This is a genomic window from Pseudomonadota bacterium (assembly GCA_016711215.1).
Classification (GTDB): Bacteria; Myxococcota_A; Polyangia.
In genome coordinates, this window is the sequence record JADJTL010000001.1 from 346,029 (window position 1) to 403,699 (window position 57,671).

The following is a 57,671-nucleotide window of genomic DNA, read 5'->3' on the forward strand; positions in this document are numbered from 1 at the left end:
TGCTGTGGCGCGCATGGCACTCTCCTTCCGCCAGTTCTCAGGCGCTCCGAGCTGCTCGCGGAGCGCAGGGTGGCCGTTTGCTTGTTCTTTTACTGTTATCATCAGTACAAAGGCGGGTCAATCTATAATTCCCTGCCCGTCGTTTCCTGCGACACCAGCAGCCTCACCGATCGCCTCCCCATCGCTCCTTCTCGGGCCGCAGTGACGCTCCGCAAGCGCCACCGCTGCGGCGAGCGCGAGACCCGCGGGAGAACACACCTGGAACAGGCGCTAGGGCGCAAGGTTGTACCTGAAGAGGGTGCCGGTGCTGGTGCCGACGTAGAGCATCAGGGCGCGGGTGTCGTAGGTGGGGCTGCCGACGGCGGCGCTGCCGCTGCCGACGGTCTGGGTGCTGAGCAGGGCGCCGGTGGTCAGGCTGAGCTCGCGCAGCTTGCCGTCGCTGGCGCCGACGAAGAGGCTGTCGCGCTCGGGGATGGCCAAGGGCAGGCTCGCGCCGGGGATTGGGCTGGCGGTCTTCCAGACCAGCGAGCCGTCGGCGTTGAGCAGGCGCAGGTGGCCGTCTGCCGTGGCGAAGAGCAGGCGGCCGAGGTGGCTGCCGCTCCAGAGCACGACCACGCCAGAGGCGATGGCGCTGTCGGCCGCGCAGGCGGTGCCGAGCGCGTCGGTGGCGGTGCAGAAGGCCTGCTCGCTGCCGCCGAAGGCCGTGCAGCCGCTGCCGCCGGTGCTCCAGCAGCTCACGCCGTCTGCCGTACGGACGCGGTGCAGGCGACCGGCGTTGGTGCCGACGTAGAGGCTGGTGCGCGTGGCCTCGGCGAAGGACGGCGAGGCGTCGCTGTCGCCGAGGTTACGGCTCCAGCTCACCGTCCCCGGCGTCGCATCCCCCGCATCGACGGCCCAGAGGGTGCTGCCGCCGCTGAGGCTCGTGCTCGTCACGAAGAGCTTGCGGGCCGTCGCGTCGTGAATCGGGCTGCCGCTGATCTGGCCCACATTGAGGGCGCCGGTGGCGCCGGCGCAGCTCCCGTTGAGCACCCAGCGACACACGCCCGTCTTGGCGTCGAAGGCGAAGACGCGGTTCTGCGCGCCGCTGAGGTTGCGCGTGGCGAAGAACGCCAGGTTGCGCGAGGGCGAGACGACTGGGGCCGCGACCAGCGCCGCGCCCAGCGGCTGATCGCCGGCGAGGCCGCTGTCGCCGTCGGTCGTCCAGCGCAGCGCGCCCGTGTCGGCGTTGACCGCGTAGCCGAGGCCCGAGGCCGTTGCGGCGTAGAGCGTGTTGAAGCTGTCGCCCGGTAGCTTGCCCACCGGGCTGCGGCCCTGCATCGCATCTGCCAGCCGCGCCGGGCTGTAGCGCGGCACGCGCTCGGTGGGGCTGAGCGCGTAGAGCCAGCCGCTGTTATTGCCGGCGAAGGCCACGCGCTTGCTCATCACCGTGTTCGGCAACACCGTCGGCGGCGCCAGGCTCGCGACCTCGGTGTCGTAGAGGATCGACGGCTCCCAGGGCGGGATGCGCCGCACCACGGCGCCGTTGGCGCCCACGGCCACGCCCATCGTCCAATCCGCCGGCAGCGTCAGCGCCAGCAGCGTCTCGCTGGTGCCTGAGCTCTCCTGCGTCCACGTAGCGCCGCCATCGGTCGTGCGCAGCACCAGGCCCCCTTCGCCCACCGCCGTACCCTGCAGCGCGCCCAGTGGGAAGGAGAGCGCATGCAGCGCGCCGTGCAAGCCGCTGGTCAGCGTGCTCCAGCTCGTGCCGCCGTTGGTGGTCTTGACGATGGTGCCGTTGTCGCCAGCGGCGAAGCCTGTCTGCGGGCCGATGAAGGCCAGCGCCCGGAGCGTCGCCGGTGTGCCCGAGGTCAGCGCGCTCCAGCTCGTGCCAGCGTTGGTGGTCTTGAGCAGCACGCCGCTGTCGCCAGCGGCGAAGCCCGTCTGCGCGTCGACGAAGGCCAGCGCGTGCAGCGCCGCCGGTGTGCCCGAGCTGAGCGCACTCCAGCTCGCGCCGCCATTCGTCGTCTTGAGCAGCACGCCGCCATCGCCCGCCGCGAAGCCCGTCTGCCCATCGAGCAGGGCCAGGGCCCGCAGCGTCGCCGTCGTGCCCGAGCTCTGCGCCGTCCACGCCAGGCCGCCGTTGGTGGTCTTGAGCAGCACGCCGCTTTCGCCGGCCGCGAGCCCCGTCTGCGTGTCGACGAAGGCCAGCGCCCGCAGCGTCGCCGCCGTCCCCGCGCTCAGTGCCGTCCAGCTCGCCCCGCCGTCGCTGCTCTTGAGCAGCGTGCCGATGGTGCCCGCGGCGAAGCCCACGGTCGTGTTCAAGGGGAAGGTCACCGCGTGCAGGCTCGCGCTGATGGCGGCAAAAGGCGCGCCCCAGGCCGTGCCCGCGCAGGCTCCGCAGTCGGTCGGGCAGGAGCCACAGCTCTCGCCCGCATCGCAGCTCGCGTTGCCGCAGGCCGGCGCCGCGCACGCGCCGCAGTCCTCGGCGCAGCTCGTGCAGGTCTCCCCCGGCTCGCAGCCATGCTTGCCGCAGGTCGTGTAGCAACTGCCGCAGTCCCCCGGGCAGAGCGCGCAGGTCTCGTCCGCCTCGCAGCGCGCGTTGCCGCATTGGCTCGGCGTGCACGCGCCCCCTGGTACGCAGTCCGCAGGGCACGTCGTCGCATCCTCGAGCACGCCGTCGCAAACGCAGTCGCCGCAGGTCGTGGCGCAGTCAGCCGGACAGCTGCTGTCGCGGGACTCCGCGAAGGAGCACAGACCGTCGCCGCAGGGGGTGAGCTGAGCCGGCGAACGCGAGTAGAGGCCAACCGAAGGCACGCCGAGCTGGCCATAGTCATTCATTCCCCAACACCAGAGGCTTGCGTCCGCAAGGCGCGCGCAGCTGTGGTACCAACCCGCCGAGATGCGACTTGGGGTGGTTGGCAATGACGCAACGAGCACGGGGCTGAAGCGTGTCGCCGTCGTGGTGTCCCCCAGGTAGCCGGCGGAGGTGTTCTGCCCCCAGCACCAAAGACTTCCGTCGGTGCGCCGTGCGCAGGCGAAGCGTGCTCCTGCTGAAACATCGGCGACGGCGGTGCCGAGAGCCGTGACTCGCACCGGGGTCGAGCTACAGTCGTGGGGGGGCGCCCCGATGTACTGGTAACAGGACTGGCCGTGTGGGGCCGTGCCGTCGCCGAGCTGCCCGTACATGTTATCGCCCCAACACCAGAGGCTGCCGTCGGTGCGCCGCGCGCAGCTATGGTCGGAGCCGACGGAGACCTGGGCAACGGTGGTGCCAAGGGTCGTCACGGCCACGGGGCTACGTCGGTCGGTCGTCGTGCCATCGCCAAGCTGGCCAAAATAGTTGTAGCCCCAACACCAGAGGCTGCCGTCGGTGCGCCGCGCGCAGCTGGAGCTCCCGCCCAGATCGAACTGAGCCACGGTGGTGCCGAGTGCGGTGACCGGCACGGGAACGCGTTGGACTGCGATCGTCGTACCATCGCCGACCTGACCCTTGCTGTTAACGCCCCAGCAATAGAGGCTGCCGTTGGCAAGTCGCGCACAGCCGTGGCGTTCACCGGCCGAGGCGTCGACGACCGTGGTGCCGAGCGTCGTGATGCTGACCGGCAGCGGCCGGTTGATGACACTGCCATCACCCAGCTCCGAACCCTCGTTTCGACCCCAGCACCACAGACCGCCATCGCTGCGCCACGCGCAGGTGAAGCGATAGCCCAAGGCGAGGCCAATGACCGTGGTTCCCATCGCTGTGATGGCAACGGGGGTGGAGCGGTTGATGGTCGTGCCGTCGCCGAGGCGACCACCACCGTTCTCGCCCCAACAGTACAAGGGGCCGCTCTCCAGGCGCGCGCAGCTGTGCATTCCACCCGCTGCGACGTCAGCGTAGCGCTGATTGCCGCAATCCCTGGGGCAGGTGAAGGTATCCTCGCTGGCCCCACAGCGCCCATCACCGCAGCTCTCCTGTCGGCAATCCGCGGGGCAGCTCCTCGCGGTCTCGCTCCGGCTGCAGACGCCGTCGCCACAATCGCAGCGCAAGGCCAAGGCGCGCACCGGCAAGGTCGCGGTGGTCGCGGTGCCGTCGCCGAGCTGACCGTAGTAGTTATTGCCCCAGCACTTCAGGCCGCCGTCGGTCAGGCGCGCACAGCCGCCTGTGGCATTGACCTTCAAGTCCGCAACGGTCGTCCCCAGCGCCGTGATCTGAACGGCGCTCGAGCGGCCGACGATCGTGCCGTCCCCAAGTTGGCCCTTGGCGTTGTCACCCCAGCACCAGGCGCTGTCGTCGGCGCGTCTCGCGCAGCTGAAGGCCTCTCCGGCGGTCACGTCCACGGCCGTGGTCCCGAGCGCTGTTACGCGGATGAAGTTGGGGCCAAGGACGTCTCCCCAGCCGATCTGTCCCTTGTCATTCCGCCCCCAGCAATAGAGCCGTCCATCGGTTTGGATGACACAGAGATGAAAGTGCCCGATGGCGACGCGAGCGACTGCGGTACCCATGCTCGTGACTTGAACGGGACTCAGTCGATTGACGGTTGATCCATCACCAAGCTCGGCGTAGCCGTTGTAGCCCCAACACCAAAGCGTCCCGTTGCTGCGTCGTGCGCAGGTATTCCACCTGCCCGCGACGACCTCGGCGACCCCGGTGCTTAGGGCGGTGACACGCACAGGCAGCAGTCGATTGACGGTGGTGCCGTCGCCGAGCTGGCCATATTGGTTGTCACCCCAGCACCAGACGGTCCCATCGCCGCGTCGGACGCAGGTATGGTAACCGGCATCCGTCGCCACCTGCTCGACGGGCGTGGCAGTGCCCAGCGCCGTCACTAAGACAGGACCGGAGGTCGAGAGGGTCGTGCCGTCGCCAAGCTGGGCACTGTAGTTGTTTCCCCAACACAGCACGCGCCCGTCGTTGCGTCGCGCGCAAGTGTGCGAGTCCCCCGTCGCAACGTCGAGCACCCCGGTGAGTGGTGGGCCGCCGACGCTCTGCCACACAGGCTGTGCCAAGGAAATGGTGCCGCCCGCATGTCCGAGCTGGCCCGCGCTGCTGTTGCCCCAACACCATACTGTCGTGTCACTCTTGACGGCGCAGGTGTGCCCGCCGCCCTGTGCAAAGCGGCCGATGCAGCAGCTCTTGCCGGGCTCGCAGGTGGCGAAGGTGGGGCAGCGGCGGGGGGTGGTATCGCCGAGGTTGAGGCCCATGCGGGTCTGCAGCGGGCCCGCGCCGATGTCGAAGACCTGGCAGCTCCCCGCCTGCTGGGTGGGCAGCACGGGTAGGCCCCAGTCGCGCGCCCAGGTGCAGCCGTCCTGATACCAGCCCGCCACGCTGAGGTTGAGCAACATCCCCTGCTCGACGGCGCCGGTGGAGGCCAGGTCGGGGTAGCTGTGGTAGCCGGCCTCGCATTGGTTGAGCTCGCTGCTGTCGAAGCTCAGGCCGCCGGTGACGTTGGCGCGGTTGTAGGGGCTGACCGTGACGCCGGTGCGGTTGGTCGCCGTCTTCAGCGCCAGCGCCGCCAGGTAGTCCGGCTCCTTGCTCGCGCCGCCCGCATGCGTCTCGCGCGGGTTGAGGCCCCAGGCCGCATCGAGCGCGTAGCCGATCTGCCGCCCCGCGGCGATCGGCTCGGGAATCGAGCCGATGTGATGCTCGCGAAACTGCCAGTGGCGGTTCCAGACGTTGCCGCCCCAGCTCAGCTCCGAGACGTAGATCGGGCGCGCCGAGAGGGTACCGTCGCGCACCGCATACCCCGAGACGCCGGCGGCGAGCATCCCCTTGCCACAGCGATAGACGGCCTTGCCCTGCGCCTCGTCCCAGCTCTGCAGGCAGAGGTAGCGGAAGTAGGTGCTGAAGGTCTCGGGGTTGGCGGTCGCTTCGGGGCCGTTGGTGGGGTGGAGGAAGAAGGGCCGATAGGCGCGGTCGGCGCAGGCTAGGCCGATGCCGGAGAGCACCTCGTAGGTCACGCTCTGGTCGACGCCGCCGCCGGGGTTGAAGCTGCCGTCGCCGTCGAGATCTTCGTCGATGGCCACCGTCACCGCCGGGCACGCCCCCGGCTGCCCCAGCGCGATCCCCGTATCGCAGTCCTCGCCGCCGTCGACCACGCCGTTGCCGCAGGTTGCGGGCACCGGATTGGCGCAGGCCTCGCGCACCAGCTCGACCTGCTCCTTTAGCACCAACCAGCGCGGCAAGGTGACGTACGCTGCGAGGTCGTCGGCGGGGTCGGGCGTCCCCTGGTCGAAGACCTGCGGCAGCCGCGTCGCCGGACAGAGTAGCTCGGTCTGCGCGAGGGTGTAGCGCCCGAAGTCGGCCAGCGTCGTCGAGGGAATGCGCAGCTCGCCCGCATCCAACGCGGCCCCGGTCAGCACGCTGTTGGTCGAGTTCATGGAGTTCATCGCGTTGAGCGCGTTCATGGCGTTCATGGCGTTCATCGAGTTCATCGCGTTCATGGCGTTCATCGCGTTGAGCGCGTTCATGGCGTTCATGGCGTTCATGGCGTTCATCGCGTTGAGCGCGTTCATGGCGTTCATCGCGTTCATCGCGTTCATGCTGTTGGTTGCGTTCGTCGCCGCCCGCGCGGCCACCCCGATCGCTGCGGGCGTGGCCTCATCGCTTGAACTGCAGCCCAGGCTCGCCGCCACGATCGCGAGCAGCATTCGGCTGAGCACGCGCGCAAAACGATCGCTGTATAAGGTACGCATAAGTACACCTCTACTTAGCGACATTATACCCACGAAGAATAAGTAGCAAGATTTAGTGTAGTTAAGCTCTCAGAACGAGATGAGCAGTGGAGCGCTGCTGGCCTTGCGCTCGCCTCCGGGCGACCGAGCGAGGTGCGGAGCCGCGGACGAGGTCGAGACGGCAAGAGGGGGCGCTTGGGCTGCTCTCGGGCGGTCGCCCAGAGGCGGCGTCCGGGACGACTGGTGGCAGCGCCCTGGCGCCAGGCGCTGGCGACCAAGCGGCTGCTAGGACCGGGGCGCGGGGGGATTGGGCAGGAAGACGAGGTGTCGTAGGGATTGGATGGCGTCGCGGGCTCCGGACGAGGTGATCAGGTCATCGAAGGCGGCGCTCAGGTCGAGCAGGGGCGTGACCGTGTCCTCGGCCAAGTCGTAGCGATAGAGCTGGCTGTTCGTGAAGAAGAGCAAATCGTCATGGCCGGGGATCTGCGCCGCGCCCTGAAGCCCCGCCGGCACATCGCCGCCGCCGCCCGGATCGGGCGGCAACAGGGCGAGCGCGACGCAGTTCGCGGCCGAGATGTCGGGGGTGGGGCAGCGTACGAGCGTGCGCAACTGGTTCCCGTAGCGCCGCTGCGGAAAGAGGTAGAGCGACCCGTTGGTGTGCAGCACGATGCTGTAGATCGGGGTCGTGGCCGCGCCCGCGAAGGCCACAGGGTCGAAGCGGTGCGCCAGGGTGAAGTCCTGGCCAGCGCCGCTGAGATGCACCACCGTGCCGGCCGTGTCGTCGGAGGCGCCGTAGTCGGTCAGATAGAGATCGCTCGCGGTACCCGCGCAGGACGACAGGGAGCCGCCCTCTGAGGTGGTCGTGCGGTAGAGGGGCTTGGCGAGGCGGAAGGTCGAGCCCCCGACCTCGACGAAGAGGCCGACGGCATTCCCGGCGGTCCAGCCGCCGAACTCGCCGGCGATCAGGCCGCTGGCTACCGAGCACAGGCCGTGGAGGTTCGCGAGGCGGTCCTCGGGGGCCAACGCTGGGGCGCTGTCGACGTTCGCCTGCTCCAGCGGACGCAGGGGATCGAGGCCGAGGACCTCGAGACGCGCTGCGGCGCCCGAGCCGACCAAGAGCGTGCCACGCCAAAGCGCCAGGCTCCGGGCCGAGCTATCGCCGATGCCGTCCAGCCGCAACGCGGCGCCCGCCTTGCGGACGCTGGTCGTGGCGGGTGCACTGGGGTCCAGCTCCAGCAGCTCGAGGAAGCTGGCGGCCTGGCCCTGCACGAGGATGGCGAAACGCAAGCGCGTCGACCGAGCCGCCCCGTCGGCGTCGCTGCCCGGGGCGGCATCCTTGCTGGCGCCGCCTCGCGCGTCGCCAGCGAGCGCCAGGTCGCCTGAGAGCGGCCCGAGATCGCGATCGGCGGCGCGTCGCGGGTCGAAGCCAACGCGCGCGCAGCCGGGGAGCCACGCCGCGACCAGGCAGGCGAGCAGCCACCCGGGCGGTCCCTGCCTCAGGACCGTCGCTATGCCAGGGTCCGGACGCGACCCGAAGCCAGCGCGCGCGGGGTCTGCCGAGCGCGTCGGCGTCGCTGCGTTGCCGGTCGACCGCATGCCCTCAAGTATGCGCCCTTCGCGCGCCTCGCTACAGTCGCCAATGTGGGTGCCCCCTGGCGACCTCCACCGGCGCCCGATTGACCCGATCATTCTCGGCGGTGCAGACTCGCTCTCCATGGTGGGACGCGCACGATGCTGAGGTGGGGGAAGCGCAGCGCTGAGGGGCCACGCTTGGCCGGCTGGGGTCGGCTCAGCGTGCCCGGACGCGAGCGCCGCTCCGAAGCGCTAGAGCCGCTGACCGAGGGCGCGGTGCTGACGCGCGGCCTCGGACGGTCCTACGGGGATGCTTCGCTGCCGCCACCCTCGGTGCTGGAGGTGGCGGCCACGCCGCTCGCCGATCGCATCCTCGCCTTCGATGAGACGACAGGCGCGCTGCGCGCGGAGGCGGGGCTCTCGCTGGCGGCCATCAATCAGCTCTTTCTCCCCCGTCGCTGGTGCTCCCCGACCTTGCCCGGCACGCAGTTCATCACCCTCGGCGGGATGGTCGCGGCCGATGTCCACGACAAGAGTCATCACTGCGCCGGCAGCTTTGGTCGCCACGTCAAGGGGCTGCGCCTGCGTGTCGGCGACGGGCGCATCGTCGATTGCTCAGCGAGCGCGCACGAGGACCTCTTCTGGGCCACCGTCGGCGGCATGGGTCTGACCGGTCACATCCTCGAGGTCGAGCTCACGCTGCAGCGCATCCCCTCGCCGTGGATCTGGCAGGAGAGCGAGCGCGTGCCGAACATCGATGCCTACCTCGACGCGCTCGAGTCGGCGGCCCGCACGTGGCCCTACACTGTCGGTTGGATCGACTGCCTCTCGCGCGGTCGCAAGCTGGGCCGCGGGGTGCTGCTCTGCGGGCGCTGGGCGGAGGCGCATGAGGCTCCACCCTTCGCTCCCGCGGCCAAGCACAAGCTGACGGTCCCCTTCGAGCTGCCGAGCTGGGCGCTGAGCGGCCCGACCGTCAGGGCCTTCAACGAGGTCTATTACGGGTCGCACCAGCCGCGGCAGCGTCAGCGGATCGTCCATCCCGAGAGCTTCTTCCATCCGCTCGACGCGATCCTCCACTGGAACCGCATCTACGGCGCGCGCGGCTTCACGCAGTACCAATGCCTGCTGCCGAGGAGCGCTGGTCGTGGCGCAGCGCGGCGCTTCCTCGAGCTGTTGACGGCGCGCGGCGGCGCGTCCTTCCTCTGCGTGATCAAGGATTGCGGAGAGCAGGGGCAGGGGCTGCTCTCCTTTCCGATGCCGGGCGTCTCGATCGCGCTCGATCTCGCTGTTCGTGACGATACGCAGCAGCTCGTCGACGCGCTCAATGAGCTGGTGATCGCCGAGGGCGGGCGCATCTACCTGGCGAAGGACGCCTTCACCCGCGCGGAGCACTTTCGCGCGATGGAGCCGCGGCTCGAGGGCTGGCAGGCTGTGCGGCGGCGCTGGGATCCGGAAGGCCGCCTGCGCAGCGCGCTTTCCGTGCGGCTCTTCGGAGACCCGCCATGAGCCAGAAGGTCGTCTTCCTCGGTGCGACGCGCGGCATGGGTCGCGCCCTGGCGCGCTTGCTGGCTGCGCGCGGGGACGTGCTGTGCTTGCTCGGGCGCCAGGCAGACGACCTGGCCCGCAGCGCGGCCGACCTCGAGGCCTATGGCGAGTCCTACGGCGCGCGCGCCGTCGCCGGCACCGCGCTCTGTGATTTAGAGCAACCGGCGACCTTTGCGCCGGCCCTCGAGGCGGCCGAGCGGTTGCTGTCACGACCTGACCTGGTGGTGGTGAGCGCGGGTGTCTTCGCCCCGCAGGACGCGCTCGAGGACGACCCCGCGCTGGCGGCGCGCCTCTTGGCGGTGGACTTTACCAACACCGTGCTCTTCTGCGAGGAGGCGCGCAAGCGGCTGCTCGCGCAGGGTGGCGGCACGCTCTGTGTCTTCAGCTCCGTAGCGGGCGACCGCGGCCGCAAGCCCGTGGCGATCTATGGCGCAGCCAAGGCAGGCCTCTCGCACTACCTCGAGAGCCTCGACCACAAGTACCGCGCCGCGGGATTGCGCACGATCTGCGTCAAGCCCGGGTTCGTACGCACCGGGATGACCGCCGGCCTCAAGGAACCCCCCTTCGCGGGCGACCCGCAGGACGTCGCCCGGCGCGTGCTGCGCGCGATCGATCGCGGCGAGCCGGTGGTTTATGCGCCCGCGGCCTGGCGCGCGGTGATGGCGGTGATTCGGGCCCTGCCGCGGCAGGTGATGCGCCGCGTCGACTTCTGACCGCGTCGCCTGCGCTCCGTCACTGCGGCGCCGAGGCGCTCAGCGCGGCAGGGGATCGTCGCCGAAGCCGATCAGCATGGGCTCAGGCTCGAGCCAGACGCCGAAGCGGGCGTGGACGCCCCGGCGAATCTCCGTCGCCAGCGCGAGTACGGCGCGCGCGCTGCCGCCGCCACGGTGGACGACCGCCAACGCGTGCTTGCGCGAGATACCGACGCTGGCGTCACCGAAGCCCTTGCCGAAGCCGGCCTGCTCGATCAGCCAGGCGGCGGCGAGCTTGATCGTGCCGTCGGCGAGGCGTTGGTAGGGTAGGGTCGAGGCCTCCCCGCCGCCGCCGTCGCGGGCGGCGCGTCGAAGCAGGGCCTCCGCCTCCTCCGCCGCAAGCTGCGGATTGAGGAAGAACGAGCCCGCGCTGCGCGTCTCGGGATCCTGCGCGTCCAGCACCATTCCCTTGCTGCGGCGCAGGGTGAGCACGGCGTCGTGAATCCGCTGCGCTGAGGCTGCCGTGGCGCTCGAGGCAGCGATCAGCGCGCGCAGCTCCGGATGGGCCGGGAGTGGGGCCGGGCGCCGGCTGAGCCGAAAGCCCGCGCCGAGGATCACGTAGCGTTCGCGCGCCGCCTGCTTGAAGACGCTGCGCCGATAGCTCAGGCCACAGGCGCTGGCCGGCAGCTCCTCGAGGCGGTCGGCGACCGCGTCGTAGACCCGCACGCGCGTCAGGCAATCGGACACCTGTTGACCATAGGCGCCGACGTTCTGAATCGGCGTCGCGCCGACCCAGCCAGGAATGCCCGCCAGGCATTCGAGACCCCCGAGACCCTCGGCCACACAGGCGGCGACGAAGGCGCTCCAGGGCTCACCCGCCGCCGCCCAGACCTCGACGCTCTCGGCGCCGTCGTCGCGCCGCGTGATGCCGCGCAGGAGCGGCTGCAGCACGCAGCCGGCGAAGCCCTCGTCGGCGATCAGCACATTGCTACCGCCGCCGAGGACGACCCAGGGGGTCGCGGCGCGGCGCAGCGCGCGCACTGCGCCGACAACTTCGTGCTCGTGCTCGAGCTCGAGCACGCGGCGCGCGGGACCGCCCAGCCCGAGGGTCGTGCGCACTGCCAGAGGCTCGTTCAGAAGCTCGCGCATCGGGACTCACTGCCGGCGGCACGCTAACACGGCGACCCGAGGTTGACGCGGGCCTCCGCCGCGCCTCGGCCCGGCGCGGGTCAGCGGCGCCGCGACACCCCTGGCGCCACGCCCCCCGCGTGGTAGCTTGGGCGCTCACTCTAGGAGAGAATCATGGCCGCCACGCCCTCAACGATGCTCGCGCTGGGTACACTCGCCCCCGACTTCAGCCTGCCCGATCCCGACGGGCGCGTCGTCTCGCGCGACGCGTTCGCGTCGGCCCCGGCGCTGCTGGTGATGTTCATCTGCAACCACTGTCCCTTCGTCAAGCACGTACGCGAGGAGCTGGCGCGTCTCGGGCGCGACTACGCCGCGCGTGGTGTGGCCCTGGTGGCGATCAACGCTAACGACGCCGAGGCCTATCCGGACGATAGTCCGGCGGCGATGAAGCTCGAGGCCGCGGCGGCCGGGTACGCGTTCCCCTATCTCGTCGACCGGACGCAGGCGGTGGCGCAGGCCTATCGGGCCGCCTGCACCCCCGACTTCTTCCTCTTCGATGGCGAGCGACGCCTGGTCTATCGCGGCCAGCTCGACGATAGCCGTCCGAGCAACGGGCTGCCGGTGACGGGTCGCGACCTGCGGGCGGCGCTCGACGCGCTGCTGGGCGGGCGTCCCATCGGCGCCGATCAGCGGCCAAGCATCGGCTGCAACATCAAGTGGCGGCCGGGCAACGCGCCGCAACCCTGAACGCGCAATGGCGACCGTCGGCGCTGGGATCGCGCACCTGAGGGAGATGATGGCAGGGCATCGGCCCGCGGTCCTCCCTGGAGCGGCCGCAGCGCGGGCGGCGGTAGCCCTCGTCCTGCGGCCCGCGCGTGGCGACGACTGCGAGCTCTTGCTGATCCATCGGGCCGAGCACCCGGCCGATCCCTGGTCGGGGCAGATGGCGCTGCCCGGTGGTCGTGTCGACCCCGAGGACGCCTTGGCGCGGGACGCTGCCGAACGCGAGGTGCGCGAGGAGGTCGACCTCGACCTGCGACGCGCGGGTCGCCTGCTCGGGGTGTTGGATGAGGTCGAGGCCACGGCGCGCGGACGGCGCCTGCCGCTGGTGATCACGCCCTTTGTCTTCGAGCTGACCGAGCCGGTCGATCCGCGGCCCAACCACGAGGTTCAGGCGCTCTATTGGGTTGGCCTCGCGTCGCTGCGGGATCCGGCGTCCGCGACGACGATGCGCGTCGCCTATGACGGGCTCGAGCACGCGCTTCCCGGCATCCGCGTCGGCGAGCAGGTGGTTTGGGGTCTCACCTATCGAGTGCTGCGGCGCTTCTTCTCCCTGCTCGACCCGTCTCGGCTCGGCCCCTAATACGCGGCTGGCGCCCCGAATTTGCGCGGGTCTGAGGCACCGAGCCGGTTTGCGCCCTCGACAGTGACGAGCTGCACCGCGGTGTAGGGATCCGGTGGCCGGCGAATCAGGCGCAGGCGATGACCGCGCTGCTTGAGGTCCTCGAGCACGTCGCTGGTGATCGCGGGCTCATAGCTGAGCTGATTGGGGAGCCACTGATGATGCAACCGCGGGCGACTGACGGCCTCGCCGGGCGGCAGCTCGAAGGCCAGCACGTTGAGCAGCACCTGCAGCGTCGCGCTGAGGATCGTCGGACCGCCTGAACCGCCGAGGACTGCGTAGACCTGCCCGTCGCGCGTCACGATCGTCGGGGCCATGCTGGAGAGCGGACGCTTGCCCGGGGCGATCGCGTTGGTCTCGCTCTGCACCAGACCAAAGGCGTTGGCCTCGCCCGGTCGTGCGGCAAAATCGTCCATCGTGTTGTTGAGCACGATGTCCGAGCGCGCGCCGACGACGAAGGCGCCAAAGCTCGTGTTGATGCTCGTGGTCAGTGCGACCGCCATGCCCTCGGCATCGACGACGCTGAGGTGGCTCGTGCCGCCTCGGCCACCGCTCGGTGCGCGCGGGGCTTCGCCGGTCAGCCCATAGCTCGCGCCGAGCACGACGTGGTAGCCGATGCGCTGGTTGAGCTGATCGGCCGACGCCTTCGAGAGCAGGCGGTCGACCGGCACGGCGACGAAGTCGCTGTCGCCGAGCAGGCGCGCGCGATCGGCGAAGGTGTGCTTCAGCGTCTCGGCGAGCAGGTGCAAGTAGGCCGCGGAGTTATGACCGAGGCCACGCAGGTCGCGCTGCTGCAGCACGTTGAGCGCCCCGAGGATCACCGTGCCGCCCGAGGAGGGCGGCGGAAAGCCGAAGACCGTGAAGCGGCCGAAGCGGGTGCTCAATACCTTGCGCCAGACCGGGCGGTAGCCTGCGAGATCGGCGGCGGCGAGCTGGCCGCCCGCGCGTCGCACGCTGGCGACGAGGTCGCGCGCGATCCACCCGCGGTAGAACACGCGCGGTCCTTGGCGGGCGATCGCCTCGAGGGTGGTGGCGAGGCGGGGCCGGCGGAGCCGCTGGCCGGCGCGCAGGGGCACGCCGTCGGGGAGGTAGGTGCGGCCCAGGGCCTTGCTGCGCCGCAGGCCCCGCTGCTCGTGCTGAAGCAGCAGCGCCAGATAGGGGCCGACCTCGAAACCGCGGCGCGCCAGGCGAATAGCGGGCCGCAGGACGCGCCGCAGGCCGAGGCGGCCGAAGCGCGCGAGCGCCGTGGCGCAGCCCTGGACCTCGCCGGGTACGGCGACGGCGAGCCCGCCGACGGCGCTGGCCTCCGCATCGACCCCGGCGCGCGAAAACATCTCGCGCGTGGCGGCGCCTGGCGCGGTTTCGCGGAAGTCGAGCGCGAGCGGCGCCTCGCTGCCCGCCGGGCGCAGGAGCAGCAGCCCGCCGCCGCCAAGGCCGCTGCCCGCGGGGTTGACGATGCCGAGCGCGAACATCGCGGCGCAGGCCGCGTCGATGGCGTTGCCGCCGGCGCGCAGCACCTCGAGCCCGGCGGCGGAGGCGAGCGGGTGGTCGGTCGCGACGACGCCGTGGGTGCCCGCCACGACTGCTGCTGTGCTCGGCCGCGTGGCCTCGGTGGCGGCGCGCTCCGTCCGCGCGAGCGCGTGGCCGCCGTCGACAACCCAGGCGCTGAGCGCCAGCAGCAGGCCGAGGCCGCGACCTTTGCCCGTCGCCGGCGCAGCGCGCCGTGGCTGGCGCAGGGGGGGGGTCGTGGTGTCATCAGGGGTGCGCATGAGGCTCATTGCTTTCCGCTACAGACGAAGGTCGGCACCAGGTGAGCGCTGAAGCCAACTCGCTGCGGCATGCCGAGGTAGAGGACGCGGCGCACGGCCGCATGGCAGGCAGCTACGGTGCTGTCCGTCGGCTCGAGGCCGGCCGCGCGTGCCGCTTGGTCGCCGAGACGGAGCAGCCGGTCGCAGTAGGCGCGGGCGCTCTCGCGGCGTGACGTGCCGATTGCGTGCAGGCGCACGCCAATCGCCGCGAAGCCAAAGGTGTGCAGCAGCGCCGGCAGGCGCGGACCGAGCGCGACATCGGCGGGTTGGCGAGCCACGGCCGCCGCGCGATGCAGGTGCAGCATCGCCTCGTCGACCTCGGGCAGGGGTCCGTCGAAGTAGAAGCGCTGGCCGAGATTGTCGGGCTCCACGGCCACCAGTGAGCCCTCGCCGCGCAAGACGCGCCGCGCCTCGCGCAGCAGGGCGTGCGGGTCCCTGCAGTGCTGCAGCGTCATCACGCTCAGCACCACATCCACCGTCCTGGGGCCGAGCGGCAGGGTCGAGTCGGCCGCGTGCAGCAGGCTGCAGCGCGGGGCGTAGCGCGTGCCCGCCAGGCCTGTCGTGGCCTCGCGCAGCGCCCGCCGATCGCTGTCGACACCGAGGTAGCGCGCTTGCGGGAGCTGCGGCAGCAGCACGTGGGCCGCGCGCGCTGCCGCGCAGCGGTAGTCCAGCAGCACGCGGGTCGCGGCGGGAATGGTGCGCAGCAGGGCGTGTGTCAGCCCCTCATCCCACCAGCCCGGCTCGCTGTCGCCGCTCAAGATCTGCGGTAGCGCTGCCACGCGCCGAACCTAGCACAGCGTCCTGGCCACCGACCACGCGCCCGCGGCAGCCTCCTGCTAGAATGGCGACCCAGCCGGGGGAGGCCGTTTTGCGCGTCGGAGCGTTCTTTGATCTCGATGGCACGTTGCTCAGCGTCAACAGCGGCGCGCTGTGGATTCGTCGCGAGCGGCGCCTCGGGCGCCTCAGCCTGCTGCGCTATCTGGAGGGCGTAGCCTACCTGATCGCCTACCGCCTCAATGCGATCGACATGGAGCTGGCGATGCGGCGCGCGCTGGGCACCGTCAAGGGCGAACAGGAAGAGACGCTCCGCGGCTGGACCCGCGATTGGTACCAATCCGAGGTCGTGCCGCATGCGGCGCCCGGCGGGCTGGGCGTGATCGATCAGCATCGCGCCGCTGGCCACGTCCTCGTCCTGCTGACGATGACCTCCCCCTATGAGGCGGAGCTCGCGGCCGAGCACTTCCGGCTCGACGCCTGGCTGAGCACGATCTACGAGGTCCAGGCCGGGCGGCTGACCGGTGAGGCCGTGCCCCCGCTCTGCTACGGGCCGGGCAAGGTCGAGCGCGCCGAGCGCTTCGCGGCCGAGCATGGGGTCGATCTCGCGAGCAGCTACTTCTATAGCGACAGTGCCAGCGATATCCCGATGCTGACGCGTGTTGGTCACCCGCACGCGGTCAATCCCGATGCGCGTCTGCGCTGGCATGCGCGGCGCCGCGGCTGGCCGGTCCTCGACTGGCGCGGCGCCTGAGTCGACGTCCCGGGGAAGCGCTCAATTGCCCCGGGCGAAGCGCTCAGTTGCCCCGGGGAACGCTCAGTTGCCGAGGAACGCTCAATTTGGGTGGGGCGTGCTGCCGCAGCCGCTGCAGGGCTTGATCGCCGCCGTCGGCAGCGCGACGCGCAAGAGGCCGCGGATCACCGTCTCGTCGCTGCAATGGTCGATGCGCTCGATCACGAAGGGCTCGTCCTTGCCTGCCGCCGCGCGGCCCGTGTACGCAGCCAGCGCTGCCTGCAGCGCGTGGAGCTGCTTGGTAAGCACGAAGCGGTCGAGCTCGCGGGTATGCGCGTTTTCGGGCACGAGCTCGGTCAACGCGGCGGTGAGGATCTCGTCGGGTCGCCGACCCTGGACGTAGGGGGCGAGCAAGGGCCTACCGACAGGGCGCCGCAGGTATCCTTCTGCACCGAGAAGCCCTCGAGGCGCTCGCCGGCGTCGAGTCGCAGCTCGATCAACTCACTGATGTCGTTACAGGGCATTGCTTCGCTCCTGCACGGCAGCATAGCCGCCAGGGCGGGTCGGTGCCAGGATGGCCCCATGCCCTACACGCCGATCCTCGCCACCCTGGGCTATGTGCTCAGCCCCGATCGCAGCCAGGTGCTCTTGATCGAGCGCAACGCGCGCCCGGACGATCCCCACTACGGCAAGTTCAACGGCCTGGGCGGGAAGCTGCGCTCCGATGAGGATGTCGTCGCCGGGTTGCGGCGCGAGCTGGAGGAGGAGGCGGGCATCGTCTGTGACCGACTCCAGCTCGCGGGAACCCTGAGCTGGCCGGGCTTTGGCGCGGCGGGCGAGGAGGATTGGTTTGGCTTCGTCTTCGTGGTCGAGGCCTTCAGCGGCGTGCCGCGCTCGGGCTGCGCCGAGGGCGCGCTGCGCTGGGTCCCCATCGAGCGCGTGCTCGAGCTGCCGCTCTGGGAGGGCGATCGGCACTTCCTGCCGCTGGTCTTTGCTCGCCCGCTGCGCGTCTTTCACGGCGTGATGCCCTATCGGGAGGGTCGCCCGCTCCGTTGGAGCTGCAGCTTCCTCGGCGGGGCCGACTCGGCCCCAGCCCCGAGCCCCGCCGCCTCGCCGCTCGATCGCGTCAACCGCCGGGGATGAACGAGGTCTTGCTGCTGAGGCGGGCGATGGTCTGGGTGATCAGCGCGACCGCCGCCTCGACGTCGCCGAGGTGACAGATCTCGGACGGGGAGTGCATGTAGCGCTGAGGAATGCCGACGACGGCCGTGGCGACGCCCGCGCGATTGACCTGCAGCGCGTTGCCGTCGTTGCCGCCAGCCGCCGGGACCGCGCGCAGCTGAACCGGGATCCCTTCGCGGCGCGCCGTCTTCTGCAGCAGCTCGAGCAGCGGCGGGTTGGCGTTGGGGCCGCGCGCCAGCACGGGTCCGCCGCCGAGCTTGACCTCGCCGAGCTCCTTGGCGTCGACGCTCGGGTCGTCGGTCGCCCAGGTGACATCGACGGCGATGCCGACGTCGGGCTGCAGGCCGAAGGCGCTGGTGCGCGCGCCGCGCAGCCCGATCTCCTCCTGGACGGTCGCGACCGCGGTAACGCGGGCCTTGAGGCCCTTGCGCCCGGCGAGCGCCCGCAGCACCTCGGCGACGACGAAGGCGCCCACCTTGTCGTCGAAGGCGCGCGCGACCGCGAGCGCGCCGCGGAGCGCCGCGAAGCCGTCGACGTAGGTGATCGGATCGCCGATCTGCACCAGCTTCTCGGCCTCCTTGCGGCTGGCGAAGCCGGCATCGATCCAGAGGTCTTCGGCGTGGGGTTTGGTGGCGCGCGTGCGCTCCCGAACCAGATGGATCGGCTTCTGCCCGACCACGCCGAGGATCGGCCCCCTGCGCGCGTGAAGCTGGACGCGACGTCCGGCGACGACCTGCAGGTCGTGGCCGCCGATCGGGCGGAAGCGTAGGAAGCCGCGCTCGTCGATGAAGCAGACCTGGAAGCCGATCTCGTCGATATGCCCGGCGAGCATCACATGCGGCGCGCCCTGCGGGTTGATCGAGGCCAGCGCGTTGCCATGCACGTCGACCGCCACGCTCTCGGCTTGCGGGCGGACGTGGTCGAGCCAGACCTTGCGGGCGGGTCCCTCGTAGCCCGAGGGGCTAGGGGCGCTGAGCAGCTTCTGCAGGAAGTCCAGGGCGTCGGTGCGCATCGATCGAGCCTCGTTGGTGGTGGTCTCAGTTGACGATCGCGTAGCGGAAGTTGACGCGCGAGCCGTCGAGCAGCACGCGCTCGACGTGGCCGGCGTGCAGCGCCGCCAGCGCGGCCGGGCGCAGGTAGCGGTCGCGCAGGGACGCGGCCTCGTGCCGATCGCCGGTAGCCAGCAGGCGCGTTACGCGCTGCAGTAGCTGTTGCGTCGCCTGCGCCAGCGCGCTGAGGTTCACGGCGAAGTGGCCACCTTGCCAGGCGAGGACGCCGCGCTCGAGGAGCTGGCCGAGCTGGATCGCCGCCACCTGGCCGTAGGGTCGGTCGTCACCCTCGGGTGTGCGCACGCCGCGCGCGAGGTGGCCGAGGGCCCAGAGCACGGCCTTGAGCTGTATCTTCCGCAGCAGCGGGGCGCTGATCAGCTGCTGCTCGCGCAACAGACCGAGCGTCCAGAGGCCGACGAGCTGGGCCTTCAGCTCCTCGAGCAGCCCGGCGGAGGTAGCACCCAGGCGCTCGCTCGCCGTGCGCCCGGCGTGGCGCGTGTTGGGGCTGGGTCCGACGTTGTGGCTGGCCTCATGGAGCAAGGTCACGAGCAGCGCAGGTTCGAGGGCGCTGCTGTAGTCCTGCAGGGCTGCCGCGCTGAGCAGCTCGCCGGCCTGGCGCCGGTCCAGCGCCAAGGAGTCGGGATCGGTGTAGAGGTTGGTCACGACGATGGTGCGTCGCCGCCCCTCCGCGGCCGCCGCGCCCCAATTGGGGAGGGACTGCCCGATGGTCGCGCCGAGCGGGTAGCGCGAGTCGCCGGCGTTGAGCGCGACCGTGATGAACTCGGGCACGCTGAACCCCACCTTGCGCGCCGCATAGGGTGGGCCGACCAACGCGGCCAACGCTTGCTCGACGCGCTGGCGCAAGGGGGCCAGCCGCGCGAGCCAGGCGCTGGCGCGGCGATCGACCAGGCCCAGCACCAGGTGAAAGGCTGCCTTGCGCCGGCAGAGGTCCTGGTAGGGCTCGTCGGGGCCGACGCGTAGGTACCAGTTGCTGTTGAGCGGGCTGATCGCCAGCCACGCGGCGTCGGCGCGACTCCAGTCGTTGTCGGCGCAGGCCGTGGCCGCCGCCAAGAGGTAGGCGCGCAGCGCGCGCTCGTCGGGCACCGCCTCGAGGGCCGCTGCGGCGCTGCGCAGGTGTAGCGCGACGACGCGCAGCTCCGCAGCGAAGGCCTGCGAGTAGGGCACGCTGACGAGGCGGTGGCCCTCGCGTCGCACGACGCTGAAGGGAGCGAGCAGCTCGCTGGCGTTCGGGGCCTGCTCCAGCAGGCGGCAGAACTCGGCCCCCTGCGGCTGCTCGAGCGGATAGTTCTCGCTGCGCCGCGGGGGGAAGGTCGGCAGGGCATGGCAGAAGGGATCGTCGCGGGTCGGCGCCAGACGGCACCACGGACCGTGGTTGCGGGCGAAGAGCGCTCGGCTCTCATTGTCGGCTTGCGCGAGCTCGGGGACGAGCCCGGCGGCGCCGGTTTGGCGCCAGTAGAGCGTCTCGATGCCTGCGGCCGCCTGGAGCAGCGCTTGCACGAAGGCGTGCTCCCAGGCCGGGCGCTGCCCCAGGTCGGTCTGCACCAGCACCGGCCGTCCGCGATCGAGCTCGGCCCGCACCAGCTCGCGGCGTCGCGCGTTGACCAAGAGCTGGTAGTCGCGCACGAAGTGCGGGCTGAACGCGCCGGCGCGCACGTAGCGCGTCAGGCTGGCGCGTGGATCCGCGAGCGCCAGCTCCGAGGGGTCGAGCGTGCCGTTGCCGTCGCGGTCGGCGACCCAGAGCAGCGGGAGCCCCTGCTGCGCGGCGAGGCGATTGAACGCCTCGCGCCCCAACGCCGGCTCGCCGAGGCTCTGCACCACCGCCTCAGCGGCGCGAGCCGCTCCCGGGTTGAAGCTCGCGCTCAGCAGCGCCAGCAGCGCCAGCAGCGCCAGCAGCGCCAGCAGCGCCGGCCGCGTGGCCTGGTCGAGCAAGGCGGCAAGGGGCCCGCCGGGGGCCGCGCGCGCGCCGCGTCGGCGCAGCGCTTGGCAACGTCGTGCTCTGGCGACCATGGCGCGCTCCGATCGCCGCCGCTCGGGGGCGCTAAGACGCCGCGGGCGGGGCGGCATCCAGGTAGGTCTGCACGGCCTTGGCGACGCTCGTCAGGTTGGGTCGCAGCAGATTGGCGACGAATTGTTCCAGCGGCTCGCGCACGCGGCGCGCGAGGAAGCCCGGCACGCCCGGTACGTGCTCGGGATAGACGTGCAGCTCTGCGCTGAGGTGAAAGGCGCAGCTGCCCTCGCCCGTCGCCTTCAACGTCGTCGTGCCCGTGCAGGTGAAGATGTCGCGCGCCTTGGCGGACTCCAGCCGCCACTGGCACGCCAGCGTCTCGGCGTTCCAGACCGCCTCGTCGAACCAGGCCAGCATCTCGCGGCTGATCAGCGGCCGCAGCGCGGCGGGGATTTCGCCCGCGCTGCCCTGCCAGCGGCTGTAGAGGCGCGTGGTCGGCGGCGTCTCGTTGCGCTCGAGCACGCTCAACGCCTCGATGTTGGGCAGGTGGCGCACGAGCTCATGCTGCCGATCGCGCAGCGCGAGGAAGGTGGTCTGGGCCGAATGACTGATCTGCTCGGTGCCGCCGATCTGCATGGAACGCGAACTCCCTCGCCGAGGCGAAAACGGCGCCCATCATAGCGCGCTCGCGGGGCACGACAATGGGCAAAAGCCCCAAGGGTGGCCTCTCGCGGCCTCTGCGCGCTGTTGCCGGCGCTCAGTCGGCGAGGCGCTCCGCCGCGAGCCAGCGCGCCACGGCAGCATCGAAGGCCAGCGCTTGCTCCAGTGGGGCGAGATGCCCCGCGCTGGCGATCAGCGCGAGCTGGCTTCGCGCGATCCCCGCGTGCATCGCGCGGGCGAGAGCCGGCGGGGTCAGCGCGTCCTGTTCGCCGCAGACGATCAGCGTGGGCACCGTGATCGTCGCGAGGGTCGGCGTGGAGTCGGCGCGGTCGCGCAGCGCTCCGAGCGCGGCGATGATGCCCGCATCGCTCGCCCGATGCATCATCGCGCGCGTGGCTGCTGCTGGACGTCCACGTGCGCGGCTAGCCGCCGAGAGCAGCGTCTCGATCATGTTCTCGAGCAGCTCGGCCCGCCGGCCCTCGTGCACCGCTGCGATGCCTCGCTCGCGGACGGCGCGGGTCTCCACGCTATCGGCCTCGGCGCGGGTGTCGCAGAGCAGCAGCCCATCAATGCGCTGCGGGAAGCGCCGCCAGCACTCGAAGGCGATGTAGCCGCCCATCGACAGGCCGCCGAGGATCACGCGCTCGGCGCCGGCCGCATCGAGCACCGCCCGGACGTGCTCGGCGTAGCCGCCGAGATCGGTCGGCAGTGGCCCCGCGGGCTGGGCTCCGAAGCCGGGGAGGTCGAAGGTCAAGAGGCGCACGTGGCCCGCCAGCGCACGCTGCTCCGCCCATAACGTCGCGTCGAGCGGGAAGCCGTGAACCAAGGCCAGCACGGGTCCATGGTCGCCGGCGAGCTGAAAGGGCGGCTTGTTTGACATGCGTTGCGCCTCCGCGCCGCATCCTAGGCCACCGGAGCAAGAGATCAACCGCCTGGTGAGCGGAGGGCGGCGCCCCCGCTGAAGCGGGCAGGCCGGGTTTGGGTTTGGGCGGGGGGCATCCGGGATTCGGCGAGGCCTTCCGGGATTCGGGCAAGGGCTCGCTCAGGCGCCCTTCCGCGCCGCGAAAAGGCCCGCAATGGCGCAGGCCCGAACTTGCGGTTTCGGCACGAAGCGTGCTAGGTGGCCGAGCGTCAGTAAGCCATTGTACACCGCGCGAGGCTAGGGGGCCGCGGCGCGCCCAATCATGTTGGCGGCCATTCTTGTTGGGGGCCATAGGTGCCGCAGCGATGGACTCAGACCTCCGCTAGCCCTGAGCGGGCTCGGCGCCGCGAGCCAAGGCCTTTGCGCCTCAGCCTGCCATGGCTGATCTCGGCCCTCGTGTTCGGCCTAGCGGGTCCGGCACCGGCGATCGAACGCACGTCGGCGAAGCAGCCACCCGCCGCCGCGGCGCTGGTCCGGCTGCCCTTGGGGGGCGAGTCGCGAGCGCTTGGAGCAGCCGTGATCGTGACGGTCGGACCCCGCCCTGGGGGCCAACTGGTGGAGCTGCTGAAGCCAACGCTGCAGGGGGCCATGGTCGCTTACGCGGCAGTCCTCGAGCGAGGTGGCGTGGCCGAAACCGGCTCGCCGCTGGTCAGCAGCGTACGGCACGGCCCGCTCTATTCGCCCGAGGCCGTGGGTCCCCTACGCGTGCTCGTGCTCCGCGATCGCTCTCAGCCTCTGAGCGGCGCGGCGCGCCCAAATCGGGCGGCGCTGAGGACGCCGACGGTGGCCGCCATGTTGAACCTCACCGTAGAGGCCCCCTTGCCCGTCGAGCGCTTCTTGCGCCAGCATTTGCAGCTCGACGCGAGTCATCCGGCCGTGGCGGCGCGGGATACGGCGGGCATGCAGCGAGTGTTGAAAGCCTTGCAGGCACAACCCGAGCGCTACGGCGAGATCGGGGCGCTCAACACCATGGGCGACCCCTCGCTCGATCGGCGTGTGTTGGGCGTGGCGCTCTTGGCCAGCTTCAGAAACGCTCTGCTGGAGCTGGTCGACCTTGGAAAGAGCGGGCCCGAGCCGGCCGAGCTCCTTGCCCAAACGCGCGCCGGCGGTTTGAGTGCCCTCTACAGGACGGCTTTCGGCATGAGGCCGGTCAGGGAAATCAACGTCGCCGCCGCGCGATCCGCACACGCCAGCGGCTACGGTCTGGTGCCCGATCCGCGGCTGGTGAAGCCCGGGGCGGAGGGAGAGCTTCCTTTCACCATGCTGATGCGCGCCAGCGGTCCCGAGTTCATGCAGATGCTGCGCGACCGGCTCAGAACTGCCGGCCACGCGTTCGACGACGGACCGAGGTCGGAGCAGGGGATGATTCCCTTTGTCCGCAGTCTGACGCTAGAGGAGCTTTCGGCCGTGCTCAGGGGCGACGTCGCGATCGAGGACCTCTCGGCTCATTGAGTCCATTCGGTCGCCCCGGCCAGTGCCGCGCAGCGATGCTGTCGCGACGCGGGGGAGGCTGGCGGAGGGCGGCGGCGCAGAAACATGACCTTGTTCAGCGGAAGAGCCGCGCAGCGGCGGGGCTCGGCTTGTATCACACGCTAGACCGGATGGGGGGCGCGGGCGTTTCGAGCCTGGCCCGGATCTCGCCCGCACCGTCATTCAACCTCGAAGCCGACGCGCTAAGGGACCAGGCCCATCCGCTGAAATCTCACTGCCTCTCCCGCGGCCGCCACCCCGGCCGTCGCTGCGACCTTGGCGATAGTCGTAATCTCGCGCAGTTGAAGCATTGCCAAGGCGACCTCCAGTCGGCTTCCGAAGCAGCCATCGGCTAGCCTCCGGAGGAGGGTTGGAGGGTTCTCCTCGGGCGGCGCATCCAACGGTGGCTCGCCAGAAAAGACTTCAGAAACGCCGCTCCGCTCAAGCGCTTCGATGGCAAACTGCGCGGCAGCGGTGGCTTTCAGAGCGGTCTTGCGCGGTGTGTCACCGGTCGGCACTACCCATAACCACCAACATGCTATTAAGCGAACCATGCAACGACTCGAGGGCTGCGACCGGGTCAAGTGCTGCGACCGGGCCGTGCTGCGCGTCGCTACGCGACGAAGTGCCGAGGCTCGCTCTGCGGCGAGAGCTGGATCTCAAAACGGTGAAAGGGTCGTTCGACCCTTCCACCGCCGGCGGGGCCACTCGACGCGTAGTCGCGGCGCTTCGCGCTCTCGCGGCGCCTGAAGCGCCACGGGCCTGAGCGCTGTAGTCTCGTATCTGGGCGTCGGCTGCCGGCCCGAAGCTGAGCATCGCACCCACCGCGACCGCGCATAGCCAATGGCTCGTTCGCATCGCCCCAACCCCCCTGCTGCTGATCGGCCCTGCTGATCGGCCCTGCTGATCGGCCCTGCTGATCGGCCCTGCTGATCGGCCCTGCTGATCGGCCCTGCTGATCGGCCCACATAGCGGGCGGCAGTGCCCACAGTGGCCCACAGCCGCCGCGGGCCAAATATGGTATCCGCTGCGTCCGCTGTCCAGGACCTTTTTTGGGGACCATTTTTGGGCTCAGCCGGCGACGGCCTGCTTGGCGCTGGCGCGCAGCAGCTCGCGGTTGAGCTTGCCGATGAAGTCGAGCGGGATGCCCTTCGGGCAGACCGCCTCGCACTCGCCGTGGTTGGTGCAGGCGCCGAAGCCCTCGCGCTCCATCTGCGCCACCATCGCCTGCACGCGCGCCTCGCGCTCGGGCTGGCCCTGCGGCAGCAGCGCGAGCTGCGTGACCTTGGCGGCGACGAAGAGCATCGCCGACGCGTTGGGGCAGGCGGCGACGCAGGCCCCGCAGCCGATGCACTCGGCGGCGTCCATCGCGCGCTCGGCGACTGGCTTGCCGATCGGGATCGCGTTGCCGTCGGGCGCGCTGCCGGTGTGGACCGAGACGTAGCCGCCGGCGGCGATGATGCGGTCGAAGGCCGCGCGGTCGACGACGAGGTCCTTGACCACCGGGAAGGCCTGGGCGCGCCAGGGCTCGATCGTGATCGTGTCGCCGTCGCGGAAGCTGCGCAGATGGAGCTGGCAGGTGGTCGTACGCTGATGCGGACCGTGGGGGACGCCGTCGATGACCTGGCCGCAGGCGCCGCAGACGCCCTCACGGCAGTCGTGGTCGAAGGCCACCGGCTCCTCGCCGCGATCGATCAGCCTTTCGTTGAGCACGTCGAGCATCTCGAGAAAGGACATGTGCTCGGTCACGCCCTCGACCACGTAGGGCACGAGCTTGCCCGGGGCGCCGGCGTCGGCCTGGCGCCAGATGTTGAGCGTTACGCGCATGACAGTTGCCCTCGGTCAGCCTGGCCTCGCATTTACTTGTAGCTCCTCGTGGTCAGCGGTACGTGCTCGAAGGTCAGCGCTTCGCGGTGCTCGACCGGCGGCTCGCGGGCTCCGCGGTACTCCCAGGCGCTGACATGCGTGAAGCCCTGATCGTCGCGCAGGGCCTCGCCCTCGCCCGTCTGGTACTCCTCGCGGAAGTGCCCGCCGCAGGACTCCCGCCGCCCGAGCGCGTCGAGGCACATCAGCTCGGCGAACTCGAAGAAGTCGGCGATGCGCCCGGCGCGCTCGAGCGCCTGATTGAGCTGCTCCGGCCCGCCGGTGACCTTGACGCCCTGCTGAAACTCCTCCCGCAGGCGCGGGATCGCCTCGAGGGCGCCACGTAGGCCGGCTTCGTTGCGGGCCATGCCGCAGTGATCCCACATCAGGCGACCGAGCTGCCGATGGTAGTGGTCGGGGTTGTGCCCCCCTTGCTGCTTGGGCGCCAGCAGCGCATCGACGCGCTGGCGTACCTCCGACTCCGTCTGCGCGAAGGCGGCGTGGCTGGCATCGACGGCGGCGTAGCGGGTGCCGGCGAGGTAGTTGGCGAGCGTGTAGGGGATCACGAAATAGCCGTCAGCGAGGCCCTGCATCAGCGCGCTGGCCCCCAGCCGGTTGGCGCCGTGGTCGGAGAAGTTGGCCTCGCCGAGCACGAACAACCCGGGAATCGTGCTCATCAGGTTGTAGTCGACCCAGAGCCCACCCATCGTGTAGTGGGGCGCGGGGTAGATCTTCATCGGCGTGCGATAGGGGTCATCCGCCGTGATGCGCTCGTACATCTCGAAGAGGTTGCCGTAGCGATCGCGGATCGTCTCGCGTCCGTGGCGACCAATCGCGTCGGCGAAGTCGAGATAGACGCCGCGCCGCTCCGGCTCGGGTCCGACCCCGCGCCCGTCGTCGCAGACGCCCTTGGCGGCCCTCGAGGCGACGTCGCGCGGCACCAGGTTGCCGAAGCTCGGATAGCGCTCTTCGAGGTAGTAGTCGCGCTCGGTCTCGGGGATCTGCCCCGCTGGGCGCTTGTCGCCGGCGTTGCGCGGGACCCAGACGCGCCCGTCGTTGCGCAGCGATTCGCTCATCAGCGTCAGCTTCGACTGGTACTCGCCGCTGGCCGGCACGCAGGTCGGATGGATCTGCGTGAAGCACGGATTGGCGAAGAGGGCGCCGCGCCGGTGCGCGCGGTAGGCCGCCGTGACATTGCAGGCCTTGGCGTTGGTCGAGAGGTAGTAGACGTTGGCGTAGCCGCCCGTCGCCAGCACGACCGCGTGGCCGACGTGGCGCTCGATGGTCCCATGCACCAGATCGCGCGTGATGATGCCGCGGGCCTGGCCATCGACGAGGACGAGGTCGAGCATCTCGCGCCGCGGCAGCACCTGGACCCTGCCTTCGGCGACCTGACGGCTCATCGTCGCGTAGGCGCCGAGCAAGAGCTGCTGCCCGGTCTGACCGCGCGAGTAGAAGGTGCGCGCGACCTGCGCGCCGCCGAAGGAGCGATTGGCGAGCACGCCGCCGTATTCGCGGGCGAAGGGCACGCCGAGGGCCACGCAGTGGTCGATGATCAGCGTGCTGAGCTGGGCCAGGCGATAGACGTTGGCCTCGCGCGCGCGGAAGTCGCCGCCCTTGACCGTGTCGTAGAAGAGCCGAAAGATGCTGTCGCCGTCGTTCTGATAGTTCTTGGCGGCGTTGATACCACCCTGGGCGGCGATGCTATGGGCGCGGCGCGGGCTGTCCTGGAAGCAGAAGACCTTGACGTTGTAGCCGAGCTCGCCGAGCGAGGCGGCGGCCGACGCGCCCGCGAGGCCGCTGCCGACGACGATCACGTCGTACTTGCGGCGGTTGGCGGGGTTCACCAGCTTGAGCGCAAAGCGGTGCTGGTCCCACTTGCTCTCGATCGTGCCGCTCGGGATCTTCGCGTCCAGTTGCATACGGCCCTCCGCGCGAGCGCTCGGTGGCGCTCACGTGCCGTGTTTGAGTGCCTGCCACGGTCGCGCCGCTGGCGGACCGCCAACCTCTACAAGCGCAGCCAGCCGGCGAGCACCGCCAGCGGTATCGAAACATTACCGGCCACGATCAGCGCCGTGACGCTGCCCGCCAGCAGGCGCAGCCGTCGGCGCCAGCGCCCGTTGCTCAGCCCGAGCGTCTGGAACATGCTCCAGACGCCGTGCACCAGATGCAGGCCGAGGGCGGTCATCGCGAGCATGTAGGTCACGGCGGCCAGCGGCTCGCTGAAGCCGACGACGACGTTGCGGTAGACCTGGCCCTCGACGAAGTCGGGGTGCGCGCTACCGACCGTCAGGTGGAGCAGGTGGTAGACCACGTAGGCGAAGATCAGCGGGCCGGTCACGCGCATCGAGCGCGAGAACAGGGTCGCCGTCCTGTAGCGGCGTTGGCCGGCATAGGGCTCGCGGCGAGCGCGCCAGCTCCGCAGCGTGGTGGCCACCGCCGCCCAACCATGCACCAGCAGCGCGCAGAAGAGCGTGATGCGTGCCCCCCATAGCAGAGCGGCGTTGCTCTGGAGGAAGTGCGCGTAGGCGTCGATCGCCTGCGGCCCGCGAAAGATCTGCAGGTTGCCGAGCAGGTGACCGATCACGAAGAGGAAGAGCAGGGCCCCGCTGGCGGCCATCAGCACCTTCTGTCCGATCGAGGTGCGGGCGACGTGCGGACCGGCAGCTGACGCAATCATCCGAGAAGCCTCCCTGGGCACAGTCACGTCGCGGCGCTTGCGGCGTGCGGGGGCGGACGTTATAGCAGCGCGGCGAAGCGATCAACCTCGCGTTGCCGGCGCGGCAGGTGCCGGTACGAGTAGCGGGCCCCTTGACTCCCAGCGTTACCTCAGGCGTCACCTCCCAGGAATGGCAGCTCGTGCTGCTGACGAGCTGGAGCACGACCCTGTGGGTGATCGGCCTGGTCACGGCCGTGACGGCGCTGCTCCTCTCGTGGTGGGGCTGTCGCCGCCAGCGGCGCGCGGTGCAGCTGCTGCTGGTCGGCCTGCGCGCCGCGGCGATCGGCGCCGTCTTGCTCGTGGTCCTGCAGCCGGCGTTGCAGCTGCGCAGCGTGACCCGCGTACCGAATCACCTCGCTGTCTTGGTCGACAGCTCGCGTTCGATGGCCTTGCGCGAGCGACCGCAGACGCCGTCCCGCGGCGAGCGCGCGGCGGCGCTCTTCGCCAACTCGCGGGCTCGGCTGGAGGCCTGGCGACGGGAGCACCGCGTCGATGCCTGGAGCTTCCACAGCGAGCTGCTGCCGGCAGGCCCCCTCGATCGGCCGCAGCGGGCCGATGGACCGGCGACGCGGTTCGGCGTCGCGCTCGAGCAGCTGCGCCGCCGCTATCCCGCCGGCGGGCTTGCCGGTGTGGTCCTGGTCAGCGACGGCATCGACAATGGCGTGATCGGCCGCGGCCCGCTCAGCGCGGAGATGCGGCGTGTGGTGCGCGCGCTCGACGCGCCGATCCACACCGTCCTCGCGGGTGGGCTGCCCCTGCGCGACCTCGCGGTGGGCGCCGTTCACGCCGACGACTTCGCCTTCGTGCGCAACGTCGTCAAGGTCGACGTCGAGCTGATCGCCACCGGCCTGGCGGCGGGCCCCGTGACCCTGACGCTGGCCCGCGGCCGCCAGCGCGTCGCCAGCCAAACGGTCCGGATCACTCCGGGCGTCGAGCACTACGCGCTCAGCTTCGAGTTCGTGCCGCCCCAGGTCGGCAGGTTCGTCTACACCGTGGCGGCGCCCTTGCAGTCTGGTGAGGCACTCGAGAGCAATAACGAGCGCTCCTTCCTCCTGCAGGTGATCCGCGACCGCGTGCGCGTCTTGCAGGTCTGCGGGCGCCCCTCCTGGGATGAGCGCTTTCTGCGCCTTTGGCTCAAGCGTGATCCCAATGTTGATCTGATCTCGTTCTTCATCCTTCGCACGCCTGCCTCGCTCTCGCTGGCGCCGACGAGCGAGCTGTCGCTGATCCCCTTTCCCACCGACGAGCTCTTCGACCGTGAGCTGGGCAGCTTCGATCTCGTGATCTTGCAGGACTTCAACTTCGGCCCCTATGGCATCGGCGCCTACCTGCCGCAGCTTCGGCGCTACGTCGAGCGCGGCGGCGCGCTGGCGATGGTCGGCGGCTCCCTCAGCTTTTCCTCGGGCGGCTACGCCGGGACACCGGTCGGGGCGATCCTGCCGATGCGCCTGCTGCCGAACTCGAGCGACGAGCGGCAGCTCCTCGACGAAGGCGACTTTCGCTTGCGCCCGACGGCGCGCGGGATCGATCATCCGATCCTCCGGCTGGGGCGTGACCCGGAGCAGACGCAGGCGCTCTTGGCGCAGCTCCCGACCCTCGCGGGGGTCAATCGACTGGGGGCGGCTTGGCCGGACGCGACGGTGCTGGCGACACATCCGACGCTGCGGACCGGCGACGGGCAGCCGATGCCCGTGCTCGCCGTGCGCCCGGTGGGGCGCGGCCGTACGCTGGCGCTGGCGACCGACTCGCTCTGGCATTGGGCCTTCCTTGGACTGGAGCAGGGGGCCGAGAGCCCGGCCGCCTACGATCACTTCTGGCGCAACGCGCTGCGCTGGCTGATCAAGGACCCCACCCTGCAGCAGCTACGCGTGATCGTGCCGCGCAATCGTCTTCCCCTCGGCGCGGATGCGCGTTGGCAGGTGCGAGCCTACGCGCCCGACTACGGACCGGCGCGCCACCTCGAGCTGGAGTACGGCGTGACGCGGCTGGCGGCGACGGGACCGCCCGCTGCGGTGCTGCGCGGGAAGGCTCGCACCGATGAGCAGGGTGAGCTGCAGCTCAGCTTTCGTCCGGATCTGGCGGGCGCCTACCGGCTTTGGGTGCGCGCCGCGATTGGCGGGCGCCCGAGTCATGCGCGGGAGCTGCTGCTGGTCGAGGCCGCGAGTCTCGAGGGTCGCGAGCTGCAGGCTCGAGACGGCGTGCTGCGTGAGCTCTCCGAGAGCAGTGGGGGGCTCTTTCTGGGCGCCGCCAGCAGCTTGCCCGCCTTGCCCCTGCGGCCTTCCGATGTGCTCCACGTCAACTGGCGTCGCGATCTGGAGCTCTGGAATAGCCCGTGGACGCTGATCGTGATCGTCTTGTTGCTCGGGCTCGAATGGACGGCGCGAAGGCGCTTTGGGCACTTCTGATGAGGCAGCCGTCGTGATGAGTAGCCCTCAGGCGAGGTGGCGCCGACCGTGGCGCGGTGGCGTTGGGGTCGGCGCCCTGCTCGTGCTGGGCTGCGCCAGCGCTGCGCAGGCGATCGGCCCAAAGAGCAGTCTCCGACTGGCGGAGCTGCGGCTCGACGGCGAGCAAGGGGTGACGCACGTCAGCGCGCTCGAGCGCCTGGCTTGGGAGGTCAAGCAACGGACGAGCGTGGAGGTGGCGCCGCAGGCGACCGTGCTGCAGGCCAGCGACGCGGCGCTCTTTGCGCACCCGCTGGTCTACCTGACGGGGGAGCGCGCGTTCGCGCCGCCGGACGAGGCCGTGCTGAAGCGCTGGCGGCGTTTCGTCACCTTTGGCGGCCTGCTCTGGATCGACGGGGCCGAGGCGCGTGCCGGTCAGGGCTTCGACCGCAGCGTGCGACAGCTCCTCGGGGCGCTGTTGCCGGAGAGCGCGCTGGTGCGGCTCTCACGGGAGCACGCGATCTACAAATCGTTCTACTTGCTCGATCGCGCGGTCGGGCGGCTGGCGTTGGTGCCGGACCTCGAGGGTGTCGAGCGCGACGGGCGCCTGCTCGTGGTCTATAGCCAGAACGACCTGGGCGGGGCCTGGTCGCGCGATGCCTTTGGCCAGTGGGAACGCAACGTCTACCCGGGCGGCGAGCGCCAGCGCGAGCTGGCGATCCGCTGGGGCATCAACATCGTGATCTACGCGCTCTGTCTCGACTACAAGGCGGATCAGGTCCACATCCCCTTCGTGCTCAAGCGGCGGCGCTGGCGGCCCTCAGCGTCAGACGCGGCGGGGTCAGAGCCGCTGCCCTCCGCCTTGCCGCTCCCCCTCAGCCCCGCTCCAGCGCCTGGATCTTCGCCAGGCGGCGGGCGTGGCGCGGCTCGGCGCTGAAGCGCGCGCCGACGAAGGCGAGCACGAGCTCGCGGGCAGCCTGGTCGCCGATCACCCGCGAGCCCAGCACGAGGACATTCATGTCGTCATGCTCGACGCCCTGACGCGCCGAGTAGATGTCGTGACAGAGTCCGGCCCGCACGCCGTCAACCTTGTTGGCGGCGACGGATCCACCGACGCCGCTGCCGCAGAGCATGATGCCGCGATCGGCCGCGCCGTCGCGTACCGCGAGGGCGACGCGCTCGGCGTAGTCTGGGAAGTCGACGGGCTCGAGGCCGCAGGTGCCGACGTCGAGCACCTCGCAGGCGTGCGCGCGCAGGAACACCTGCAGGGTCTGCTTCAGCTCATAGCCCGCGTGGTCGCTGCCGATGACGATGCGCACAAAGCCTCCCCCCGCGCGGCGACCGCGCGCTGCTGTAGCCGCGGTGGCGCTCAGCCGGCGATGCTCTCACCGCCGTCAACGCGCAGGGTGTTTCCGGTGATCCAGGCGGCCTCGGGCCGCGTGAGCAGCACGATCGCGCCGGCCACGTCCTCGGGCCGCGTCAGCCGCTGGTAGGGGTTGCGCCCAGCGGCGTTGCGAATCATTTGCTCATGGCCGGGAATCTTGCGCAGCGCCGGCGTGTCGGTGACGCCGGCCATCAACGCATTGGCCGTGATGCCGTAGGGGGCCAACTCGACGGCGAGCTGGCGGCAGTGGCTCTCGAGCGCGCATTTCGCGGCGCTGACCGCGCCGTAGGACTTCCAGATCTGAATCGAACCCGCGCTGGTCATCGCGAAGACGCGCCCACCGCCGCGCATCAGCTCGCGCCCCACGAGCTCCTGAGCCCAGTAGACGAGGCTGTTCGCCATCACGTCGAGCGTCATCTCGAGCGCCGGCTGGTCGATGCGCTCCTTGGCGTCGGGCGCGACCAGCGGCCTCAGGGCGCCGAAGGCCAGGCTATGCACCAGGACGCGCACCTGGGCGCCAGCCCCGAGCTGGTCGGCGATGCTGTTTAGCACCTGCGCGCGCTTGTTGGGCGCGGCCGCGTTGACGTTGAAGAAGACGACCTGACGCCCGAGACCGCGAAGGCGGTCGAGCAGCGCGTCGATTTCGGGCATCGCCGAGCGGCGATCGAGATGCACACCGAAGATATTGAAGCCGTCGTTGGCCAGGGCCAGGGCGGTCGCCGCCCCGAAGCCGCTGGAGGCGCCGAGGATCAGCGCCCAATCCGAGTGTTCAGTCGTGGTCATCGTGTCCATCGTGGTCTTAATGCCGGGCGTAGCGCATCGGATACGGAACGCCGCGCTCCCGGACGTTCGAGGGGCAGTCCACCGCCCCGTGGGCGTTCTTCAGCGCGCGCTCATAGCATGCCGCCGGGATCGCGGTCTACGGTTCGCGACGGGCCGCGGCGCGCAGCTCCGCACCGTGGCGCTCGACCGCCCGGCGCACCTCGGCGGGCCGAGCGCCATGGATCAAGTAGGCGTCAGGGTGGCGCTCGCCGAGCATCAGCGCGACCAGCGCCCGCTCGTTGCGCTTGCCATCACGCCAGCGCTCGACCAGGACGTTGGGCCCCATCCCGCAGCGCCCGAAGCAGTAATCGTCGGTGACCTCGACCACGTCTCCGAGCTCGCGGGCAGCGATCTCGCTCTCGGCGGCCGCGCGCAGCGGCGGGCTCAGGTGGCCGCAACCGGGCCCGCGGCACACGCGTATTACGAAACGATCCTTGATGCTCATCGGTTCAACGTCGCCGCCCATGGCGGGGCGCCGGCACGTCCCCGCTCTTCAAAGCCCAGGCTGATCGCGAGGCGTGCGCGATCCGCAAGCCGCTTGGTGGCTGTTAGGATAGGCGACGGGATCATTTGGCGCTAGCCGCCCAAGCCTTAGGGTCGCAGTCGCCCGGTCGTCGTCGGCCGGCCAGTGAGCAGGACGATGCTTCTCATCCGGCAAGAGCGCTCAGCCGCGCGACCCTCCTGGACCGAGCGGTGGGCGCGTGGCGCGCGCGGCCGCTACGGCTGGCTCGCCGCGGATGCCCCGCTGCGCGACGTGCTCGACCTCGCCGCTTGCGGCGTCTTCATCGCCGTCGTGCTGGCCCTCTGGGCCGGCTCGGCCAGCCGGGCGCCGCTACAGGTCGGGGTCGACCTCGCGCTGGTCACCGGCCAGCAGCGCTTCGGCATCTTTCGCGGCAGTCGGCGCCTCGGTGGGGTCGAAGCGCGGGTGCGACGCACCGAGCGCGGATGGCGCCTGAGGCAGCGCTTCAGCGGGGTCGCCGCCGCTTCAGCGGCTCCGGTCGCCCTCGGCGAGCTGACGCTCGACCTCCGGCGCGATCTCTCGCTGGCGCGGATCGAGGTCGCCGTCGACGTCTACCGCCTGGCGCGGCTCGCCGGCACCGCCTTCGGTCAGGCGCTCCCGGCGCTGCCCGTCGGGCTCGAGCGCGTGACGGTCCGCGGGGACTGCGACGGCGCGAGCGGCTACTGCGCGCTGGAGGGGCGTGTGCTCGGCCGCCGCTTCGACCAGGCCGTGCGCGTCGGGCGCGGCCCGGTGCTCCCGAGCGCGATCTATCCGCTGCTGGTGCGCGGCGTGCTTGGCCGCCAGGTCGAGCTCGGCGTCTTCGACCCGCTGACCCTCGACCGACGCGTGATCACCTATCGGCTGCTGGGTCGGCAGACCATCGCGCTCGGCGGCCGCAAGGTCGAGGCGATGCGCGTGCAGCAGGAGCGCGCCGGATTACGCCAGGCGCTCTGGCTCGACGCCCGCGGCCGCGTGCTGCGGGAGCAGTGGCACGCTGGGGTATACCTGCAACAGGAAGGGGAGAGCCCTTGAGCATCGAAGACGCAAGCGGTCGCGACCTCGCCCCGGCGGCAACCACGCCCGCCGCGACGGCGAAGCCCGTCCTCGAGCTTCGCGGGCTGCGGCGCAGCTTCGGCGCCTTCGAGGCGGTGCGGGGCGTTGATCTGAGCGTGGCGCGGGGGCAGGTCTTTGGCCTGCTCGGCCCCAATGGCGCCGGCAAGACCACGACGCTGCGGATGGTCACCGGGCTGCTGCGGCCCAGCGGGGGCACGATCCACGTCGGTGGCCTCGACGCCTGGCGGCAGCCGCTCGCCGCGAAGCAGCAGATCGGCTTCATCGGCGACAGACCCTTCCTCTACGAGAAGCTGACGGGCAGCGAGTTCCTGCGCTTCGTCGGGGGGCTGTGGGGGATGGCGCCGGCGGACCTGGAGCAGCAGGCGCAGCGCTGGCTCGAGCGCTTCGAGCTCGCGAGCTGGGCGGGCGAGCCCGTCGAGGCCTACTCGCACGGCATGCGGCAGCGGCTCCTGCTCTGCTCCGCGTTGCTGCACCGTCCGACGCTGCTGATCCTCGACGAGCCCATGGTCGGGCTCGACCCCCGCGGTGCCGCGCGGCTGAAGCAGGTTTTGCGCGAGCTCGCTGAGCAGCACGCGCTGGCGGTGGTGCTCTCGACGCACACGCTGGAGGTCGTCGAGCAGGTTTGCGACGCGCTCGCGATCATCGATCGCGGCCGCGTGATCGCCGCCGGATCGCTGGCGGAGCTCCGCAGCCTGCACGCCGCGGGGGGCGATCGGCTGGAGCAGATATTCCTCCGGTTGACCGAACCCGCGCGCGCGCCGCAGGCCGACCGCGCGGCGGAAGGCTAGGGCGTTGCCAGCGCTGCCCCGCGAGGTCCCCGAGCGCCTAATCTGGCTCGGAACCCTGCTCTGGCCCAAGCTGCGCCCGCAGCAGCTGACGCGGGGTCAGCTCGGCGTGCGTTGGGTCTTTGTGGCGGTCGGGCTGCTGCTCGCGCTGGGAATCTACGCCGCGGCCGTCTGGTTCCTGCGCCTCTGCTATGGGATCGAGGTCATCGGGCCGCTGCTCTGCCGGCGCCTGCTCGACGTCGTGCTGCTGGTCCTGCTCAGCGTGCTCTTGCTGAGCAACGTCGTTACGGCGCTGGGTAGCTACTTCCTCGCGCCTGACCTCGAGCTGCTGGTGCCGGCGCCGATCCCGCCGCGGGTCCTCTTCAGCGCCCGGCTCGTCGAGCAGGCGGCGCAGTCGACCTGGATGGTCGTCGCCTTCGCGGTGCCGGTGCTCCTGGCCTTCGTCCGCGTGGCCGGTACGCCGCGCTCCTATCTCGCGCTGGCGGCGGTGGTGCCGCCGCTCCTCGCGTTGCCCGCGCTGGTCGGCTTGATCGTCACCCTCTTGCTCGTGCGACTCTTCCCGGCCGCCCGCGTGCGCGGTCTGGTCGTCGGCCTGGCCTTCGTCGCCTTCGTCGTGCTCTACATCGTGCTCCGCCTGTTGCAGCCCGAGCGACTGCTCAACCCGGATGGCTTCGCCTCGCTGGTCAGCTTTCTCACGTCCTTCTCCGCCCCCTCCGGGGGGTGGCTGCCCTCGCGCTGGGCGGCGGTCGTGATCGGCAGCACCTTTCGCGACGACGCAGGGAGCAGCGGGGGGGGCGCGCTGCTGATCGCGGCGCTCTGGTCGGGGGCCGCCAGCCTGCACGCGATCAGCTCGCTCTTGCATCGCCGCCTCTACGCCGCGGCCTTCTCGCGCAGTCAGGAGGGTCGCGCCGTGGCGCCCCTCTCGCGCTGGTGGGGGCGTTGGCGTCGACGGCCACTGCCGGCGGACGGTCCGATCCGCCCACCCGGACGACATGGCGTGGCGGCGGACTGGGCGCGTTTTTCCGCGGCCCTCGCCCCACGAGGGGCCGTGCGCGAGCTGATGGTCAAGGACCTCAAGCTCTTCGTGCGCGACCCCTCGCAGTGGTCGCAGCTCGTGCTGCTGGCAGCGCTGGTCTTCGTCTACCTCTACAACTTTCGTCACTTTCGTCAGATCGGCGCGAGCGGGCTGGTGAGTCCCTTGACGCTCTATCTCTTCGGGCTCGGTCTCTCCGGCTTCGTCACCACCGCGGTCGGCGTGCGCTTCGCCTTCCCGGTGATCTCGGCTGAAGGGCGCATGCTCTGGTTGCTCTTCGCCGCGCCGCTGCACCGCGCGCAGCTCCTGCGGGCCAAGCTCGCCTCGACTTTGCCGGCGATGCTCTTCGTCGCCGAGCTGATGGCGATCGTCTCGGCGCAGATGCTGGGCGCCGGCGCCGCGCTGACCGCCCTAGGCGCGCTGGTCGCGGCGCTGACGGCGACCGCCGCAGCCGGGATTTCGCTCGGGGTCGGCGCGCTCTTGCCCGATTACCGCGCCGAGAGCGCGGCCAAGGTCGCTGCCTCCTTCGGCGCGCTGGTGTGCATGACCTTGGCGATGCTCGTGGCCTTCGCCCTCGTCGGCTGGGCCGCCTATCCGGCGGCGGTGTTGGCGGGTCAACGGGTCGCGCGCGTTGGCTGGCTGGTGGTCTGCGCGCTCGGCGCGCTGCTCACCACCGGGGTCGCCGTCGGGCTCTCGCTTTGGCTAGGCGGACGCGCCCTCGACCGGCAGGCGCCCTGAGCGTTTGCGCCCGTAGCCTTCGTGGCCAGGCGTTTGCGGCCAGGGGTTGGCGGCCAAGGAATTGCGGCATGCGTCGACGCGCCGGGCGGCGCCTGTTACGCTCGGCACTTAGCTCGCATGATGCCTGTTGCCCCCAGCGCCCGAGTGCTGCGCCTGCCACGCCAGGGCGCCTTGCTCGTGGGCACCGACCTGCACGGGAATCTGGGGGACTTCCGGCGCCTACAAGCGCTCTTCGAGGTGGCCCAGCGGCGCAGCGCCGGCGCGGCGCAGCTGCTCTTCACCGGCGACCTGATCCACGGGCCGAACTTCAGCCGGCGCGACTGGCCGGAGTTCATGGGTTCGTACTACGAGGACCAGTCCGCGCAGCTCCTCGACGCCCTGATCGCGCTGCAGCGGCGCTATCCGGGACAGGTCCACTCGCTGCTCGGCAATCACGAGCACTCGCACATCGGCGGGCCGCATACGCCGAAGTTTTGGAGCGACGAGACCAAGCACTTCGAGGATACCGTCGGTCCGCTGCGGGCCGCGCGCTATCGTGCGCTCCTCGAGGGCTTTCCGCTGGTCGCCGTCACGCGCTGTGGCGTGGCTCTGACCCACGCCGCGCCGAACGTGGTGATCGACGGCGCGGCAACGCTCGAGGCGCTGAGCTACGCCGGTCATGAGCAGATGCGTTTCGACGAGGTCGACGCGATGCCGGCGCTCGGGCGGCTGCTCTGGGCGCGCCGCTGTCCGCGGCCCGTTGGACAGGCCTTCCTGCGCGCGCTTAGCGATCCCGATGGACCGCCCTTGCGGCTCGTGGTCTTCGGTCATGAGGTCGTCAATCGCGGTTTTCACCCCGTCAGCGACGAGCAGCTCGTGCTCTCGACGAGCTTCGGTCTTCAGGACGCGAGCAAGCACTACCTCGAGCTGGATCTCGCGGGGAGCTACCGCACGACGGCAGACCTGCGGCTCGGTCATGAGCTGCTCCCGCTTTACGGCGCCACCCACTCAGGGTAGGTAGTTGCCGTGCTAGCGGCCGACGCCTGGACCGAGCCGCGGCGCCAAGGCGGGACATGACTCACTCCAGCTCTTCGCGCGTGGCTCTGCGCTGCGCCCTCTTCGTAGGCCTTCTTTTCGCTGGTGCGGGCTGCCGTCGCGAGGCCTCCAAGCCCGCTCCGGCGGTCGCCCCTGCGGCCACCGCGCCGCCGGCGGTCAACGACCGGACCTGGCCGACCTGGCCTTCGATCCGCGTCTGCCGATCGACCCGGCGCGCCAGCCGCACGCGGCCGGCCCCGCGCCGCTCGAGGTCGCCGCGCGCTACATCCTCGTCACCCACGCCGGTGCCGAACGCGCCGTCTCGCAGCGCAGCCCAGCCGCAGCCGCCAAGCGCGCGGCCGTGCTGGCCCAGCTCGCGCGCCAGCGCGGATCCGACTTTGCGGCCTTGGCCCGCCGCTTCTCCGAGTCGCCGGTCGCCGTGCGCGACGCCGTGGAGGTCTTTCGCGAGGGCAATGCGGAGCTGGGCTTCGCCGCGCGGGCGTTGGCGCTCGGCGAGGGCCAGGTCAGCGACCCGGTGCAGACCAAGTACGGCTACTACGTGATCGAGCGCGTGCCGCTGGAGGAGTACTCGACGGCCCACGTGCTCGTGATGTACGCCGGCGTCAAGCTGGCGCCGCCGGGGCTCTCGCGCACGCGCGCAGAGGCGCTGACGCTAGCTCAGAAGGTCGCGCAGCTCGCCGCCGCGCCCGACGCGAACTTTGCGCTGCTGGCCAGTCGCTACTCGGACAGCCCGTCGAAGGTGCGCGGCGGGGTGATCGCGCCGCTGCGCCCGGGCCGGCTGCTCGAGGGCTTCGAACCCTATCTCGCCGCCGTGCGCGCGCTCGCCGATGGCCAGGTCTCGGAGGTCGTCGAGACCCCCTACGGCCTCCACGTGATCAAGCGACTGCCGCTGCGCAAGGTGCTCGTGCGCCACATCCTGCTCGGGTGCAAGGAATGCGATGCGCAGCCGCGGACCCCGCGCGGGAAACGGGAGGCCTACGCCCTGGCGCTCAAGCTTCTGCGCCAGCTCCGCGAGCCCGGCGCGGATTTCGCGGCACTGGCCCGCGAGTATTCCGACGACCCCTCGGCCGAGCGCGGCGGCGAGCTGCAGCCCTTCGCTCGGGGCGAGATGGAGCCGCGCTTCGAGCAATATGCCTTCGCTCTGCGGGTGGGGCAGCGCGTCGACCTGGTTGAGACGCGCTTCGGCTATCACCTGATCCAGCGTCTCCGCTGACCGCCCGAGGGGGCGCGGCTCAATGTCCGCCGCGCGCCGCGGGCGCAGGCGCGCAGCCCGTGCCGGCCGCCGGCGCCGCCTCGCGCACGAGCAGCCAGAGCAGCGCAGAGACCGCCAGCGCGGCGCCGCTGATGAAGAAGATGATGTTCTTATTCGGCGCCGCCTGGATCACCTTGCCGAGCGCCAGGCTGACGAAGAGCTGCGGTAGCACGACCGACAGGTTGAAGATGCCCATGAAGAGCCCCATCCGCGTCCGCGCCACCTTGTCGCTGAGGATGGCGAAGGGCAGGCTGACGATGGCGCCCCAGCCGATGCCGACGATGGCCATCAGCGCGTAGAGCACGAGCGGACGGTCGGCCAGCGTGGCGATCGCGAAGTAGCCCATCGCCATGATCGCCAGCGCGCCGATGTGCGTGCGGACGCGGCCGAGGCGTCGCGCGATCGGCCCGAACACCGGTCCGGGCAGCAGGAAGCCGACAGCATTCAGCACCAAGAAGGCGATCGCGATGATCTGACCCGACTGCGTTGCGCTATCGGCCGCGCTCGTCCCTACGGCGATCAGCCGCTGCTGAATGAAGGCGATGATGTAGACGAACATCGTCTGCACGCCGATCCAGGAGAAGGCGTGCGCCAAGAAGACGGGCCAGATCTGAGCCAGACCGCTGTTCGAGGGGCCGGCGCTCTGCTCGTGCGCGGCCTCCAGGCTGCGCGGCTCGGCTACGAAGCAGGTCGGGAGGATCGAGAAGAGGAGCACCAGCACCATCCCGACGCTGATCAACACCTCGTTGCCGAAGGTGGCGCCGATAGCGTAGGCGGCCACGCCCCAGAAGCCGGAGATGGTCTGCATCCAGGTGAAGCCCTTGGTGCGGGCCTCGCCCTCGGGCGTGACATCGGCGATCAGCGAGCGTGTCGGATTGAAGCTGACGTTGATCGCCAGGTCCAGCGTCAGCGCGACCATCGTCGCCACGATCAGCAGGCTGTGCGCGCCGAGGAGCCCGTTCATTGCCGCGTGAATGCCGCCGATGCGAGGCAGCAAGAAGAGCATCAGCGCCGCCAGCGTTCCGCCGATGAAGATGAAGGGCCGCCGCCGACCGCCCCAGAACCAGACCTTGTCGCTGACGAGGCCGACGATCAGCTGGCCAAAAATGCCGGCGAGCGGTCCCGCGGCCCAGACGAGGCCAACCTCGTGGATGTCGAGGTTGAACTTGGTGCTCAGCAGCCAGCTCAGGGCCGAGATCTGCACCGAGAGGGCGAAGCCCATGGCCGTCGCCGGCAGGCTGACGAGCGCGTAGAAGCCGTTGGTGAGTCTCTTCTGGAACTCGAGCATCGGGGGTCCTGTTCTCCAGAGGGTCAAGTCGCTGCGGTGGCGGGGCGCCCACAGGGCTGCGCAGGCGCCGCTGCGGGCGGGCGGTCCGTGCTAGCTGGCCGCGGGAACGTGCTTGGGCTTGGGCTTGTTCAGGGGATCCTCGGCGCGGCAGTAGACGTCGCTCAGTCGCTTCAGTCGGGCGGCGAGCTCGGGCGTCAGCGCGTCGGTGGCGCAGCGCCACTCCCAGTTGCCGCCCATCGTGCCAGGCACGTTGAAGCGGGCCTCCGTGCCGAGGCCGAGCAGGTCCTGCAGCGGCGCCATCGCCACCAGCGCGGGTGAGGCCCAGACCGCGCGCACGAAGTCCCAGGCAAGGTTCTCGCCGCTCGAGCCGAGGTATTCCTCGGCGTAGGCGCGATCGCGAGGACCGGCAGAGGCCTGCCATCCCAGCACCGTATCGTTGTCATGCGTGCCGGTGTAGGCGACGCAGTTCGTCTCGTAGGTGTGCGGTCGATACTCATTCTCGCCCTCGAAGGCGAAGGCGAACTGCAGGATCTTCATCCCTGGGAACCCGAACTGCTCGCGCAGCGCGACCACGTCGGGCGTGATCAGCCCGAGGTCCTCGGCGATGATCGGCAGCGAGCCCAGCGCCTTGCGCAGCGCCGGGAAGAGCGCCGCGCCGAGACCCGGCTCCCAGCGCCCATGCTCGGCCGTCGCGTCGCCGTAGGGCACCGCCCAGTAGGCTGCAAAGCCGCGAAAGTGGTCAATGCGAAAAAGGTCGTAGCAGGAGAGCTTGGCCCGCACGACGTCGATCCACCAGGCGTAGCCCGTTTCGTGGTGCTTGGCCCAGTCGTAGAGCGGATTGCCCCAGAGCTGCCCCGTGGCGCTGAAGTAGTCCGGGGGCACGCCCGCGACCGCCGTGGGCAGGCCCTGGGCGTCGAGGCGGAACAGCTCGCGCTTGGCCCAGACGTCGGCGCTGTCATAGGCGACATAGATCGGCAGGTCGCCGATGATGCGAACGCCTTGGCCGTTCGCATAGGCCTTGAGCTCCTCCCATTGGCTGAAGAAGAGGTACTGCGCGAACTGGTGCAGGGCGATGCGCTCGGCGAGCGCGACGCGGGCCTGCGCGAGTGCTGCCGGCTCGCGCAGCCGCAGGGGCGCCTCCCAGCAGTCCCAGGACCCCTCGTTGACGGAGCCCTTGATCGCCATGAAGAGCGCATAATCGTCGAGCCAGGCTGCCTGCTCGCTGCAAAAGCGCGCCAGCTCCTCGCGCATGGCCGGCGTCGAGCGCTGGCGAAAGCGCCCGAAGGCGCGTTCGATCCGGCTCCAGACGAAGGCGATGACGCGCTCGAACTCGACGCGTGCGTCGTCGAAGGGGTGCTCGGGTCGCAGCTCCTCCGCGCTGAGCCAACCGGGACGCTGGAGCCGCTCGAGGTCGATCAGCAGCGGATTGCCGGCAAAGGCCGAGAAGCACTGGTAGGGCGAGTTACCGAACCCTGTTGGTCCGAGCGGGCAAACCTGCCAGAGCTGCTGCCCGGCGGCGGCCAGCCAGTCGACAAAGCGGTGGGCGGCGTCGCCCAAGGTCCCGATCCCCTGCGTCCCGGCCAGCGCCGTCGGATGCAACACCACCCCGCTACAGCGTTCCAGATACACCGTTCACCTCATCAGCAGTGACCACCGGGGCGGCCGAAGGTAACCAAGGGCCCAGATTGTGTAGCCGCCCGAAGTGGCCTTAGGCAAGCTCTTTCCAGCGGATTTCAGCGAGTCGACGCGCCAGCGCGAGGCCTTCACCCAAGCGCGCGCGCTCCCGGCTCCGGCGCGGCCGGAGTGCAGGGTCAGAGCGCCCATCGATCCGGCCGCTCCGCCAAGGCGAGGGCAAGGCGCCACTTAGGGCGCCCCGACAGGTCAGCACCACCTTGACGTGGGTGCCTAGGTAGCATATTGGAGTACCCGCGAAGGCGCTTTACGGCGACCCCCATTCGGGCGCCCAGGCTGTGCCCCGGCGGCCGGTCGGCCATTGAGCAACTCGAAGTATGGAGCAACGCGAAGGGTTCGCCAGATGAACGAGATAAATGCGGTGAACGGGCCACGCGTGGTCCGGAAGCGGTCCAGTGAGCCCGGCAGTAGTGCGGTGAGGAGTGGTCCAGTGCAGTGTGAGGCGCGATGCACGCGAGGTGGGCACCGACCGGGTCGGTCGCGCGCGCAGATCGTTGCGGCGGCCATCCTATGCGCCGGCTCGCTCTCGCCGGTCGTGACGCGGGCGGACCGGGCGCGTCCTTCCGATGCGGCCTCTGCGCCCTTGCCGGTGGGGCTTTGCCTACCCGTGGATTTACTGGCCTACGCGGCGCGTGTCTTCGGCGCGGGCGGGTCGACGCTGACCCGTGAGGTCTGGACGCAACAGCGAGCGCAAGCCAACCGGCTCACGGAGGCGGCCAACGACGTCTGGAGCCTTGGGGCGGCCTACGTTCAGGCGGTCATGCACTGGTACGGTCCAAGCTGGTCCGGGATGCCCGCCGGGCACCTGCAGCTCAAAGTGCCGCGGCAGGCGTCGTCGCGCGCAGTGGCGGAAGGTGCCGGCCGCCGGCGCGCCCCTTCGAGCGACCTGATGCTGCAGTTCTCGGGTGGGTCAGGGCCGAGCGAGGGTGGATTCCTCAGCGTCACGGAAGCAGGCGCCGAGCGGACGACGCTCGTGCTGCCCGCGCAGTCGAACCGCGCCCCCGCTTCGCCGCCTGCGGGGAGCGGCGACGAGGTGGCCGCCCACGCGACGCGGCAGCTATGGCTGCCCGAGGCCGCCGACCCGATCGGCATCAGCGTTGGTGCGCGCGCCGCTTCGTCTGACTGGCCCTCTCCCGCGGGCGATGGCGCTCCCCAGGCCTACCCAAGCCCCGCTGGGCCGCTGCAGGTGGCCTATGGGCTGTTGGAGCTGATGGATGGGCAGCTTCGCGCCGCCCGCGCTGGCTGCGAGCTGGCGGGACCTCTCTCCGGTGTCGGTCACCTCGTGCCATGGCTCGACGCCCTGCTCGATCAGCTTTCAAGCGCTCGCCGCCACTGGGCGGCGGTCGCGGGCGCGAGCGATCGCCTGCAGGCCAGCTTTGCTGTCAGAGATGGAGGACCGCGCAAGGGGCGCCTGGTGGAGCGCCTGGCGCTCGTCGCCGGGGCCGATCCCCGCGCCGCGAGGCTCGAGCTCGGGCAGAGCCCTGTGGCGGGCGGTGCAGGTGGGGCGTTCCGGGCCGTTCTTCAGGGTGAGAAAGCGGTCCTGGCGCTCAGTACCACCGCGCTTCCGGACGGGAGAATCGCGATAGGGGTCGAGGGCACCGGCGGTGGGAAAGCGCGGGGGCCTGAGGTCATCGTCGCCCCGCTGCCGCCAGGGGCTGCTGCCTCAGCGATGGTCGTCCGTGGCGTGGACTTTGCCGCGCGGGCGCTCACGGGCGGCGGTCGCGGGGGAGTGGTGCAGCGGCCGACGGCGGCGCCGTGCCCCAGCCGTCGCGCTGCTGGTGGTGTTGGGGGGGCCCTGGGAATCTAGCCGCCGCGCTGGCCGCTCAGTGCAGCTTTCTGGCGATTGAAGCAAGGGCGGTCGGCGCTTCGTTGGCCTTCCAGACGGCGTAGTGGAGTCCGTGGGCCGCAAGGATCGCACCCTGCTGCCCGGCGCTGTCCGGCGACCAGTCTTCCCAGCCCAGCTTGACGAAGATGCTGCCGCCCTGCGGGCCGTCAATGCGGGCCGCATAGAGGCCCTTCTTGCTGGACAGCACCTCGACCGTGCTCTCGGGGCCGATGCCCGCTTCCTTGCGAAGCTTGAAGAGCTGGGTGAGCTCGTCGCGCATCTTCTTGCCGCGATGGGGGCCGTCGCCATGCGACTGCCAATCGAAGTAATGGGGCGCATAGACCTCGGCGCCGAGGGCTGGATGCAGCAGGGTGTAGGCGTAGCCTGCCGCCACCCAGACGCCAGCCATCGGCCAGTGCTGCTGACCATGGGCAGTAGCGTGGGTTTCGTTGTGGCGGTTGGTGCTGGGGCCCGTGTCGTGGTTTTCGACGACGAGCACGGCCAGCTCGGGCGCGATTCCGTTCAGCCCCGCCGGCCGTTGGTGGCGGTCGACCAGCCGCCGGAGGTCGCTCGTCTTCGTGTCGACGGCGGTCTCCCCATTCGGACCGACGGAGTGCCCCTTCATGGCTTCGCGCAGCGCCGCCATGGTTGTTACGTCATAAACGGCGGTGTTGCCCTTAATCGCGCGAGCTTGGAGCTCACTGCGGTGTGCCCCAAGATCGTTGGGATCGTAATCGAACCAATGCTCAGCGATGCGGACGGGCGCGTCCACGCCGGCTAGTTCTTCGCGCGCGTGCTCCGGAGCAATGCCAACAGCAAAGTCAGTGCGATACCCTACGATGCCAAACCCCTCGAGCGATCCGCCTAAACGTCTCCGCACACGGCCACGGACCGTCGGATTGCTGTGGTCCAGCTCGGCCGGCCCGGGGAAGATGCGCTTCAGGCCCGGGGCCTTGGAGGCGCTGCCCGTGCCGCCGCGGTCGGCGTAGATGCATTCTGGCGTCAAACCGAAGGGCAGATGGTGCTTCCGGGCATAGGTATAGGGACCAAGTTCAAGCGGATAGCGCTTCGCGACGGCTTGATCCGAGACGACATCCCCGACAACCCCAATACCATTTTGGCCGGCCACATGTATGAGTCCGGCAAGCTCCTCCTGATTGCCGTAGCGGGAGTCGAAGGAAAACGCGAAGGGAAGGTAGCCCCGGCTCTTTGGCAACGAAGCCATGGCGGGCGGCGCCTGAAGCAAGTCCACATATGGCAGGGAAGTGTGAGTGATGTCGTCGGCAACCCGGGCATAAAGCCCCTCACCAGGTGCCGGAGTTACGGTGTCCTCGGCCGCGCCACCAGAGTTCCAGTCGAAGATGCGGAGGAGGACACCGACTTCGGCAGGTTTCCCATGCTCGTCCTTGCGTGCTGCCAACGGCGCCTTGAGACGCCATTTCCGGGCGCGCTTCATTGTCCCGTCGAGTCTGGCGTGGGCACGATCGAGCGCGGATTGAAGTGCCTGCAGTCGCGCCGGGGCCCACGGCTCAGAGTAGTCGACGTGCGAGGAGCGGTCGGCTCGTCGCGTCGCCGACGCGTGCGGATTTCGGTGGCAGTCGACACCATGGTCGCCACCAGCAGTGACCCTGCCAGACGTCCGCGTGCTGGTGACGTCCGCCCGGGCGCTGGAGGGGTTGGCCAGGAGCAAGGCCAGCGCGCCGGGTAGCGCTACCCTCCAGGCCGGGACGAAGCCCTGCGGAGCGCCGGCTCTAGGTCCGTTTGGTGTACGGCGGGGTGTGTGACTGCGGGCGAAGCGGGGGAAGAGTGTGGTGGCGGCTGGGCGCCCTGCGGCAGGAGAATCGAGGAGCGATCGACAACGCTGCTGCACGTCAACGCCTCATTGCCTGGTCGATTGGGGGCGCCTCGCCACGCAATCGAGCTAGTTCAAGTTCGGGGCCAGAACCGCCATCCGCTTGAAGTCTGCCGCAATCCAGCTTATCTCAATGATTCAGGTCCCATTCCGTCCGCCTATCGATCCCTACCAGCGCGGTCCATGTCGTGATCCATCGCACACGACCCTGGCCGATTTTCAAAGGTCCCTTCGAAATTCAGCGTTTCTCTAGACGGGAGTCGGGGCATCTTGCCGCATCGCCATCGCCAGTTGACACAGAAGCGTAGCAGCAAGGCCTCGTAGGCGACAAATATGTCGCTCGGGCCCGGCGGCCGCGTAGTCCTGCGGAGGCCGCCACGCCCTTATCCGAGACGGGCGTGCTTGAGAGTGATGCATTGAATATCAATGACTTATCGTCCGCATGATCAGTCCGTCGCCACCCCACCGCAACTGCCTTCCACCGTCCGCTCCCCGTCCGCTCCGGTCCGCTCCCCGTCCGCTTCCGCTGGCCCCGCCGCCCCTCGTCCGCGTCGGACCTTCATCGGCGCAACCTATGCTACATCTACGACAATGTGGTCTATGTGTTCGTTATCATTGAGAAACAGGAGGTCCTTGGTACCATGGCTTGCCGAAGCCTGTCAATACCGTCTGGTATCCAGTTTTCGGAAAAGCGACGCGCAAACGCCCCAGCGAGCCACAGAGAGGTGGCCTCGGCCTGGGATGGCAACAGCTGCGTAGGTTTCGCGGGGGCGGGCGGCTAGAGGAGGCGCCAAGCGGCGCTGCTCAGCGGCGGTAGGTCGAGCGCCCAGCCCGCAGGCGTGCGCCTGGGCGGGTGAGCGGATCCGCTGTAGAGCAACTCGAGAATCTGCTGCGACGCGATGCCGGGCACGAAGCCCTTGACCGCCTTGGTGCCGACGTTGTGCACGATCAGGACGCGCTCGCCGGCGACCTCCCGCAGGTAGGCGACGATCGTCGGCTGCGGCGGCGCAGCGGGGAGCAGCGTTAGCGTGCCTTCGCGTAGCGCCCGCGAGGCCTTGCGCGCCGCGATCAGCGCCTTGTACCAGTTGAGCAGCGAGCGGCGATCGCGCAGCTCGCTGGCGACGTTGAGGCGCCCGTGGTCGGGGGCAAAGCCGTACCAGGGCGTACCGGTCGTGAAGCCGCCCTTCGGGCCGCCCGTCCACGGCATCGGCGTGCGCTTGTGCCGATCCTCGTGATCCGTCTTCCCGTCCTTCAGGCCAAGCTCCTCGCCGTAGTAGATGTAGGGCGAGCCCGGCACCGTCAGCAGGATGGCCGCCGCGACGCCGAGCCTGCCGCGATGGCCCACGAGCTCGTTCGCGATGCGCGACATGTCATGGTTCGTCAAGAAGGGCGCGTCGATGACGCCCGGCGGGTAGAGCTCGATCATGTCCTTCAACTTGTCGACGATCGGCTCGGCGCGCCCATCCTTGAGGCCGCCGATGATCCGACCCGAGAGCGGAAAGTTGAAGTTCATGCTCAGCTCATCGCCACCCGGGATCTGCTTCGTCGATCCGTAGTAGCTGGCGAGGATCGCGGTGTCCGAGCGCTTGAGCGGCACCCAATTTTCGCCAACGATCACGGCGCTTGGCTTGATGCTGCGCACGTAGGCGGAGAACTCGCGCCAGTAGGCGTGCGTCTCCGGCGTGTCGCGCTGTCCGCCGTTGAGCTTGTTGGATCCCGTCTCGATCAGGTAGCGCGAGCCGTCCACGCGCAGACCATCGACGCCGCGCGTCAGCCAGAACTTGGCCAGCTCCTTCATCCGCGCGCGCACCTCGGGGTTGAGATGATTGAGATCCGGCATCTCGCTTCAGAAGGCCGCGTAGAAGTACGCGCCGTTGCGCGCATGCCAGACGGGATCCTTGCCGCCTTCCCAGGGCTGGACCCAATCCATCGGCGTGGGGCTCCAGACGTACCAGTCGCGGTAGCGCGCCTTGGGCCCCGTCGCCGAGTCGAGAAACCAGGGATGCTGAGCGCTCGTATGGTTGATTACGAAGTCCATGATCACCCGCAGGCCGCGCTGATGGGCCGCGGCGACGAAGCGCTCGAAGTCCGCCATCGTGCCGTACTGGGGATTGATGGCCTCGTAGTTGGTGACGTCGTAGCCGTGATACGAGGGTGAGGGATGGAAGGGCATGACCCAGATGCCGTCCACGCCGAGGTCGGTGGTCGTCTTCGGGTCGCCGTCGTTGAGGTAGTCGAGCTTCGCCGTGGCGCCCTGGAAGTCGCCGTTGCCGTCACCGTCCGAGTCGAAGAAGCTACGCACGAAGAGCTGATAGATGACCGCGCCGCGCGCCCAGTCGTGCTGCCAGGGCACGACCGCCGGAGCCTGCGCCGCCAACATGTCGCCTCGCATGCAGCAGGGCGCAGCCTTGACGGTGGCCTGGGTCGGCACGGTGGTGCGCGTGGCCGTCGAGGCAGTGGGACCAGCCGTGCGGCAAGCCACGAGGCCGGCCAGCGACGAGGCGAGCAAGAGGGGAGCAGACAGACGACGCACGGCGAACCTCCTCGGTGCGGGTTTTTGGCGCCAAAAAAGCGCGGAGCGGCTGGACCGCTTGGCCAGGGCGCGGCGCTCTCGGGCCCCGCCCCACCTGGCGCTGTTTATCCCATTCGGCGCCAGCTCAATCAAGCGTCGGGTCGATCGGACGTCAGCGGGGCGGGCCTGTGCGCGTCGGGCCAGGCGGCGAGCCAAGGCCTTGATGCCTCGCGCCCCTGCCCCGGCGGTGTCGCAGCGACCCCGCCCCAGTTGCAGTCGATTAGACGCCGCCCTCGAGGCGGTCGTGGCGCATGTGACACTTCTTGTACTTCTTGCCGCTGCCGCAGCGGCAGGGGTCGTTGGGGCCAACGCGCGGGTGGCTGCGGCGAATCGGTTTCACCTTCTCGGTGGCCTCGGGCGTGGCCGCCTCGCCCTCGCCCGCGGGGCTGTCGAGCTGGCCGCGGCCGAGCGTGATCTGCCGCTGCTTGTGCTCGTAGCGTGGCAGCTCCTCGTCGCGCTCCAGCTGGACGCGGAAGAGCTTGGTCACCGCATTGATCTGGATGCGGCCCATCGTCTCCGCGAACATCGTGTAGCCTTCCTTCTTGTACTCCTGCTTGGGATCGCGCTGACCATAGCCGCGCAGGCCGATGCCCTCGCGGAGATGGTCCATGTTGCGCAGGTGGTCGATCCACTGCCCGTCGATCTCGTCGAGTAAGAAGTGGCGCGCGAAGAAGAGCAGGTACATCGGACCGAGCTCCTGCTCGCGCTGCTCGATCAACTGCTCGACTTGCTTCCACGCGGCCTCGGCCAGCGCCTGCTGCTCCATCGCGACGTCCTTGAGCTCGACGCGCGCGTTGAAGGTGTTCGAGAGCTGATCCTCGAGCCCCTCGAGGTTCCACTCCTCGGCATGCGCCTTCTCGTCGCAGTGCGTGCCGATGGCCTCGCCAATCAGCGCGTCGCAGGCGTCCATCACCCGCTCGCGCTGCTGGATCAGCGACTCGGCCACGACCTGGGTCGCCTTTTCGACGCAGGCGGCCTGATCTCGCCGCTCGCGCGGCAGCTCGACCACGGCGCCGAAGAAACGGTAAAGCTCATGCGTCAGCCGCTGCGCCTGCTCCTCGCTGAGCGCCGCCGCGGCGGAGCCCGAGCTGGCGCTCGGCGCGCCCGAGCGTTCCGCCGCCGGCGTGACGACGTGGGTGAAGAACGCCTCGACGATCTGCTCCACGCGCGGGCGCATCGTCTCGGCCAGCGAAGCCACGGTCCACTTGCCGGAGGCCGAGGGCGCCTTGCCGGCGGTCTCGCCGGCGCGACGTTGCTCGTCGCTCAGGGAAGAGGCGTCGGGGACGAAACGCCCCTCGAGCACCTCGCGGCGCAGGTCGTAGATCGTCTTGCGCTGCTGGTTCATCACGTCGTCGTACTCGAGCAGGTTCTTACGGATGTCGAAGTTATGCCCCTCGACCTTCTTCTGCGCGTTGCCGATCGCCCGGGTGACGAAACGATGTTCGATCGGCTCGTCGTCGTTCATGCCGAGCCGCTCCATCAGCCCCGAGATGCGGTCCGAGCCGAAGATGCGCAGCAGGTTGTCCTCGAGCGACAGATAGAAGCGCGACGATCCGGGGTCGCCCTGGCGACCGGCGCGACCGCGGAGCTGATTGTCGATGCGGCGTGACTCGTGCCGCTCCGTGCCGATGATGTGGAGCCCGCCGGCTGCCAGCACCTCTTCGCGCTCCGCGGCGCATTGCGCCTGGAACTTGCTCAGCGCCGCCGCATAGGCGTCGGGGTCAATCTCGGGATCCGCCGCCGAGCGGGCCAAGGCCGCCGGATTGCCCCCCAGCAGGATATCGGTGCCGCGACCGGCCATGTTGGTGGACAAGGTCACGCTGCCCTTGCGTCCGGCCTGGGAAATGATGTCGGCCTCGCGCCCGTGATGTTTGGCGTTGAGGACGTTGTGGGCGATGTTTTGCTTGCGCAGCAACTTGGCCAGCACCTCGGACTTCTCGACCGAGGTGGTGCCGACCAAGACGGGTTGACCGCGGCGCTGGCAGTCGATGATCTCCTCGACCGCGTGGCGGAACTTGCCGCCCTCGCTCTGGTAGATCACGTCGTGGAAGTCGTCGCGCGAGGGCGGGCGATTGGTCGGGATGACCATCACCTCCAGCTTGTAGATCTTGTAGAACTCCTCGGCCTCGGTCTCTGCAGTACCCGTCATGCCGGCCAGCTTGCTGTACATGCGGAAGTAGTTCTGAAAGGTAATCGTCGCCAGCGTCTGGTTCTCGGCCTCGATCGGGACGTTCTCCTTGGCCTCGATCGCCTGGTGCAGGCCATCCGACCAGCGGCGGCCGGGCATCTTTCGCCCGGTGAACTCGTCGACGATGACCACCTGACCGTCCTCGTCGACCAGGTAGTTCACGTCGCGCTTGTAGAGCGTATGCGCCGTCAGCGCCTGCTGCACATGGTGCAGCCAGTGGATATTGGCCGGGTCATAGAGGTTGTTCACGCGCAGCTTGCGCTCGACCGCCTCGACGCCAGCATCCGTCAGCATCGTGCTGTGCGCCTTCTCGTCGACGGTGTAATGCACGTCCTTGACGAGGCTGGGGATGATCGTGTTGACCTGGGAGTAGAGGTCGGCTGCCTCCTCGGCAGGACCGCTGATGATCAGCGGCGTGCGGGCCTCGTCGATCAGGATCGAGTCGACCTCGTCGACGATCGCGTAGTGCAGCTCGCGCTGCACGTAGCGCTCGATCGAGTCCTTCATGTTGTCGCGCAGGTAGTCGAAGCCGAACTCGTTGTTCTGGCCATAGGCGACGTCGCAGCGATAACTATGCTGCCGCTCGGCATCCGACAGGCCGTGAACGACCGTGCCGACGGTGAGGCCGAGGAAGCGGTAGATCTGGCCCATCCACTCGGCGTCGCGCGTCGCCAAATAGTCGTTGATCGTGACGACATGGACGCCACGCCCGGTCAGCGCATTGAGGTAGACGGGCAGCGTGGCTACGAGGGTCTTGCCCTCGCCGGTCTTCATCTCGGCGATCATCCCGCGGTGCAAGGCCATGCCGCCGACCAACTGGACGTCGAAGTGGCGCATGTTGACCGTGCGGCGGCTGGCCTCGCGCGTCACCGCGAAGGCCTCGGGGAGCAGGTCGTCGAGGGTGGCGCCCTGGTCGAGCTGCTGCCTGAAGGTCGCGGTCATCGCGCGCAGCTCGTCGTCGCCCTTGGCCTGGATCCGGCTCTCCAGGTCGTTGATGCGCGCCACGAGCGGCTGCATTCGCTGCAGCTCGCGCTGGTTCTTTGTGCCGATGATTTTTTTGATGGCCCAGTTGATCACGCTTGAGGTCCTGTGGTCGGCGAGCAGGTCCGCCGGGGCGGGGGGGCTAGGGCGCGAGCCGGCGCGGCTTGACCAGCGTGGCCCGCGCCTCGGTGGGCTCGAGCGTCAGCCGCCACTCGACGAAATCCGCGCGAGGCAGGGTCAGGGGTAGTTGAAGGCCGCGTACGCGCTCGCGCGCGCAGCTGACGACGCTGGCGGCGAGCACGGTCCCGCGGAGTCCGGTGACGAAGCCCCGCACCACGCGTCCCGCGGATTCGACGTAGAGCGCGACCTTGAGGTCAACCGCCTTGGAAATCGGCTTGAAGCATGGCCTGAGGTGCGCGGCGACAACCAACCCTGGGTCGGTCGCCTTGGCCGGCTTGGCCGGCGCGGTGACCTTGGCTGGCGCGGCGACCTTCGCCGCGGGTTCGACGACCTTGGCCGGCTCGGCTGCTTTCGCCGGCGCGGCGACCTTCGCCGCGGATTCGGCGACCTCGAGGGAGGTGGCCTTTGCCCCCTGGGCGGTCGATGCGCCGGGCTCGGTCTTGGCGCCAGCGCGGCCTTGTCGATCGCCCTCCGCGGCGCGCGCCAACGTCGGTGTGCCGCCCTCCTCCTGGGTCGCTCGCGCCGCGGCGCGCGGCGGCGGCACGGCGGGGCCTCGAAGCATCGTCATGGCGACGGCGCCGACGAGCCCAAGCAGTCCGACCAGGCCGAGAGAGAACAGAAGCTTGGAGTGGGCGGCCGCCCCGCTGCCACGACTCGCGGCGGCGGCCAGCTCGGCCGTCGGGAGGACGCGGCGGCTGCCCGCGGTCTCAGGCGTCTCCTCGAAGAATTCGGGCTCGCGCTGGCGGACGAAGTCGGCGATCCAGGCGCGGAAATCATCTTGCAGGTCGAGAAAACGCAGCCCCATCCCCGGCGCTGCGCGGCTCGTGACGCCGTCGCCGCGGTGCCAGCGCACCTCGCCGTTGACGAGTACCCGGGGGCCGCCGATGCTCTCGAACGAGAGCTCGATGGCCACCGCGGTACCGACGGGCAGCGGTTGGTACGTCGCGACGAAGACACCGCCTTCGCTGATGTCGTTAGCGATGCCCGCGTAGAGGTTGTGCTCGCTCGTGAGCGAGATCTCGGCCTCGATGGGCGCGCGCGGGCAGGACCGTCGATCGGCGGGGTCGGTGCCATCAAGCTCCGGGCCGGCGCCCTCGGCTTGGTCGTTGGGGTCGCCCGCGGCTTCCTCCGCAATATCTGGCGCGTTAGCCTTCCCCTCCCTGGCTGGCCTTTCCGCTTCACGTCCCTCGCGGGTGCGGCGTTGCTTGCTCATCGCGCGTTTCCCCCTTCGCGTAGCCACGGGGCAACAGGCAGTCGCCCGCGACGCGGCGCGGATGATGACACGCGATCCGGGCGCCGCACAACCAGCGCAACGGGCCCGGTCCCCAGCGGGCGCCGAGGGCGGCGGCGGCGGCTCCAGCCAGGTCGGTGCGGCATCTCAGCGCGGAAGCGGAGGTTTCGGATCCGGCACCGTGCAGTGGCTGCCGAGAGCGTGAAGGTCGACACGGTTGAGGCGGGTCCGGCCGTTCACAATGCGGCGCAGTGGGCTTCGGCCTACCGCATAAAAATGCAATGAAGTCATTCGCATGGGGCATGACACGCGCCGCGGCACATAGCTTGCTTTTCAGCGGAGCCAATGACGTCTTCGCCGCCACGAGTCAACCAACCGACCCCCACCGGCGCGCCTACGACGCGCCACCGCGCACGACCACCGGAATCACTGGAATCATTGGAAGCCGAAAGGGAAGCGGCCGCAGCAAAGGCGGTCGAAAGGAGGAGCAGTGATGCGACCGTATTCTAGAGCTAACGCAAGCCTATTGGCCCTCCCACTCGCCGCTCTGCTGGGTTGTATCTACGACGGACACGCCGACCCTGATTGGTGGACCTATTGCGACAGCGTGCGCTGCTATGCCTGCGATGCGCTGGGTTGCGAGCCCCTGCCTGGCCGCCCCGACACGGTCACCTGCAGCGAGCTGGCGGACTGCCCGAGCGCCGGCTGTCGCACCGACGGAGGGGTCTGCGGGCCGACACCGGGTGCCTGTTCGGCCACGAAGGCCTGCCCGACCGACGACCACTGCGTCGCGGGGCGCTGCGTCGCCAAGTCGCCTGAGCCACCCGCCCGGCCGCAATGCACCCAGGGCAGCGATTGCGCCAACGGGCTCTGTCTCGACGGGCGCTGCGCCACCGCCGCCGACGCTGCCGCCGAGGAGCCGACCTGCGAAAATGCGCGCCACTGCGGCGCGGAGCGCACCTGCTTCGACGGACGCTGTGTCAACCGCTGCCAGGAGTCGGGGCAATGCGGAAGCGGGCAGGCCTGCAAGGCTGGCGCGTGTGTGACCGACGTCGCGGCGCCCAGCTGTGTCCTCGACGGCCAATGCGCTCAGGGCCAGGTTTGTCTCAACGAGCGCTGTCGCGTCGACTGCACTGCCAGCGCGTCCTGCGCCAAGCCGGCAGACGTCTGCACTTCAGCCCTGCGCGTCGACGAGCGCGCCGTCCGAGTGTGCCGACCGGACCCGCAGGCTGGCGCCCCCGATTGTGCGCGAAATCGTGACTGCGCGGCCGGTGAGCTCTGCGTCGATGGCGCCTGCCGCGCGAGCTGCGCCGCGCCGGTAGGCGCCTGCGCGGCCTGCGCCGATGCCGCCACCTGCGCGCCGCAGGCGCTCTGCCTGCCAGCGGCGGAGGCCCAGCCCGAGTGCCGCGTCAGCCGCGACTGCGCCGCGGGGAAGGGCTGCCTCGACGGGCGCTGCCTCTTGCTCTGACTCAGCTGCCTCTTGCTCTGACTCAGACGGTGATCGTCAGGACGCCCGCCGTCGCGTCGAGCTCCGCCCAGGCACCCTGCGGCAGGGCAACGTTCTCGTCGCCATGACCCACCGCCGCCCCGCTGGCCACCGGCACGCCCAACGCGGCTAGGCGCTCGGCGACGACGGCCTCGCCGCGCAGCGGCTGCGCTCTGGTCCAGGTGCTGCCGCGGGTCGCGTCGCAACCGACGAGCTGCCCAATCACCACGCCGGCCGCGCGCTGCAGCTCGCCGCCGAGCAGGAGCTGCGTCAGCAGCCGGTCGACGCGGTAGGGCGCCTCATCGACCTCCTCCAGCAACAGGATGCGGCCCTCGAGCGGGGGAAAATAGGGCGTCCCGCAGAGGTGCCCCAGCACGGCGAGGTTGCCGGCGAAGAGCGGTCCGCCGACGCGCCCGGGCTTCAGGCAGCGCAGGCCCCGGAGGGTGATCTCCCTGACCCGGCCCTCGACCAGCGCAAAGAGCGCTTCCTGCTGGTCCGGGGGCAGGCGCGCGAGCTGCGTGACCACCGGTCCGTGGATGCTGCGTACGCCCAGCCGAGCGGCCCAGGCGTGCAGGGTCGTGATGTCCGAGAAGCCGACGATGGGCAGTCCACGCCGGCGAAGGGCGGCCCCGTCGAGCCGCCCGAGCAGCCGCATCGAGCCGTAGCCGCCGCGAGCACAAAAAATCGCGGTGACCTCGGGGTGCTCCAATGCAGCGTTGATGGCGCGGGCCCGCGAATCGTCGGAGGCGGAAAGATAAGGTAGCGTGCTGGACGCCTCGGCTGGCGCCGTGTCCGCGCCGCGCGCTTCGTAGGCCAGGATGATGCGGTAGCGGGCAGCCAGGATGGCCAGTCCCGCCGCGTAGGCCTCGGGCTGCACGCCTCCCGCGGGCGCGACCACGGCGACGCCGCGGCGGGCCCCGCCAGCATCCTCGACGCGGTCAAGCTTAAGCTCCATGCGGCAGGCTCCCGTGAAGGCCATCACGCGCAGACGCGCCGCGCGAGCGGTAATTCTGCCGCCGCAGCGGGTCGCCGCACAATGCCTCGTTTGGCGGCCGATGCGGCTGGCCGACGCGGCGTGCTTCGGCTCGCCGCTGGGCGTTGACTGGGCGTCGGGGCGCTCGTTGACACCCGCGTGGCGGCGCTGGCAGAGTCGCGCCGTGCGCTGGCTGGCTCTAGATTGCGGCAGTCGCTCGATCGGGCTGGCGGTGGGGGACGACGCCAGCGGCGTTGCCGTGCCACTGCGAACGATCGAGCGGCGGGGAGGCGCCCACGATGTGGAGCGCCTGCTGGCGGTCTGCGCCGAGGTCGAGGCCGAGGGGCTCGTCTTAGGGCTGCCGCTTGAGCTCTCAGGCGCGGAGGGGCCCGCGGCGCGGCGGGTGCGCCAGCTCGGGGAGCGCGTCGCCGCGCGCTTCGCCGGTGCGGTGTGCTACTGGGACGAGCGCTTCACCACCGTCGAGGCCGAGCGGCTCCTGATCACCGCGGAGGTGCGCCGCCAGCGGCGCCGCAAGGTGATCGACCATGTCGCAGCGGCGTTGATCCTCCAGGGGTTCCTCGGCGGCCGCGACGCGGCCGCCTCGCCACAGCCGAAGGATCCGGCCCGAAGCTCGACGCCGAGGTCGAGTTCATGAGCCGGCGCGCGCGGCGCCGTGCGCTCGTCGTGGTTCTGCTGACCCTGGCGGCCGGCGGCGCCGGGCTCTGGGGGCTCGCCCACTATGCGCTGGGTTTCGCCGATCGGCCCGCCGCGCTGCCTGGCCGCAGCGTCGAGGTCGTGGTGGTCCCCGGCGCGCGCTTGCTCGCCGTCAGCCGTCTGCTCGACGAGCGAGGCCTCGTGCGCAGCGCCCTCGCGTTTCGCCTCTACGCGAGCTACCGCGGCGTGACCGGCAGGATTCGCGCGGGCAAGTACCTTCTCAGCACCTCGCTGACCCCACGCGAGCTGCTGGCGCGTCTGGTCAAGGGCGTTCCAGCACCCACCGTAATGCTGACGATTCCCGAGGGCAGCAACCTGCTCGACGTTGCGCGCCATCTCTCGCGCGTGGGCGTGCTCGCCGAGCACGAGTTCCTCGCGGCTGCGCGCGATGCTCCTCTGATGCGACGGCTGGGGGTTCCCGGCGTCGGGGAGTCGGTCGAGGGCTTCCTCTTCCCCGATACCTACCGGCTGCGCACGCAATCCCGCGCGGAGGAGGTCGTGGGCGTGCTCGTGCGCCGCCACCAGCAGGTCTACCTCGCGCTGCAGCGCAAGCATGCCAAGCGGGTCTATTGGCTGCGCCGCCGGCTGGGGTGGGGACCGCGCGAGATCGTCACGCTGGCCTCGATCATCGAGAAGGAGACTGGCCAGGCCGGCGAGCGTCCGCTGATCGCTGCGGTGTTCTTCAACCGCCTGCTGACGCCGCGCCTCACCGCTGGCCTGCTCCAGACGGACCCGACGATTATCTATGGCTGCACCGTGCCGCTGCGCCGCTCGGCGGCCTGCCAGAGCTTCGCCGGCCGGCTGCGACGGCTTCAGCTCGACGATCGCGAAAACGCCTACAATACCTACACGCGTGCCGGGTTGCCTCCCGGGCCGATCAGCAACCCAGGCCGGGCCGCGCTCGAAGCGGTGCTCCAGCCGGCCCGCTCGCGGGCCGTCTACTTCGTTTCCCGCAACGACGGGACCCACGTCTTCTCCGCCACGCGGGCCGAGCACGAGCGGGCGGTCGAGCGCTACCAGCGCGGCGGCAAGGGCGCCCTCGGCGCGACCTCGGGCCTCTAGTGCCGCCAGCGCCGGTCTCCGATCAGGCAGACGCCGTGCTCCTTGCCGCCGCCTTGCGCAAGCACTACTTCGCCTCGGCGGGACTGCCGGAGCTGCTGCGCGGTCGCTGGCGCGGCCGTCGCATCGCGGCCTTGCAGGGGGTCGACCTCGAGGTCCATCGCGGTGAGATCGTCGGTCTGCTCGGACCCAATGGCGCCGGCAAGTCGACCCTGCTCAAGCTCGCGGCCGGCTTGTTGCTGCCGGACGAGGGCGTCCTCGAGCTGCTCGGGCGGCCCGTGGCGCGTCTCGGCGCTGCGCTGCGTCGCCAGGTCAGCTACGTCAGCGCGGATGAGCGCAGCTTCTCCTGGCGCATCAGTGGCCAGCAAAACCTCGAGTTCTTCGCCGTCTTGCACGGTCTGCGCGGAGCGGCCGCACGGACGCGCGTGCGCTCGGCGCTGGCCCGGGTGGAGCTCGAGGGCGATGCCGATCGCGCCGTGCGCGAATATTCGAGCGGCACCCGGCAGCGC

The 57,671-nt window shown here is 70.2% G+C and carries 43 protein-coding genes (2 of these 43 cut by a window edge); 18 read left to right on the plus strand and 25 right to left on the minus strand.

Annotated elements, in window-relative coordinates; all coding sequences use genetic code 11:
- The 3 genes from IPL40_01415 to IPL40_01425 all read right to left on the minus strand — a co-directional run.
- Positions 1-15, minus strand: the 5' end (the start) of a protein-coding gene (locus IPL40_01415; GenBank protein ID MBK8479828.1) for a hypothetical protein. Its footprint begins 636 nt before the window's first position; 15 of the gene's 651 nt are visible here — the first part of the coding sequence; its start codon is at positions 13-15; its stop codon lies beyond the left edge, outside the window.
- Positions 16-270: 255 nt separating this feature from the next.
- A complete protein-coding gene (locus IPL40_01420) occupies positions 271-6,621 on the minus strand; it encodes a hypothetical protein (protein MBK8479829.1) in 6,351 nt (2,116 codons plus the stop codon).
- A gap of 297 nt (positions 6,622-6,918) precedes the next feature.
- On the minus strand, positions 6,919-8,229 hold the full coding sequence (locus IPL40_01425; protein ID MBK8479830.1) for a hypothetical protein: 1,311 nt from the start codon (positions 8,227-8,229) through the stop codon (positions 6,919-6,921).
- Positions 8,230-8,364: 135 nt separating this feature from the next.
- On the opposite strand from IPL40_01425, the gene IPL40_01430 reads away from it, so the two are divergent.
- Both IPL40_01430 and IPL40_01435 read left to right on the plus strand, forming a co-directional pair.
- Positions 8,365-9,711 carry an FAD-binding oxidoreductase gene (locus IPL40_01430; GenBank protein ID MBK8479831.1) on the plus strand — a complete coding sequence of 449 codons (1,347 nt, stop codon included), beginning with the start codon at positions 8,365-8,367 and terminating at the stop codon, positions 9,709-9,711.
- Positions 9,708-10,463: an SDR family NAD(P)-dependent oxidoreductase gene (locus IPL40_01435; protein MBK8479832.1), complete on the plus strand. Its 756-nt coding sequence runs from the start codon at positions 9,708-9,710 to the stop codon at positions 10,461-10,463. The genes IPL40_01430 and IPL40_01435 overlap by 4 nt, the downstream gene beginning before the upstream one ends.
- Before the next feature lie 39 nt (positions 10,464-10,502).
- On the opposite strand, the gene IPL40_01440 is transcribed toward IPL40_01435, so the two are convergent.
- The gene (locus IPL40_01440) at positions 10,503-11,591 is read right to left on the minus strand and encodes a UDP-N-acetylmuramate dehydrogenase (GenBank protein ID MBK8479833.1); all 1,089 of its coding nucleotides are present in this window, start codon (positions 11,589-11,591) and stop codon (positions 10,503-10,505) included.
- A 153-nt stretch (positions 11,592-11,744) separates the two neighbouring features.
- Between IPL40_01440 and IPL40_01445 the strand changes: the two genes are divergently transcribed.
- Entirely contained in the window at positions 11,745-12,317 is a 573-nt protein-coding gene (locus IPL40_01445) for a thioredoxin family protein (protein MBK8479834.1), read from the plus strand.
- 49 nt (positions 12,318-12,366) lie between these two features.
- Complete coding sequence (locus IPL40_01450) at positions 12,367-12,933, plus strand: CoA pyrophosphatase (protein MBK8479835.1); 567 nt, start codon at positions 12,367-12,369, stop codon at positions 12,931-12,933.
- Here the strand turns inward: IPL40_01450 and ggt are convergent.
- Both ggt and IPL40_01460 read right to left on the minus strand, forming a co-directional pair.
- Positions 12,930-14,741, minus strand: a complete 1,812-nt coding sequence (ggt, locus tag IPL40_01455) for a gamma-glutamyltransferase (GenBank protein MBK8479836.1) — start codon at positions 14,739-14,741, stop codon at positions 12,930-12,932. The genes IPL40_01450 and ggt overlap by 4 nt on opposite strands.
- A 5-nt stretch (positions 14,742-14,746) precedes the next feature.
- Positions 14,747-15,559, minus strand: a complete 813-nt coding sequence (locus IPL40_01460) for a methyltransferase domain-containing protein (GenBank protein MBK8479837.1) — start codon at positions 15,557-15,559, stop codon at positions 14,747-14,749.
- An 89-nt stretch (positions 15,560-15,648) separates the two neighbouring features.
- Here IPL40_01460 and IPL40_01465 point away from each other — a divergent pair, with 89 nt between their 5' ends.
- Positions 15,649-16,308, plus strand: coding sequence for an HAD family hydrolase (locus tag IPL40_01465; protein ID MBK8479838.1), 660 nt, complete (start codon positions 15,649-15,651; stop codon positions 16,306-16,308).
- An 81-nt stretch (positions 16,309-16,389) separates the two neighbouring features.
- On the opposite strand, the gene IPL40_01470 is transcribed toward IPL40_01465, so the two are convergent.
- On the minus strand, positions 16,390-16,701 hold the full coding sequence (locus IPL40_01470) for a hypothetical protein (protein ID MBK8479839.1): 312 nt from the start codon (positions 16,699-16,701) through the stop codon (positions 16,390-16,392).
- Between the two features lie 168 nt (positions 16,702-16,869).
- Between IPL40_01470 and IPL40_01475 the strand changes: the two genes are divergently transcribed.
- Positions 16,870-17,430: an 8-oxo-dGTP diphosphatase gene (locus IPL40_01475; protein ID MBK8479840.1), complete on the plus strand. Its 561-nt coding sequence runs from the start codon at positions 16,870-16,872 to the stop codon at positions 17,428-17,430.
- Here IPL40_01475 and IPL40_01480 read toward each other — a convergent pair.
- From IPL40_01480 to IPL40_01495, 4 genes are all read right to left on the minus strand, one after another.
- Positions 17,414-18,481 (minus strand): M42 family metallopeptidase, encoded by a 1,068-nt coding sequence (locus IPL40_01480; GenBank protein ID MBK8479841.1) that lies wholly within the window; start codon positions 18,479-18,481, stop codon positions 17,414-17,416. The genes IPL40_01475 and IPL40_01480 overlap by 17 nt on opposite strands.
- Positions 18,482-18,506: 25 nt before the next feature.
- Complete coding sequence (locus IPL40_01485) at positions 18,507-20,546, minus strand: hypothetical protein (GenBank protein ID MBK8479842.1); 2,040 nt, start codon at positions 20,544-20,546, stop codon at positions 18,507-18,509.
- A 31-nt stretch (positions 20,547-20,577) separates the two neighbouring features.
- Entirely contained in the window at positions 20,578-21,120 is a 543-nt protein-coding gene (locus IPL40_01490; GenBank protein ID MBK8479843.1) for a hypothetical protein, read from the minus strand.
- Between the two features lie 121 nt (positions 21,121-21,241).
- Complete coding sequence (locus IPL40_01495; GenBank protein ID MBK8479844.1) at positions 21,242-22,024, minus strand: alpha/beta fold hydrolase; 783 nt, start codon at positions 22,022-22,024, stop codon at positions 21,242-21,244.
- Between the two features lie 558 nt (positions 22,025-22,582).
- Between IPL40_01495 and IPL40_01500 the strand changes: the two genes are divergently transcribed.
- Positions 22,583-23,518, plus strand: coding sequence for a hypothetical protein (locus IPL40_01500; GenBank protein MBK8479845.1), 936 nt, complete (start codon positions 22,583-22,585; stop codon positions 23,516-23,518).
- A 1,089-nt stretch (positions 23,519-24,607) separates the two neighbouring features.
- On the opposite strand, the gene IPL40_01505 is transcribed toward IPL40_01500, so the two are convergent.
- From IPL40_01505 to IPL40_01515, 3 genes are all read right to left on the minus strand, one after another.
- Complete coding sequence (locus IPL40_01505; GenBank protein MBK8479846.1) at positions 24,608-25,363, minus strand: succinate dehydrogenase/fumarate reductase iron-sulfur subunit; 756 nt, start codon at positions 25,361-25,363, stop codon at positions 24,608-24,610.
- A 32-nt stretch (positions 25,364-25,395) separates the two neighbouring features.
- Positions 25,396-27,321, minus strand: coding sequence for a fumarate reductase/succinate dehydrogenase flavoprotein subunit (locus IPL40_01510; GenBank protein ID MBK8479847.1), 1,926 nt, complete (start codon positions 27,319-27,321; stop codon positions 25,396-25,398).
- Between the two features lie 86 nt (positions 27,322-27,407).
- Positions 27,408-28,079, minus strand: a complete 672-nt coding sequence (locus tag IPL40_01515) for a succinate dehydrogenase cytochrome b subunit (GenBank protein MBK8479848.1) — start codon at positions 28,077-28,079, stop codon at positions 27,408-27,410.
- A 131-nt stretch (positions 28,080-28,210) separates the two neighbouring features.
- Between IPL40_01515 and IPL40_01520 the strand changes: the two genes are divergently transcribed.
- Positions 28,211-30,523, plus strand: coding sequence for a hypothetical protein (locus IPL40_01520; GenBank protein ID MBK8479849.1), 2,313 nt, complete (start codon positions 28,211-28,213; stop codon positions 30,521-30,523).
- Between the two features lie 16 nt (positions 30,524-30,539).
- Entirely contained in the window at positions 30,540-31,436 is an 897-nt protein-coding gene (locus tag IPL40_01525; protein MBK8479850.1) for a DUF4159 domain-containing protein, read from the plus strand.
- Here the strand turns inward: IPL40_01525 and rpiB are convergent.
- The 3 genes from rpiB to IPL40_01540 all read right to left on the minus strand — a co-directional run bounded on the left by rpiB (position 31,375) and on the right by IPL40_01540 (position 33,150).
- A complete protein-coding gene (gene rpiB / locus IPL40_01530; GenBank protein MBK8479851.1) occupies positions 31,375-31,818 on the minus strand; it encodes a ribose 5-phosphate isomerase B in 444 nt (147 codons plus the stop codon). The genes IPL40_01525 and rpiB overlap by 62 nt on opposite strands.
- Before the next feature lie 50 nt (positions 31,819-31,868).
- Positions 31,869-32,666 carry an SDR family oxidoreductase gene (locus IPL40_01535; protein ID MBK8479852.1) on the minus strand — a complete coding sequence of 266 codons (798 nt, stop codon included), beginning with the start codon at positions 32,664-32,666 and terminating at the stop codon, positions 31,869-31,871.
- A gap of 136 nt (positions 32,667-32,802) precedes the next feature.
- A complete protein-coding gene (locus tag IPL40_01540; GenBank protein MBK8479853.1) occupies positions 32,803-33,150 on the minus strand; it encodes a (2Fe-2S) ferredoxin domain-containing protein in 348 nt (115 codons plus the stop codon).
- Positions 33,151-33,650: 500 nt separating this feature from the next.
- On the opposite strand from IPL40_01540, the gene IPL40_01545 reads away from it, so the two are divergent.
- The 4 genes from IPL40_01545 (at position 33,651) to IPL40_01560 (ending at position 39,082) form a co-directional block, all read left to right on the plus strand.
- A complete protein-coding gene (locus IPL40_01545) occupies positions 33,651-35,066 on the plus strand; it encodes an ABC transporter ATP-binding protein (protein MBK8479854.1) in 1,416 nt (471 codons plus the stop codon).
- 4 nt (positions 35,067-35,070) lie between these two features.
- Positions 35,071-36,834, plus strand: coding sequence for a hypothetical protein (locus IPL40_01550; protein MBK8479855.1), 1,764 nt, complete (start codon positions 35,071-35,073; stop codon positions 36,832-36,834).
- 117 nt (positions 36,835-36,951) lie between these two features.
- Positions 36,952-37,830 (plus strand): metallophosphoesterase, encoded by an 879-nt coding sequence (locus IPL40_01555; GenBank protein ID MBK8479856.1) that lies wholly within the window; start codon positions 36,952-36,954, stop codon positions 37,828-37,830.
- 379 nt (positions 37,831-38,209) lie between these two features.
- Complete coding sequence (locus tag IPL40_01560) at positions 38,210-39,082, plus strand: peptidylprolyl isomerase (GenBank protein ID MBK8479857.1); 873 nt, start codon at positions 38,210-38,212, stop codon at positions 39,080-39,082.
- A gap of 19 nt (positions 39,083-39,101) precedes the next feature.
- Here IPL40_01560 and IPL40_01565 read toward each other — a convergent pair whose 3' ends face one another.
- Together IPL40_01565 and malQ are read right to left on the minus strand one after the other, a co-directional pair.
- A complete protein-coding gene (locus IPL40_01565) occupies positions 39,102-40,409 on the minus strand; it encodes an MFS transporter (GenBank protein MBK8479858.1) in 1,308 nt (435 codons plus the stop codon).
- 90 nt (positions 40,410-40,499) lie between these two features.
- Complete coding sequence (gene malQ, locus IPL40_01570; protein ID MBK8479859.1) at positions 40,500-42,038, minus strand: 4-alpha-glucanotransferase; 1,539 nt, start codon at positions 42,036-42,038, stop codon at positions 40,500-40,502.
- Positions 42,039-42,708: 670 nt separating this feature from the next.
- On the opposite strand from malQ, the gene IPL40_01575 reads away from it, so the two are divergent.
- Entirely contained in the window at positions 42,709-43,908 is a 1,200-nt protein-coding gene (locus IPL40_01575) for a hypothetical protein (GenBank protein ID MBK8479860.1), read from the plus strand.
- A 16-nt stretch (positions 43,909-43,924) separates the two neighbouring features.
- Here the strand turns inward: IPL40_01575 and IPL40_01580 are convergent, their stop codons facing one another.
- From IPL40_01580 to IPL40_01600, 5 genes are all read right to left on the minus strand, one after another.
- Positions 43,925-45,346 carry a hypothetical protein gene (locus tag IPL40_01580; GenBank protein MBK8479861.1) on the minus strand — a complete coding sequence of 474 codons (1,422 nt, stop codon included), beginning with the start codon at positions 45,344-45,346 and terminating at the stop codon, positions 43,925-43,927.
- A 1,210-nt stretch (positions 45,347-46,556) separates the two neighbouring features.
- On the minus strand, positions 46,557-47,618 hold the full coding sequence (locus IPL40_01585) for a hypothetical protein (GenBank protein ID MBK8479862.1): 1,062 nt from the start codon (positions 47,616-47,618) through the stop codon (positions 46,557-46,559).
- Between the two features lie 6 nt (positions 47,619-47,624).
- Positions 47,625-48,311, minus strand: coding sequence for a hypothetical protein (locus IPL40_01590; GenBank protein MBK8479863.1), 687 nt, complete (start codon positions 48,309-48,311; stop codon positions 47,625-47,627).
- 259 nt (positions 48,312-48,570) lie between these two features.
- Positions 48,571-51,615 (minus strand): preprotein translocase subunit SecA, encoded by a 3,045-nt coding sequence (secA, locus tag IPL40_01595; GenBank protein MBK8479864.1) that lies wholly within the window; start codon positions 51,613-51,615, stop codon positions 48,571-48,573.
- A 46-nt stretch (positions 51,616-51,661) separates the two neighbouring features.
- Positions 51,662-52,912, minus strand: a complete 1,251-nt coding sequence (locus IPL40_01600) for a PilZ domain-containing protein (protein MBK8479865.1) — start codon at positions 52,910-52,912, stop codon at positions 51,662-51,664.
- Between the two features lie 544 nt (positions 52,913-53,456).
- Here IPL40_01600 and IPL40_01605 point away from each other — a divergent pair.
- Positions 53,457-54,398: a hypothetical protein gene (locus IPL40_01605; protein MBK8479866.1), complete on the plus strand. Its 942-nt coding sequence runs from the start codon at positions 53,457-53,459 to the stop codon at positions 54,396-54,398.
- 22 nt (positions 54,399-54,420) lie between these two features.
- Here the strand turns inward: IPL40_01605 and IPL40_01610 are convergent, their stop codons facing one another.
- The gene (locus tag IPL40_01610; protein MBK8479867.1) at positions 54,421-55,371 is read right to left on the minus strand and encodes an LD-carboxypeptidase; all 951 of its coding nucleotides are present in this window, start codon (positions 55,369-55,371) and stop codon (positions 54,421-54,423) included.
- A gap of 100 nt (positions 55,372-55,471) precedes the next feature.
- On the opposite strand from IPL40_01610, the gene ruvX reads away from it, so the two are divergent.
- The 3 genes in view from ruvX to IPL40_01625 are tightly spaced (each overlapping or abutting the next) and all read left to right on the plus strand, a layout consistent with a single transcriptional unit that may run on beyond the window.
- The gene (gene ruvX, locus IPL40_01615) at positions 55,472-56,044 is read left to right on the plus strand and encodes a Holliday junction resolvase RuvX (protein MBK8479868.1); all 573 of its coding nucleotides are present in this window, start codon (positions 55,472-55,474) and stop codon (positions 56,042-56,044) included.
- Positions 56,041-57,165, plus strand: coding sequence for an endolytic transglycosylase MltG (gene mltG / locus IPL40_01620; protein MBK8479869.1), 1,125 nt, complete (start codon positions 56,041-56,043; stop codon positions 57,163-57,165). The genes ruvX and mltG overlap by 4 nt, the downstream gene beginning before the upstream one ends.
- On the plus strand, positions 57,165-57,671 hold the 5' portion of the coding sequence (locus IPL40_01625) for an ABC transporter ATP-binding protein (protein MBK8479870.1). 285 nt of this gene lie beyond the right edge of the window; only the first 507 of its 792 coding nucleotides appear in the window; it begins with the start codon at positions 57,165-57,167; its stop codon lies beyond the right edge, outside the window. The genes mltG and IPL40_01625 overlap by 1 nt, the downstream gene beginning before the upstream one ends.

Bases quoted from the DNA above. Each gene is read 5' to 3' on its own strand.
- IPL40_01505 (MBK8479846.1), bottom strand. From the start codon at position 25,363: ATGCGCGTAACGCTCAACATCTGGCGCCAGGCCGACGCCGGCGCCCCG.
- IPL40_01425 (MBK8479830.1), bottom strand. From the start codon at position 8,229: ATGCGGTCGACCGGCAACGCAGCGACGCCGACGCGCTCGGCAGACCCC.
- IPL40_01515 (MBK8479848.1), bottom strand. From the start codon at position 28,079: ATGATTGCGTCAGCTGCCGGTCCGCACGTCGCCCGCACCTCGATCGGA.
- IPL40_01535 (MBK8479852.1), bottom strand. From the start codon at position 32,666: ATGACCACGACTGAACACTCGGATTGGGCGCTGATCCTCGGCGCCTCC.
- IPL40_01440 (MBK8479833.1), bottom strand. From the start codon at position 11,591: ATGCGCGAGCTTCTGAACGAGCCTCTGGCAGTGCGCACGACCCTCGGG.
- IPL40_01525 (MBK8479850.1), top strand. From the start codon at position 30,540: ATGAGTAGCCCTCAGGCGAGGTGGCGCCGACCGTGGCGCGGTGGCGTT.
- IPL40_01610 (MBK8479867.1), bottom strand. From the start codon at position 55,371: ATGGAGCTTAAGCTTGACCGCGTCGAGGATGCTGGCGGGGCCCGCCGC.
- IPL40_01485 (MBK8479842.1), bottom strand. From the start codon at position 20,546: ATGGTCGCCAGAGCACGACGTTGCCAAGCGCTGCGCCGACGCGGCGCG.
- IPL40_01450 (MBK8479835.1), top strand. From the start codon at position 12,367: ATGGCAGGGCATCGGCCCGCGGTCCTCCCTGGAGCGGCCGCAGCGCGG.
- IPL40_01555 (MBK8479856.1), top strand. From the start codon at position 36,952: ATGATGCCTGTTGCCCCCAGCGCCCGAGTGCTGCGCCTGCCACGCCAG.
- IPL40_01490 (MBK8479843.1), bottom strand. From the start codon at position 21,120: ATGCAGATCGGCGGCACCGAGCAGATCAGTCATTCGGCCCAGACCACC.
- IPL40_01435 (MBK8479832.1), top strand. From the start codon at position 9,708: ATGAGCCAGAAGGTCGTCTTCCTCGGTGCGACGCGCGGCATGGGTCGC.
- IPL40_01600 (MBK8479865.1), bottom strand. From the start codon at position 52,912: ATGAGCAAGCAACGCCGCACCCGCGAGGGACGTGAAGCGGAAAGGCCA.
- IPL40_01430 (MBK8479831.1), top strand. From the start codon at position 8,365: ATGCTGAGGTGGGGGAAGCGCAGCGCTGAGGGGCCACGCTTGGCCGGC.
- IPL40_01545 (MBK8479854.1), top strand. From the start codon at position 33,651: ATGGCGCCTGAGGCAGCGCTTCAGCGGGGTCGCCGCCGCTTCAGCGGC.
- IPL40_01475 (MBK8479840.1), top strand. From the start codon at position 16,870: ATGCCCTACACGCCGATCCTCGCCACCCTGGGCTATGTGCTCAGCCCC.
- IPL40_01585 (MBK8479862.1), bottom strand. From the start codon at position 47,618: ATGCCGGATCTCAATCATCTCAACCCCGAGGTGCGCGCGCGGATGAAG.
- mltG (MBK8479869.1), top strand. From the start codon at position 56,041: ATGAGCCGGCGCGCGCGGCGCCGTGCGCTCGTCGTGGTTCTGCTGACC.
- ggt (MBK8479836.1), bottom strand. From the start codon at position 14,741: ATGCGCACCCCTGATGACACCACGACCCCCCCCCTGCGCCAGCCACGG.
- IPL40_01510 (MBK8479847.1), bottom strand. From the start codon at position 27,321: ATGCAACTGGACGCGAAGATCCCGAGCGGCACGATCGAGAGCAAGTGG.
- IPL40_01540 (MBK8479853.1), bottom strand. From the start codon at position 33,150: ATGAGCATCAAGGATCGTTTCGTAATACGCGTGTGCCGCGGGCCCGGT.
- IPL40_01445 (MBK8479834.1), top strand. From the start codon at position 11,745: ATGGCCGCCACGCCCTCAACGATGCTCGCGCTGGGTACACTCGCCCCC.
- IPL40_01480 (MBK8479841.1), bottom strand. From the start codon at position 18,481: ATGCGCACCGACGCCCTGGACTTCCTGCAGAAGCTGCTCAGCGCCCCT.
- IPL40_01495 (MBK8479844.1), bottom strand. From the start codon at position 22,024: ATGTCAAACAAGCCGCCCTTTCAGCTCGCCGGCGACCATGGACCCGTG.
- ruvX (MBK8479868.1), top strand. From the start codon at position 55,472: ATGCGGCTGGCCGACGCGGCGTGCTTCGGCTCGCCGCTGGGCGTTGAC.
- IPL40_01565 (MBK8479858.1), bottom strand. From the start codon at position 40,409: ATGCTCGAGTTCCAGAAGAGACTCACCAACGGCTTCTACGCGCTCGTC.